Consider the following 57,671-nt stretch of genomic DNA (forward strand, 5'->3'; position numbering starts at 1 on the left):
AGAAGGGTCGCGGGGCAAGGATAAGCGATGATCCGGCCAACCCCGCCGGGGTTGGCACACCGCGAAGCGGGGACCACCACTCATTTTAAACGTGAGCCGAAGGCGAATTACCCCTGGTTAGGCTGAAGGCCTTACGGATTTCAGCCCTGGGTAAACGGTTGTGGAACAACCGTTTACCCAGGGGCCCCGGGAGTTCCCGTCGTGTAGGCCGCCAAAGGCGCCGGCACCAGAACGACCATTTTTAACCCTGGTCATTCCTTGCCCCTCGGTGCATCCGCCCTGTTGGGATGGTCCCCGTGGGGTTGGTAATTCGTGACGTTTCGGGTGTCGGCCCCGTCAGGGCCTTCCCGTTCGTGAACGCCATAGACCCAGGGTGCGACCATTTTCAATGGTCGTACCCTGGGCTAAATTATGGCACCCTGCTAGGGTGCGTTCAGTGTGGCCGGGCTTTGCCCGGCGTTTATTCAAAGCATGGTCCATGGATACGGTGGCGCGGCCCGCTCCGGGGCACGCCGGATCAGGTCCCACCCGAAGCGGGGTCACGCCGGATCAGGTCCCACCCGAGGCCGGCTCACACCCAATCAGGTCCCACCCGAAGCGGGGTCACGCCGGATCAGGTCCCACCCGAAGGGGGTTCACGCCGGATCAGGTCCCGCCGAAGGGGGTTCACGCCGGAGCAGCCCTCAGCCGAGGCCGGCTCACACCCAATCAGGCCCCATCCGAAGGGCGCCGCAAGTCAGAGGCCGTTGTGGGACGTACCTGATCGGGTGGGGCCACCATTGATCCGGCGTTACCGCCTAACGGAACAGGGTCGGTAACAAGGGGACAAAACACCAATCGATGTTCCAGCGCGCGTCCCTTGGCCGGATCGCCTGGGCCAAGGCGACCCAGCTAAATAGTTGCCACGGACCGTTGCCAACCCAAAAACCCAGCGCCGCCGCAACCGAAGTGAATCGCGCGGCGGGAATAAGCCACCGCGGCGGCATGTCCCCGCCCGAGGTAAGCTGATTGGCGCGGTCACGGGCGAAATCACCATGGCTTGCCCAGGCGAAATTGCCAAAACCCATTAGCAGGAACGGTGGCCACATCCAGAGCGTCGAACCGGGGTGATTCAGCAACGCGACCGCGGCGAAACACAAGGCACCGAGCCCTTCTTTTCCCCCGGGAAACAACCGGAACCGTCCGAGTGTCACCGCGCAATACAACAACCCACCCAGAACCAGCCAACCGACCCAGATCACATCATTGACGTGAATCCGCGGTGCAACAGCCAAGCCGCCCGCGCCGATCAGCACCATCATTGCCGCGTTAAGCCGGGCCGGCGCGTGGTGGCGTGGTGCGGTGACCCGTTGGTGGCGGCGTTCGAGGAAACGATCCAAGCCGTAAAGGGCCAGAGTCCCGGTGAAGGCCAACACCGCGGCGGGGTCCAGGCGCTCGTCCCCGATGAGTGCCGCGGTTTCCATTCGCGCCAACACCATCACCGTTGCGGGCCAGAGCCCCCAACATTGTAAGCCGTGGCGAAGGGTGGGGGGTGAGTGAGCCACCGTGTTCGGTCCTTCCGCGCGTAAAAGCGAAAAAACCCGCCTCACGCCGAGGCGCGAGGCGGGTTTGGTGATTGGTTCGGGGCGGCCTTAGAAGGGCAGGGGGCCCAGGCTGCCGGCGTCGCCGTTGCCCAACTGACGAATCAACTCTTCTTTGAAGTAGTTGGGTGAGTTGGGCGTCAACAGGTTGGAAACCCGTTCTTGATAGTGTTTGAAGCTGCGGTCGATATCGTCCTTCAAGCGGCTGTAGAGGTCGCCGGAGCGCTGTGCGGCGCTGACCGCTTCCTCGTTGTAGAGCTTGAGATCGGAAACCAAAACACGCGCCACGCGTTTGGCCTTTTTGATGCTGGGATCCTCGGCCGGTGCGGCGGCTGCCGGTGCCGGTGCGGGTGCCGCGGGTTGTGGCGGGGGCGTGGGCGCGGCGACGGGCTGCGGTGGCGGGGTGGGTGCGGCGGCCGGTGCCGGTTTGGGCGGAGCCGGTGCCGGTTTGGGTGGCGCGGGCGCGGGTGCCGCGGCGCGGGCAGGTGCACCGCCCTCACGGGGTTGCTTAATTTTGCTGGTGATCAGGGTGAGCTCCTGACCGGCCAGGTAGGTTAAAACCTCGGTTACCTGGTGGCCCTGAAGGTTGGCGTCCGAGCCGGAATCGCCGTACAAGACCGCGGCGACCTTTTCTTTGACCCGCAGCGGGAAGAAACACGATTTGAGCGGGGTAAAGCCGTCGAAGGAACTGATCTCCTCGGACAGATCGGACAAATCGCTAAAATTGGCAATGAGGGTTTTGGACTGGTTAATCACGCGGGTCAGCTCGGGGTAGTGGTCGATCTGCCACTTCACCCGCTTCATACGCGATGCCATGAAATCACCGTCAAAACCGCGGCCGGCCCAGCCGTGTACGTTGTTGCCTTTGCGGATCAACAAAATCACGCGTGGCAGAAACTTGCCCGCGGCGTCCACAAGGTTGTTCAGCACATCGACTTGGCTGTACGAATCGGCGAAGGCATGGACGTGGTCCAGCAGGGTTTGGCTGTCGGTGTCGCCACCGCCGCCGCCGGTGGGCACGTTGTGAAATTGCTGGAGCTCATTGGTGAGTTCTTGGCCCACCTGTGCCAATTTTTCCTGAACGCTTCTCTGTACTTGTTGGATCAGTCCCGTGAGTTGATCATCAGCCATGCCTACCTCACTCATTGCTTTCATGTAGTTTGTGGGATGGGAAACTTAAAGTTGTCCTCCATCATATAACCTGATCCTCAAAAAGGAAAGGCGCGGATTTTCAAAAGCTTGCGATTTGATCGAGATCAACTCACGACAAAAACCCGCCTCCGAGACGGCTGAAATCCATCGCCATTCCCAAGCCGGCCGAGCGAACCCTTGCACGGGCCGGCATCCGCCGGGAATCGGTGTTTCGTGCCCGCTTCCGTTGCAACCATCCGCTGCTTTTTATTATGATGGAGGGTCGCGAAGACGAAATGACCGTTTTCCCGGCCCGCTTCGCGCACCAAGATTCATCGCAAGGGACCTTGGCCGCGACACGCGGGCGAGTACCGAGTAAGGAACCTTTGTATGACCTCCCTGACGGAAGCCGAAGCCAAAAAACTCAAAAAGCGTCTGTTGCGCCATGTTGGCAAAGCCATTCAAGACTTCAATATGATTGAGGACGGCGACCACGTGATGGTCTGTGTTTCCGGGGGCAAGGATTCCTACGGCATGCTCGACCTCTTGCTCGAACTGCAGCGCAAGGCGCCGATCCAATTCACCATCACCGCGGTGAACCTGGACCAAGGCCAGCCGGGTTTTCCCAAACACATTTTGCCCGAATACCTGGACGCCCTCGGCGTGGCCCACAAAATCGTCACCGAGGATACCTACAGCATCGTCAAGCGGGTGATCCCCGAGGGCAAAACCACCTGCTCGTTGTGTTCCCGTTTGCGGCGCGGCATTCTCTACCGCGTGGCCGACGAAATCGGCGCCACCAAACTTGCCCTGGGCCACCACCGCGACGACTTGATGGAAACCCTGTTCCTCAACATGTTCTACAACGGTCAACTCAAAGCGATGCCGCCCAAATTACTCAGCGACAACGGCGGTCACATTCTCATCCGGCCGCTGGCTTATGCGCCCGAAAAAGATTTGGCCAAGTGGGCCGAACACCGCGCCTTTCCCATCATCCCCTGCGATTTGTGCGGCAGCCAGGAGAACCTCAAGCGCAAACAGGTGAAACGGATGCTGCAGGCATGGGAGCAGGAATCACCGGGCCGCCTTGACGTCATTTTCGCCAGCCTTCAAAGTGTGAAACCCTCACATCTTGCCGACCCGGAGCGTTTTGATTTCCAAAACCTCAAAACCAAACCCCGCGAGGCCGAACTGCCCTTTTTAGCGCCGATGGAAGTCTGAGCCGTGCGGTTGACCAAACCGCTTCTTTTTCGCGGTTTCGCGCACGATAAATAAATGCCGAGGCTCTTGGGTGCGCTATTTCTGCATTCATGGAATCACGGCTGTTTTGGTTCAGTGCCTGCTGGGCCGGTGACCTTATCCTGTGCCTTGGCTGGGGGGATAAAGATTGAATGGCACCATTCAGGGCGGTGATTCTGTTTTCACGCGATGCGATTGAGGACGGAAGCGGTTGGGATGATGTAAAGTGGTTCCCTTCATTTCGTTAAAAAGCGAAACGGGATGGGACCACTGTTGGGCGACGGTGTCGGCATGCGTTACCCGTGCTTCGCCGTGCCGGGGGGAGGATGACGGTGATCACTGTTGAGACCAAAGCGCCATCCATTAAAGAAACGGCCCTTCGGTGGGAAACGAGTAAGACGGTTCACTTAGCCTAATTGGGTGAGGATGTACTGTAAAAAAACCGTTAAAAGAATGTTTGGAATCGTATGTGGTTGAACGACTCCCTCATTGAAAATTAGCAGAAAAATCACAAAGTGTTGTATTTGGAGCCTCTTAACAAAAGGCTAACAAAGGTCTCATTGAGCTTGCATATTCCATCTCTAGGCTTGCGGTCGCCGGTGCGAATTTTTCCCAAGTGGAATCTGTGTATATCTGAGGATGGAAGATGATGAACTACAAGGCCAAAGTTGCCTTACTTATTTGGCTCCTTGCCGCGGCTGGATTGTCCGCGCAGGATGCCGGTGTCATTTCCGGCACCGTGTTTGATAAAGATCAGGGCGGCGAACTGCCCACAGCCTCGGTTCGTGTTGATGGTACGGACCGCGTGGTATTCGCCGACGTGAATGGTTTCTACAAAATTGCCGGTCTTGCACCCGGTACCTACTCCTTAACCGCCGAGTTCGCGGGTTTTACCCCACAGACCGTCGAACAAATTGAGGTTGCTTCCGGCACCGTAACCGTCAATTTCGAACTGGGTCAGAACGCGCTGCAAGAAGAAATCAAGGTCGTCTACAAAGTTGAAGAAAACAACGCAATTCACGTATTGAACGAGCGTAAAAACTCCGCCAACGTGAGTGACGGCATCAGTGCTGAAGAAATCAGCCGTTCCGGTGGTAGCGACGCCGCCGACGCCCTCAAAAAAGTAACCGGCGCCTCGATTGTCGGCGGCAAACACGTGTTTGTGCGCGGTCTTGGTGATCGTTATGTGAGCACCCAATTGAACGGCGTGGAAATGCCCACCGCCGATCCCGACGTTAAATCGTTCCAGGCGGACTTGTTACCCGCCAACATCTTGGACAACGTCGTTACCCTGAAAACCTTCACCCCCGACAAGCCCGGCAACTTCTCCGGGGGGATCATTGATGTCGGTACCAAAGCCTACCCGCCCAACTTCACTTACTCCTTGAGCTACGGCTCCAGTTACCAAGACGGTTCTACCTTTAGCGACGATTACCTGAATTATGGTACCAGCGGGAGCGATTGGATCGGCATGGACGACGGTTTGCGCGAACTTCCTTCTGAATTGGAAGGCGGTAACGTTTCCATTCCCAACCCGATCGCCGCGCGTAGCGACCAAGCCCTGGCCGAACATTTGGATCGTGTATCCAATGCCTTCGAACCGGTGATGGGTCACACCGCCGGCAAAGCCCCGCTCAACCAAAACTTGGCTTTTTCACTGGGTAACCAATTGGAATTTTCCAACGACCGTCGTTTGGGTTTTCTCGGAAGCTTGACCTACGGCCGTAAGCGCACCTATTACGATGACTGGACCAAAGCACGTTGGAAGTTGACCTCCACCCCGGGCGAAGCTGAGAGCCTGGTCAACCAATCCGAATTCGATTCCGAGCAGGGTAAAGACAAAGTGAACTGGGGCGCCCTGCTGACCGGTAACTATGTGTTCGGCAACCACGAAATCGGGACCACCGTCGTCTACACCCAGGGTGGCGAAAGCACCTCCGAATACTACCTGGGTCAATGGCCCGAGCAGTTCTCTTCTGAAAACGCCTTCCTGGAATCGCGTTTGCTGAAGTACACCGAGCGCAACCTGGCTTCTTTCCAGTTGCGCGGTGAGCACGCCTTCCCCGACGCCGGCGAACTGTTGGTGAAATGGACGGGTGCCGTGTCCAGCACCGAGCTGGACGAACCCGATACCCGGATCTTCACCTCAAACTTCTCGCGTCAAACCATTAACGGGGAAGAGCGCGTGTTGCACAGCATCACCCCTTCGATCTACAACCGTCCCACCCGTTACTTCCGCGGCTTGACCGAAGACGGCACCAACTTCAACGTGGACGTTACCAAACCGGTTGAACTCTGGAACGGCCGTCGCGCCAAAATCTCCGCCGGTTTGGCTTACGACAAAAAAGAGCGTGACTTTAACGAACTGCGCTATGAGTACTTCAGCTCTTCCAGCATTCGTTATGAAGGGGATCCCAACGCGTTTTTCGCACCGGAAAACGTCGGCATCATCGGGTTCGACGAACAACGCGGCCGGTACATCTTCGGTAACGTGATTCAGCTTTCGGATAACCCGCGCGGCGGCGACTACACCGGTGACCAAGAAATCACCGCGTACTACCTGATGGGCGAATTGCCCCTTACCGAAAAGCTGCGCATCATCACCGGGCTTCGCTATGAGTCAACCGACATGGAAGTCTCCAACGGCACCACGGTGGGGGGTTTGGACGAAAACGACGCGTTGCCCTCGTTCCACGTCATCTACAAATTGACCCCCGACCAAAACTTCCGTTTCTCCTACGGTCGCACGCTGGCGCGCCCCAACTTCCGCGAGAAGGCGCCTTATTCCAGCTTTGACTTCATCGCCGACGGCATTTACGCCGGTAACCCTGACTTGGAACGCACCCTGATCGACAACTTCGATTTCCGCTGGGAGAAATTCCTCAGCGGTGGCGAGTTGTTGGCCGCCAGTGCCTTCTACAAAGAGTTTGAAAACCCCATTGAACGTGCCTACAACCTGCGCTTTGCTTCTGAATTCGGCGAGGTAACCTACCTCAACGTCGGCGAGGCCACCGTTTACGGTATTGAGTTGGAAGCACGCAAAGGCATCACGCCCAATGACGCGATCAATCGCTTCAGCGTGGGTGGCAACATCACCTTGATCGAATCCATCGTCGATATCCCGCCCGAGGAACTCGAGTTCCTGCGTTTGCGCGACCCCGACGCCGACGACACCCGTACCCTGCAGGGTCAGTCGCCTTACCTGATTAACCTCAGCCTCAACTACGACAACATCGACACCGAAACCGCCGCCTCGTTGTTTTACAACGTCTTTGGCGAACGCCTCGACCAGGTTGGTATCGGTGGTGCCCCGGATGCCAAGGAACAACCGCGCGGTTTGCTTGATTTCATTTTCTCGCAATCCTTGGGCCGTGGGCTGAAGTTGAAGTTCAGCGCCAAGAACTTGCTCGACGACGAAATCGAAGTGGTTCAAGAGTTCAAAGGCCAAGAATACATTCAGTCCAGTTACCAAACTGGGCAGTCCTACTCCCTCAGCTTGAGCTTCAAGCCTGAGTAAACCGATCACCGGGCCGTGTTCGTACGGCCCGTTTTTCGAGGCTCCCCGGCGCTTTTCGTTGAGCCGGGAGGGTTTTGGAAAATCGCTTGTGGTTCATGGTGCGCATCGCGCACCGGCCCGGAACCGCGGAGCAGTTTAAGGGCGACGTCCAGCGTCGTCCGCGGGTCAGCCTTTCGTGTAACGCTTTTTCCCCTTAAAAAACGGCCGTCGTTTCCCATCAGGGAGACGCATGACAAGACGTGGGTTGCACCGCGACGGGATTCCTATGTCTTGACGCCGACTATTACCCCATATCCTCAAAGGAGAGATTCGTGTCAACTAAACTAACCCTATGGTTCATGTTGTGTGTATTGCCTTTCGCCGTGATGGCGCAAACCGTTATCAACGACGATACGATTGGTCCCGGTCAAGAAGTTACTCTGGCAGCCGGTGAGTACACCCTTTCCGGTTTGGTTTTTGTTGAAGAAGGCGCTGTTTTGACCATCGAAGCAGGCGCGGTGTTTAAAGCCGAGCAAACGCAAGGTGAAAACACCTCTGCATTGATCGTTGCGCGCGGCGGTCGCATTGAAGCCAACGGTACCGCGGCAAACCCCATCATCTTCACCTCTGAATTGGACGATCTCAACGATCCTAACGACCTCGGTCCCGAGGACCGCGGCCTGTGGGGCGGTATCATCCTTTTGGGTCGCGCAACCAACAACCGCGGCGTTGAAGGCCAAATCGAAGGGATTCCTTCTGACGAAGTACGCGGTGCTTACGGTGGCGACAACGATGCCGACAACTCCGGTACCATGCGTTACGTTTCCATCCGTCACGGTGGTTCCACCTTGGGTGCCGGTGATGAAATCAACGGCTTGACCTTCGGTTCCGTCGGTTCCGGTACCACCATCGAGTTCATCGAAGTTTACGCCAACTTCGACGATGGTTTCGAATGGTTCGGCGGCACCGTCGGCACCAAAAACATCGTTGCTGCATACTGCGGCGACGACGCCTTCGACTACGACGAAGGCTGGCGCGGTAAGAACCAATTCTGGTTCGCTCTGTTGGGCAGCGACAACGCCGGCGCCGTTGGTGAGCACGACGGCGGTACCGTTCAAGAAACGGCCGAACCTTACTCGCGTCCCTACATCGTCAACGCCACCTACATCGGTCCCGGCATCTCCGCGACCCCTCAAGGTGACCGCGGCGAAGCCATCTACTTCCGCGACAACGCCGGTGGTATCTACATGAGCAGCATCGTCACCATGTACAACGGTGCCAACGGTGGTTTGGCTGTGAACGTTGAGGACATCGAAGGTCCCGATAGCCGCGAGCGTTTGGAAAACGGCGATCTGGCCCTGCGCAACAACATCTGGTGGCAGTTTGGCGCCGGTAACACCTTGGAAGAAATCGTTCCTCAAGACTTCGTGCGCGAGCACGTCGCCGCCAACAACAACACCATCGAAAACCCCCAACTCGGTTTCATCGACCGCGGTCAAAGCGGCACCTTGGATCCGCGTCCCAGCCAAAACGGTCCCGCGGCTTACGGCGCGACCCAACCTGCCGACGCCTTCTTCTCGCCCGTAGCTTACAAAGGTGCTTTCTCTCCCGTGGGTCCTCTGTGGACCGACGGCTGGACCGCGCTTTCCGCGACCAACCACACCCGTTCCAAAGCCCGTTGGGTTGGCCACGTTACCGCGCTGGGTGCCGGCTTTAACACCAACCTGCACATGTCTAACAGCGGTTCCGCCGACTACACCATGAACGTAACCCCTTACGGCGCCGACGGTTCTGCTTTGACCGCACGTACCGCCGACGTTCCCGCCGGTCAAACTGTTGTTGTTTCCAACAGCGACTTCTTCGGTGGCGAAAACGTATCTCACTTCTTCGTTGATGGTTCTAACAAAGTTGCCGTTACCGCTTCTTACAGCGCCGACGTCGCCAACGCCGCCAACGCTGAATTGAACGAAACCAGCAAAGCCTGGACCTTCTTCTCTTTCTACACCGCCGACAACAACCTCGTTTTCGACGGTGGCGCCTTCATCAACACCGGCGGTGCGCCTGCTGTTGTGACGGCTGTTCAGAAAGCCGCCGACGGTTCCGTTTTGGCTGCAGTAACCCTTTCCGACGGTATCCCTACCCTCAACAAAATGTTGGCCCTCTTCAACACCGACGCCGGTTTCGTAAACCAACCCGGTTCTTTGATTGAAGTAACCAGCTCCCAACCTCTGTCTGTTGTTTTGCTGCGCGGCACCTACCCCGGTGTTGCGCCTGCTTACCTGTACGTCACCAATCCTAACCGCGCGTACTAAGCAAAACCCCATTCATTCAATTTTTTTCATCCTCATCCAGGATTCATCCCCTGGATATACACTTGGCGCCTTCGGGCGCCTTTTTTTGTTGGTGGTGACCGGCGCCGTTTTCGTGACATGATGGCGCAAAAGAAATGGGGAGGTAGGCCGTGAATGAAACAAACCAGGTGAACGCTTCCGAGCCGGCGATAACCATTCGGGCCATGCAGGAAAGCGACCGTGCGGCCGTGCTCCTGATGGCACGTGAACTGGTCGCGGAAGGCGATACTTATGCTTTTGACGCGGCCATTTCCGATGCCGCTTTATGGGCGTTTTGGTGCCCGAGCGCCCACGGCCGCGGTTACGTTTTGGTGCGCGACGGCGAGGTGATAGCCATGTACATGATCCGACGCAACCATGCCGGTCCCGGCGGCCATATCGGAAACGCGGGATACGCGGTGCGGCGCGATTGTCGCGGCCAGGGGTTGGGTGGAATCATGGGACGGCGTTCGCTGGACCATGCCCGCGAATTGGGGTTCAAAGCCATGCAATTTAACATCGTGCTCGCGAGCAATACGGCCGCCGTCCGCGCCTGGCTGAAACTCGGCTTTGACATTAAAGGTACCATCCCCGACGGTTTCCAATTACCGGATGGTTCCTACACCGATTTCCACATCATGTACCGGCGTTTATGAACCGCCTTTAAGCAATTGCTCGATGAGGGGTACGCCTTTGCGCACGTCGGGTGGGCGCACGTAAAAGGGTTCCAGGTTTTGGTCCGCCTCGGCCGACGCCGCGGCGATTCGGGCTGGAAAAAAACTGACGGGATGTCGGTCCAAGACTTTGGTGCGCACCTGCTCCGGCAAACCTGGCAACGCGAAGGGGCATAACCAGTGGATGTCGGCGGATACGTCTTCCAAACGCCTCGCCTCGGCCGCCTGGACGCAACGACCGTCCTCGTAAACGGCGGTAAACCCATAGCCCGCTGAGCCTGGCAGCAAAATGCCGGTAGTATCCGCGTCCAATTCCGGGACCAGCAGGTCGAAGGCCGTGGCCGCGTAGGTTTCCGCCCGACCGCTGAGCCGCAAGCCTTGGGCCGTGGCCAAACCCGCTCGGATACCGGTAAAAGAGCCGGGCCCCCTGATGAACCCAACCTTGGTTATCCGTTGCCCGGTGGATTCTTCCAACTGTTGCAGCATTGGCAACAAAACTTGTGATGCTTTTTGACCGGGGAAGGTTTCCACCTCGGTGCCCGTGTCGGTCAGCCATGCCAGTGTCGGCTCGCGGCCGGTAACGTCCCATGCAGCAATCATCGGTCACGCCCCCACTCTTTGATTTTGTCGATGGCGCGCTCGCACGCCTCGTCGCTGAGGTTGAGGTGGAACACCAACCGCACCCTGTCGGCCGCCAAAGGAAGGCAGCGCAAACCTTGTTCAGCCAGCCATTGCGTCATGGCGACCGCTTCCGGCTTTTCCGTTTTAAAAATGAGAATGTTGGTTTGTGGTTCGACGGCCTTTAGCCAGAAGAGGTTTTTGATCGCCCCATAGACCTCGCGGCAGCGGGTGTGGTCCCGTTCGAGCAGTGGCAGGTGATTGTCGACCGCATAACGTGCGCCGGCGGCCAACATGCCGGCTTGGCGCATGCCGCCACCCAGGAGTTTGCGCTGGATGCGGGCTTGATCGACCGTGGCTTGTGATGCGGCCAGGACACTTCCGACCGGGGCGCCCAGTCCCTTGCTGACACTCATCATGACGCTGTCCACGTGGCGGGTCCAATCGGTGAGCGGTCGGTCCTGGGCGACCGCCGCGTGCCACAGACGGGCACCGTCCATGTGGATCGGTACTTTTTTCTCGCGGGTGAAGCGGCGCAAATCAATCAGTTCTTGCACCGGATAGACCAAACCGCCGCCGATGTTATGGGTATTTTCGACGCACACAATACCCGCTTGGGTCATGTAATAAATGTCGGGCGACCAGCGTTCTTGGAGCTGTTCCAGGTTGAGGAAACCCTGTTGGTCGTCAATGTCGGTAAGGCTGAGGCCGGCAATCCGCGCGTAACCACCCAGCTCGTAGCGTTTGATGTGGCTGAGGAACCCGGTGAACATCATCGAACCGGGTTGGGTATGGCACATCAGCGCGGCCAAGTTGGCCATGGAACCGGTTGGGAAAAAAAGCGCCGCCTCCATGCCGGTCAGGCTCGCGATATGGTCCTGCAGCGCATTGACGCTGGGATCTTCACCGTACACATCGTCGCCCATTTCGGCCTCGGCCATGGCCGCGCGCATCGCTTGGGTGGGCAAGGTGACGGTATCGGATCGAAAATCAAAGGCGGTCTCTTCAAGTGTGGCCATGGAAACCTCGTGCTGGGTGGATGGGTGTGTCGCGCCGGTGACCGTTTTGTTAACGGATGGTTGGGCGGTATGTGGGTCATATTAACCGGAGCTTCCCAGAATCGCCAAACAAAGCGCGTGCGCTTGGCCGGCTTGGTTTGTCGCTTGGCTGCCAAGAGAATTTTTAGTCGAAGTAAAAAAAGGCGAACCAATCCACGAAATTCCTGCGCGTTTAAAGGTGTCCAGAAAACGGATCACATGGTTCAAGGTCACACTCTTGGAACGAATTCATTCAAGTGTATGGGATTAGTGCGTTTTGCCCCCGGATGACGTTCCTCAATTTTCTTAGTTTGGTTTAGGAGAAATAGTATGGTTTGGTTGGTATTACTGAGTATCGCGGTGGCGGTCCCCACTGTTGAAAACGGGATCAAACCCGACGGTAAACCTTGGAAAATTCAATTCGAAGAGACCTTGCGCATCGACCAAGAAGAAGTGGTCGACGAGGCGCTCTGGAGCGGGCCTTCCCAGGTGGTTCAGGTCGACAGCAAAGGCAATATCACCATCATGGACCAGCGCGAGAGCCGTTTGATTATGTTCGATCCCAACGGCAAGTTTGTGCGCCAAATCGGCGCTGCCGGTCAAGGGCCGGGCGAGTTCCAGGCGCTGGTTCATTTTCAGATTTTTGAAGACGACTCTGCCTACGTTTTTGAAAACCAAGGTGCGGTTACGCGGGTCACCGCCTACAGCCCTGGTTTCGAATACCAATGGCGCAAGCAAATCCAAATGCCGGTTTTCCCGCGCCACGGTATTTTTAGCCCGGACAAACGCTGGATGGCCACCACCGTGACCCGTATTGACGGCCAACGCGGTCGGGAAATCACCAAATACCTGTTGGTTTCCTGTGACTTTGAGGAACCCGCTTTTGAGATCGGCAAGGAATTGTTGCATTGGGAATCGATCTCGCTGGATCCCGCCAAGATTAACGACAGCAACCACTGGGCCGAATTTCTGGGCGAACGTTTGCAGGGTTTGAGCAAAGGCTACAATGCCTTTGCCGTATTCGACACCAAAGGCCGCGCCTACACCGCCAAGGCCGACGCCTACAGCATCACGCGCCTCAACAGCGAGATGAAACCCGAGCTTACCTTCGGGCGCAAATACACACCCATTCCCATGGGTCAGGAACAGGTCGACGCCCTGGTGCTGCCGATCCGCGAGTCCATTTTGCAAATCTTGCCACCCAACCTACAGGAAATCATTTCCCTCAACGTGGTGCGGCGTGCCACCGAGCTGGCGGGTTTCCCCAAGGCCGCATTCCCTATTGCCGGCTTGCGTTTGATTAACGACGATACCTTGCTGGTCATCCATTCCGCCGACCCGGCCACCCGTTTAAACAAAGGCGACCTGTTCGACAGCGAGGGCCGCTTTCGCGGTTCCTTTGAAATGAAGGACAACGCCTTGATGAGCATGGTGTTCCGCAACGGCTACGCCTACACCGTGGAAACCGACGCTGACGACAACAACTTCATCGTCCGTTACCGCATGACGATTCGGCCCTAGCCCGCCCTTCTAATCCCCGCAAACCACGAAGCTAACGCGCTGACATTCGGCGGGGTCGGGGATCTCCAGTTTGTTGCGCATTTTGGCCAAAACCGCTGAAGGGACCACGTGTTCACGGTTGCGGTTTTGCTGATCCAGCGTTTTGGGGCTGGGTGCCTCGATGTAGACCAGGTGGACCGCGTAGTTGTAGCGATGAAACAGGTTGTAAAGCTTGTCGCGCATCGACCGCGTGATATTGGTAGCGTTCCAGATGAAATCGCGGCCCTCGCCTAGGTAGGTTTTGGCTTCTTCCTTGGCGGCCTGAATCACGCGGCCCTGATGCTTATCGGGTTTGACACCCATCGCGCGGCGCAGCCGGTCCAGTGAAACCACCGGCCGGTTTTCGCCGTGTTGTTGGATCCAATGGTCCTTGCCCGAGCCTGGCAAGCCCGCGAGCAGGGTCACCCAGCCGCGATGCTGAATCGGTGCCGGATAATCCGTTTGGTGCCATTTGCCGCGCATATAGTAGTAGCGCGTAACGGGATCAATAAAAGGATAGGCTTTTTCCCGGCAACCCAATTCCTCGGCCGTCAGTTGGAACAGTTCGATGTTGTCCAGTGCCCGGGCCACATGGTCGCTAATCCGTCCATTGATGTCGGCCGTTGCCAACTGCTGCAGCCAATCACAGCGGGTTAAACCACTGATGTGGATGACCGTGCGTTCGGCATCCTCCCGTTCGGCGAGGTAGAAGGGGAACTGGTGAAAACGCACCAGGTTGACCAAAGCCTCGCGTTCAAAAAAGGGCATGCCCTGTTCCCACAGTAGGGTGCGCAACATTTTGGCGCCGAGCATCGAGTGTCCCCGCGAGGTAATGCGTCCCTCTTCCTCGCGGGTACAGGCCGGTTTGCCGATGTCGTGGGTCAGCGCCGCGGTAAACATGCGTACTTGGTCAAAACGCGGCGCCGCGCGCCAAGCCGGGTCGGCGAGCATGGCCTCACAAACCATGCGGGTGTGAATCCAGACGTCGCCCTCGGCGTGGTACTCAGGTTCTTGCGGACAACCGGCCAGATTCGCGATGCAGGGAAAGCGATCCGAAATCGCCTGCCAGGCTAGCTTGTACGCGGGTCCCTCGGGACAGATTTCAAAAAAATCAATCATGACACACTCAATAAATAAGAAGGGGGTTGGCGAGACTGCCTTGGTTTGATGTCCTCTCGTGCCGAAGAATGGACTGCCCTCTATTGAAACAGGTCGACACCCTCGGCCAGGCGATTGGGAATTATCGGCCGATCCAACCAATGGCTGCCTGAATCAAGCACGCTGGTCAGGAAATCGTGGCGGACCCATTTGAGCCGGTCCACCACACGACCGTTTTCCTCTACTTTAATATATAGCCCTTCCATGGATTCGGAGGTATCGGTTTCGCGGGCGGCTTGATCGGGATCAACCCCGGCCTTTACCGCATCCTCGCGCAAGTGGTCGCGCCACCGATCACCCCGCGCCGTCGACGGCCCGATCCATTGCACCAAAGCGTCGATGCGCGTGCGGTGGTCCACCGTCAGGGTGGTCAGTACCGGGACCGAAACCACCGGGCTGCCGGCCAAGGCGGCGTGGCGGCTCGGGGTATCGAGGAAACGGCCGTCGCGGCTATCGAGAATGTCGAACTCAAGGAAATAATGGGGTAGCTGATCGTAGTACACCGTGTGTTTGGCGTAACACCATTCGCCGTACAGCACGTGGTGATCACCCAAACATTCCCAAAGTGCCTGCTGATGGGCGGCGGCCCAGGTTTTAAACAGATTAAAGTGGCGCTCGCGGTAACCACCGGTCAAATAATGACCGCGACTCTGCAACAACAAATTGCCGTCGCTGTCGAAGCTGATTCCGGCGTTGGCGCCGTCCATTTTCTCTTCCAATACCAGGGTCTTGCCGACCAGATGCGTCAAAGGCACCTGGCTGAGATCTTCGTCGCCCGGTTGCAGGCGTGAACCGTGCAAATGACGGGTGCGTGGATACTTAATCATGGGTTCCTCAATAAATAAACAATGAGGCGCGTCTTGCGGCGAACTTGGTCAAGCTTAAGGAATCAAATAAGTTGCTTCACCAAAATAACATGCCCAAGCATACGCCTTTTCAAATAGCGCTGTGCCGGGTTGGCCCGCATTTCTCACCAGGATTCGTCGCGAGAAACGGAAAGCCTTGTGAGAAATACGGATTAGGCGATTTTAATAACCGCGATCAGGTGACCCTGAACGTAGCTGCAATCGACCCGTTCCGCCCCCGCCGCCAACCACATTTGTTCGAACTGGTCGGCAGGGAAAAAGTGTAAATGTTCCGGGTTATCGTCTGGTTTCGACGGGACCGAGGCCACCACAAAACGGCGCGTTGCGCGCACCAGGTTGCGGATTGCCGCGCTTGGATTGGGCAGGTGTTCAATCACCTCCAACGCCGTGGTCACATCGTAACTGTTTTCGCCCAGGTCGTCCGCCTGGACATCCGCGTCCCAAACCGCCAAGCGGTGAACCCCACCCTTGCTAACCGCCTGCAAATCGCGCAAGCGAATCGGGTCGACTTCCACGCTGGTGACCGGAACCCCGTCAAAAGTCTCAAGAAAAGGCCACAAGAAGGTGCCGCGCCCGCTGCCGATATCCAACAAATCACGCGGCTGGAGTCCTTTGAGCGTTCCCAATACCTGGCTTACGCGGGGTAAGGTCTTGCGTTTAAAGCGGTAAAGCCGTAGCTCCTGTTGGTGGGCGGCGCGCAACAAGCGCTCGCGGTCCTGTGCTTCATCCAAGTCCAAACGGCCGCGAATGAAGGCCTCGACAAAGGCCGCATAATGGCTGTCGTCGTCAATCATCGTTTGATTCATAGCGTACTCACTGGTTTTACAATCATAAAATAGGGCGTATGGCGCTGTAAGGACGTCAACCATTCTATAACGGATTCTCAAAGCGCAGAAGCGGGCCGTCACCGATTCTCTATAAAAGGCCGTTTTGCCTTCCCAAACCCCGGCGGTGATTGTGTTAAGCTGAGCAGGATTTTCCCCGTCGAGCGAGGTTATGGACAAAACCGTCCTGCTCCCCATCTTTATCAGCGCGGCTCTCATCTTAAGTCGCGGTTACTCCTGGGCCTTCTGCACCTTCTACATCCCGCTGATGGTGATGGTTCCGACCTATCTACACTATGACGGACCCGGTGTCCCGCCGATCACCTTTTACCTCGCCGCCTTCATTCCGTTTCTGTTCCAAAAACAAATCATGCAAGCGGCGCTGGACGACTTCCACTGGCTCGACCTCTTTGTCTATTTCTACAGCTTTTGCGTGGCCATGAGCGAATTGGTCAACGAAAGTCTCAGTTCCGCGCGGCAAATGGTGTTTCTCGACGCCTTCTATCAAATCGGCCCTTACCTCGCCATGAAATGGATTGTCCTGCGCGGGAAGCGGGGCGACAAAGTGGTGACCCAGTATGTCGGCGTGCTGGTGTTGGTTGCCGTGATCAGCCTTTACGAATTCCGCATGGGCCAAAATCCCTTCATGCGTATCCGTGATATTTGGCCCGTTTACGACACGGGGATGGGCGGCGTGTTCGTTTATCCTCGCTGGGGTTTTTTCCGAATCCAGGGCCCCTTCGTTCACTCCATCATCTGCGCCTTGGCCTACACCATGATGTGGCCGATGGCGATGTGGGCCGCCCAATCCGGTGTCTACAAAAGCAAGTTTAAGGGCATGGCCTACGTATTTTGGTGCTGGTGGGGCCTGATGATGACGATGAGCCGTGGTCCCATGATCGGCGGTTACCTGGCCGCGGGCCTGTACGTCATGGGTCAATCCAAATTCCGCATCCAATTGTTTGCGGCGGCTGCCTTTTTTGCCGCACTCATGTCGATCCCGGCCAGCTTCAAAATCAGCGAGTACATGAGCCTGACCCGCGAAACCGCCAAATCCGAGAGCCAAGAAACGGTCATCTACCGCAAAGACCTGATTTTCAACTACGTGGAAAAAATCCAAGAACGACCCTGGCTAGGTTACGGCTTCCTCAACCTGCCCCAGGTCGGTGACCAAAAATCCATCGACAACGCCTACTTGCTCATAGGTTTGAACTGGGGTGTCGGCCCTGTTCTTGCCATGCTCGTCCTTGGTTTGGGGTCGATTCTCGCGATGGCCAAGGTTGGTTTCTCCTCGCGAACTCACGAGAAACCGAGGAAACTCTGTTGGGCCCTAATCGGCGGTATCGCGGGAACGCACTTCACCATTGCCACCGTGTACCATGCCTATCCCACCAATACCATGTACTTTATGTGGATTGGTTGGGCGGCGGCCCTACTCACCGCCAACAAACGCGGCTTGCTCAAAAAAGAAGTCTACGAGGCCGAATTGGTTCCCAATGAGCCGTCGGAAGAGGCCGAGGGTGATTCACCCAAACAAGAGGGCGCGCCGGCCAAACCCACCAAGGAACCAAGCATGGTCATCCTTTAAATGGTTTGCGTGGAAGCAAAAAGGCGGCGACCCCGCGGCCGCCGCGCCCAACAACGGTTAGTCGAGTCCGATGTCCTGGTTGATGCTGTTGCCGCCGTTTAACCAGACGGCGTTGCTGGTGAGTTCATTGATCCAGCGCTGGCGGATCGTTGTATTGGCTTGCACGCGGGTGTCGCCCCAGTATCCCTCGGGGTAGGGGGGACCCCATGAACCTTGCGCATCCCAGTCGGCATTGATGTAGCTGACCGCTTTGATCACATCTTGGTTGCTGTAGATATACGCGAAGAAGGGGACAAACCACTGATTCCACAAAGCATCCGCGCTGAGGTTTTGTTGACCGCCGCCTGCTGGGCCGTCCCAAACGGAACTGATGTGGCGGTTGGTCAGGTTGCTCAGGTCGTGACCCTGCGCGGTGGATTCCGCGATCATCACGGCTTTGCCTCTGGCGCGGGCGAAGGCCAGCACGTCGTCCGCGAGTTGCCGTTGCGTGGCCGCCGATCCCCCGACCGGGGGTTGTTCTTCCGGTAGCAGGAACCACGAGAGCCCGACCCAGTCCACGTAGTTATCGCCGGGATACCAATCGCCGATGTTTTCGAAGAACCCTTCGATTTTGTCGTCGATGGGGGAGGCGCTGGATTGCCACACATAAGCCACGTTGTCGACGCCGCGGGCGCGCAAGACGTCGACGATGCGGCGGTAGGCCGCGATATAGGTGCCGCGGTTTTCATAGCCGTTGTTCCACAAGCCGTCGAATTCGTAGCCGATACGCAGGTAAACCGCCGTGTCGGGAATGGCCAGGAAAAAGTTGGCCAAGTGGTTGATTTCCGCGTCACGGCCGCCGTTGGCCAGCTGGTTGAGGCAGCCGCCGCACCAGATGTTGCCGTTGTTGCCCTCGGCGATGTTGAGGCCGATTTGTAACGTGGAACCTGGGAAACCCACCGCCGCGCTGAACGCGTTGAGCGGGCCGCCGCCCCAGTCGATATCGATCCCGTTGGGTTGGTTGTTGCTGTTGAAGCCAAGCGCACCGTTGACCACGCCGTTGGCGCCGGAATCGTTCAGCACCTCGTAAAGGGCCACGTAGGTCGTAATGCCCGCGGGTGTTGGGATGCCGGGCGCGTTAATGTATTGCGAGACGCTGAGTAAGTCCTGCCCGATGATCATCATGGTGCGGCCGTCGACTGGGGCCAAGAAGGTGCCGGTGCCGGGGCTGGGTTGGTCGCTGATGCGCACCTCGGCGCGATCTTGGTCCGTGGCGCCCTCGTTGTCGGTGACGGTCAGGGTCACCCTGTAGGTTCCCGCCGCGGCGTAGCGGTGGTTGGTGTTGGCGCCGCTGCCGGTTTGGCCGTCGCCAAAGTCCCAGCGGTAGGCCGTGATGGTACCGTCCGCATCGGTGGAACCGTTGGCGGAAAAAGAAATGTTTTGGTTGACTTGGCCATTGTAGGGACCGCCCGCCTCGGCGACCGGTGGTTGGTTTTCACCCTGGGCCGTGGTGTAGGTGGCCGTCACGGTTAACCCGGAAAAGGCGCGGTAGGCGTGGATGCCCACCATCCAGCGGCCCGCGGTGGGGTTGGCTTCACGACAGGTTTCGTTGTTGCCCGCGCTGTAGGGGCGGCAAGCGTATTCTGATTGGTTAGGCGACTGGTTGAAGCGTGTGTAGAGATCGGCGTCGCCGTTTCCGCCGCTCATCGTGACAGTCAAGTTTTCCGCGTTTTGTGGGACATCGATAAAGAACTCGAGCCATTCGCCACCCTTTGCAGCCAAACCGCTCACCGGAACACCGTTTCGCAGTTCGCCGTTTTGGGGTGGGGGCGGAGGCGGTTCGGTGCTGTCGCCATGCAGGTAACGGGTGCCGTTGCCAAAGGTTTGCAGCCAGTGTTGCAGCACACCGTTGCGTGCCTCAACGCGTGAGTCACCCCACTCGGGGCCCCAGCCATGTACCGGCCAGTTTGAGTTGATGTAGGCCAAGAAGCGAACATCGTAGGTTTTTACGAATTGGTCCAGACGGTTGAGGTAGTCGATAAAACCGCTTTCCGATTGAGCGGCGGGCGCTTGGACGGCCGCCTCGGCCACCATAATCGGTTTGCCGCGTTGCCGTGCGAATTGAACCGATTGATCCAGGTTCGGATCCACGCTTTGGCCTTGGCAGTTAAAGGTTCCGTTGACCTCGATGCAAACATCGTTGTTAAACACGGAGAAGGCGACCCAATCGACAAATTGGTCGCCGGGATACAACCAACGGGTATCGTTGAAACCGCGCACCGGATGGTACACAAAATCGAGGTTGCTCACGCCGTTGACGTTGCGCAAACGGTTGGCCACGTAATTGTAAGCGTTGATATAGGCCTGGCGGTCCAGGTCGGCGATGGTATCGGGATTTTCAAATACGTTCACGCCGCTGTTGGCCATGCGGTTGAGCCAATCGACGACGTATTCGTTGCCCTGGTAGGCGAAGAGCAACAGGCTGACTTCATAACCCACGCGCAAGTAGAACTTGGTGTCGGGTCGCGCTTTCATCAGGTCGGCAAAGGCGTCGATTTGGTTGTCCCAACGGCCGGCATTAATGTCCTGCATCGCTTCCCAAATCGCGTCCGGGTTAAATTGGTCACCGGTATTGTTGGTCATTTGGCCGTAGCCGCCGGCAAAGGTGTTGTCTTTAAAGCTGAGCGCGACAAGGGCGTGTTCGCCGAGCTGATTGGTACGTACCCAATCCAGGAAGGCACTGTTGGGATCATCGTCGCCTTGTTCAATGCGACCCAGGTAGAAGGTGGCGTAATGCGAGGAGCCTTGCGGCACCAGCCCGGTTCCTTCCACGTAATCCGCGTATTCATTTTGGAAGGTCTGGCCCACGATGAGGCGTGTTTTGCCGGGACCGGGATCGAAAGATGCTCCTAAACAAACCGACCAGAGGGCGGTGAAGCAGAGCAGGAACGTCGTCAATTTCATGTCGTTCTCCAATAATTAAAAAGTGATGCGGGCTAAACCCGCAATTCTCACAAGGAATTCTGCTGCGAAGCCGAAAGCCATGTGATTACGAGGGGGCGGCCTTCCGCGTTACTCGGTCGAGCCGCCTTCGCCGTAGCGCTGCTACGCCGAATGGTCGGACCCCTGTGCCGTCTCTCGGTCGTAATCTTCGTACTCACCGGGCTTTCTGCTTCTCGCGACGAATCCTTGTGAGAATTGCGGGTTAAACCCGCGAAACGGAAAGACCAAAAAAGCTCCGACCGGACGCAGCGCGGCCAAACACCTTGCCGGAATGTTTGGGCGAGGCGTGCCGGGCGGATCAATGCAAACCCGGGAGACGGGTTTTCGGGATGGCGGTCGTCAGGCAACAAGTGGCGACCGTCGCAAACAGGGCCGAAATCGGGAACGGCCCCGCGGTTGAAGCGCATGCCGGTTGCGCCTCAAGGAAAAATGAATGAATGGATGAAAGGATGATTCCGCGGAACCGCGGAATCCTGTAGGGAGAGAAAGAAGATCGCCGCGCTCCTTGCGTTTCGCGCCTTCCTCGCGGGAACCACGAGAAACGCGCTGAAAACGAGCTTTGGTCCAAAGAAATGCAAGCTCGAGAAGCGCGGTCGGCAGGACGCTCTTAGATATATCAGAAAAAGCTTGTTAGCGTTAACAAGACGATGGATTGGTGACCTTGTTCATAAGGCGCACGAGGATCAACCGATTAAAAAGCGAGCCGGCCACATTTTGTTATCCGATCTAATCGTCAGGAAATAAACTGGATAAGCGGTGGGTTTGGTCTCGTTTCGAGGCGGTTATTTCCCACGGTTGAGTCGGCAAATCGATGCGTTAGAACACAAAAATGCATGCAATAGCCGACCGCGTGAAACAGGACATTGCGGCGAAAGATCACGATTGGTATGTGAGGACCCCAAGGACGTCGGCGGTAGGGAGCGGTGCGACCCAAAAACACGCATGCGGCCGAAATGAGATGGAACCAGGACATCGTAACCGGCGTCCGGTGCCGGTTAAAGGAAATGGCGCGCCCTGAATAACCCTGGAAGACAAAGGCCGTCGGCATGGTTAGCCCGCGGATCGGAAAGCGAAAAAAGGCTGTGGGACGGAAGGAACTTCCACCCACAAACCGAAATGAATTTCAGAAAATCGAAGAAAATGTTAGCGTTAACTTGAATTGAACCACGCAAGTATTTCTTTGTCAAATCCATTTCTTGAAAATGTTTGTGCCCCTTGAACACAACAAAACGCCCAGCACTGACAGTTCTGTTATACCGGCAGTGGGGCTGGGCTCATTGGGTGGTTCACCGGCTTCTTTCGCATGCGTGTGCTTGAATTGCGGCGAGCCAGGCGAAGTTTCGGCCGAACTGAGGGACTCGCCTAGGTTTCGGCCTTGTCGCAGCAATCCTTGCGTGAATTGCGGCCTAGACGAAACCCGGGTGAAACAGCCCAGCGTTCATAAGTAGTGTTTGATTTCAAGCGATCCCTAGCGGTGAATCGCAATTCCTAATTGTTCCGGCAATTAGAACGGAACTTTTTCCTCGAAGATTTTGGCGAGGCGTTGGCCGTTTTTGGTGATGTTGAACTCTTCGATGATGAATTCACGGCCGGCTTTGGCGATTTCGTTGAGCTCGGGTAGGTTGTCCATCGCGTGGCGGATGATCTCTTTTAGCCCCTCGGGATCGCCCGAGTGAATCAAATAACTGTTTTTGCCGTGGTCCATCAACTCGGCGATGCCCGCGATGCGGGTCGAGACCGTGGGGATCTCCATCGACATCGCCTCCATCAAGACCACCGGCACGCCTTCCGCGAAGGACGGCAGGCAGAACATGTGCGCTTTTTTCAGCTCGTTTAAGACGCCGTCCTGGGGCAGGGGACCGGTCAAGGTAACCTCGTCGTTCAACCCGTGCTCGTTGATCATCTGTTGCAGCGCATCTGCTTCATCACCGCCGCCGATGAGACGGCAGCGGAATTTACGGCCTTCCTTCTTCAAATCGGCGCAGGCCAAAATCAACAATGCCTGCCCTTTGGTCGGCGTCAAGCGACCGGTACACACGATGGTGAACACATCGTCTTTTTCGTCGGGAAAGGGTTTGTAGCGCTCGGGATCCACACCGCAGTGCACAATCGGGAAACGGTCAATTTGCTGGACACCGACCAAACGCATGGCTTGGCCGCGGGCGAAGTTGCTGATGCACACCACAAAGGCCGCGTTGCGGATTTTCTCCGGCAGGTTGATGGCGTCGACGCGGTAAAACACATCCGGTCCGTGAAGGGTGAAGCTAAAGGAAAAACCAAAGGCGCGACAGGCGTACATCGCGATGGAGGCTTCACTGCCGCCGAAGTGAACGTGGACGTGTTTCAAACCGCGTTTGCGCATTTGCCGCGCCAACATCGCCCCTTCCACAAAATGGAAGATCGCCCACAAACTGTCTTTCGGTCGCAACTGTTGTAATTTAAGCGCGTAAAACAAGCCGCCCAGGAACCCAAACGGTTTGCGCATGAACTGGCTGAAACAGGCGATTAACGCGGCTGAAATCCCTTCTTCCTTCAAGCAATAGGTTATTTTGAGTTGATCCTGCTCGAATTGCGTCCCACCGTCCAACACCTTGCCGGGATTCATGGTAAAGGGATGGACCTTGATGCCCTGCGCCTCGATTTGCTCGATTTCGCGGTTGATGAAGGTATGGGAGATTGCTGGATATTGGCTACAGAAGTAAGCCATCGCTTTTTGCGCCATCGCGTGCCGTCCTTTGCTGGGTCGCTATTTCGCTTCGCCGGATTCGTATTTGCCAAGGTTGGGGATCCAAGGGTGGTCCGGTACCTGTTTGCCGTAGTGGGTGACCTTGAGCGATACCTTGATCTGGCGCAGGTGCATCGCCATGGCGTCGCTTTTGCGTTGGCCCTCTTCCGACTGGTCGCGGCGGTTTTTGAGCCAGCGCAGGTAAAACCACAGGCGCTCAATACCGAGCATGGTAAAGGGTCCGAGTTTGCCCCACCATTTGTAGTAATACAGGCATTCGCCGAACAAACGCAGTAGGGTCAACTGCTTGCCGACCCGTTCGCCCTCGTCCGCGTCCGAGCTACTGCCGCCCGCGGTGTGTTGTACCTGAACTTGGGGCAAGATGTGGACTTCCTTGCCCGCTTCTTTGACCACGCGTTTGCACAGGTCCCATTCCTCGAAGTACAGGAAAAAAATCGGGTCAAAGCCGCCCAGCTTTTTGTTGATATCGGCTTTGATCAGCATGAAGGCGCCGACCACCCAGTCGGTTTTTTTGGGATGGGAGTGATCCCACCAGGTGTGGTCCATGCGTCCGAAAATGCGGCTCTTTTGGTATTTAAATTGAAGGCCGCTCAACATAAAAAACTTGTCGAACAGGGTGGGGAACATCCGTGCCGAGGGCTGCAGCTCGCCGTCGTCGTTAATGAACCGCGGACCGACCAGGCCGACATGGTCGTTGGCCTCGAGGTAGGCGACACATTCGGCAATGGCCGTGGGCGGCGGGTAGGCGTCGGGATTGAGAATAAGGTGGTAATCCCCCGTGGCCGCCTCGAATCCGACGTTGTTGGCGGGTCCGAATCCCAGGTTTTTGCCCGGACTGAGGAGCGTGACCTCGGGAAACTTTTCGGCCAACAGTGCTTCGCAGCCGTCGCCGGGACTGTTGTTGACCACGAAGGTTTCCAGGCCGCCCGCGTATTCGGTTTTGCGTAATTCAGTCAGACACTTTTCCAAGAACCGGGAACTGTTGTAATTGACGATAATGACGGACACTTTACCAGGCATGGCCCCCTCTTTCGCGTGGGATGGATGGATTAGGAAGATTCCTCGACTTCGTTGTTTTCGTCGTGGCGTTTGGTGCGCACCCAACCGAGGGTGCGTTGCTTCACCAGCGAGGAAACCACGATCCAGGTTTTCCAAACGATGTACCAAGGTAGATAAAAGGCGATGCGGATTAAGCCACTGATACTGCCGTACTTAAGGCTACCTAGTCCGTAGTGGATCACCAGCAGGGACAGGCAACCCAGGGCGGCGAAACGGACCGACATCGGACCGATCACAAAGGCGATGATCAGCAACATGGCGATGGCGCTCACCGGCGGCATCACCACGTCGATAAAAGCTTCGAACGCGGTTAGGTTGCCGCGAAAGGCTTTGCCCAACAGGCGGCCGGCGTGGGCTTTAATCATTTGCATGCGCCCGCGTTCCCAGCGCACCCGTTGCGATTCCGCCTGTTTGGCGGTGATCGGCATTTGCGCTTTAACCCAGGCGTCGTCGATGAAACGGACACGGAAACCCGCGTCGAGCAGGCGCAGGTGGTATTCCAAATCTTCGACGATTGAATGGGCCAGGTAAGGAACCTCGGTCAACACTTGGCGGGAGAGGCAGAAGCCGTTGCCGAAGATGCCGGAGGAAATGCGGAACGGTGCTTTACCCCGCGGCCGCAAACCGTTGAACGAGGACAGCGCGAATTCCATCGCGACGGTGCGCATCGTGTCCTTGGGGTTGAGTACGCCGTAAAAGAGTTGGGTGGCCGCCGCGCCGTCGTGGAGCGCGTCGCTGATGCGGGCCAGCGCTTGCGGATGCATTTCGGTATCGGCGTCGATGACCAGGAAGGCGTCCCAGTCTTCCTGCAGCAAGTTGGTAAAGGCCGCGTTGAGGCCTTGCCCTTTGCCGGGATTGTCCGAGCGGACCAGTACGCGGGCGCCCGCGCGCTCGGCTTTCTCGGCCGTATCGTCGCTGCAATTATCGGCAATCACGTAAATGCAATAGGCTTCCTTGGGGTATTCCTGCTGCAGTGCTTTGGTGACCGTGCCCTCAATCAGGATGGTTTCGTTATGGGCCGGGATCACAACCGCGATTTTTTTGGCGGGTTCGCCTTTTTTGCCGCGTCGGTAGGGGAGCAGCGCGCCGAGTGCCAACAAGCCCAAATAGGCCGACGGCAACGCGGCGGCGGTTAACACCAGCCAACCGACGATTTCTCTGATCAGGTAAAACCATTCATTCATAGAACACCGTTTCCTCGGCGACGAATCGTTTGTTTGTGTGGGTTGGCAATGGGTCGCGCGGGTGAAAATCCAGGGTTTTGTGCAATAGCGCCAAGGTAGCACGATCAGGGTGAATCAGCAACCCAATCGGTATAGGACGAAAGGTCCGGTTTTGGGCCCGCGCCGCCTGCCCTGACAGCCGTTTCTTGGCCTGTCCGCGGTTTTGAGGCAAACTAGCTGAGGTTCGCATGTCCCCTGGCTAGCAGGGTCAAACCTAAGAAGCGCGATAACTCGCGGCGATTTTGACTAAACCTCTGGGCTGCAACGGCCTGTAAAAATGCTCAGGGCCAACGGGTGCGCGTCGTGCGCGACCCCGGTCCGCTTTTTCCAAGCCATTTCGCTCCAGGTTTTTAGCCAAAATCCCTCACGCTTATCGCGCTTCTTAGGTCAAAGTGAGGAAGTATGACCATGTCCGATCCTGAGTTCAACGAACGCCACATGGCGCTCAAAGCGCTGCAATCGCGCAGGCTCCACGAAACCTATCGCGACTTCTCAGAGCAGCGCATGTACCGCACCACCTGCGATTACTTCTTCGGCGAGGTTTACAATACCGACGACACCGAGGCGCGCGACGAGGCCTTCCGGCGTTTTACCGACCACATCAGCAAGGTGTTGGGCGGGGACATCGTGCGTTGTTTGAAGCGCATGATTCGCTTGCAAACCTTGACGCTTCAGCTCGATAAGGCCTGCACCCACGCGTTGCTGGAACTGGATGCACCGGTTGATTTCGACATGGCGCTTTACGAACGGGCCTACCGTGAGATGGGCCGGTTCAGCGAACGTGAGGAACAGATCGCCTTAACCCTGGAATGTCTGACCTTGGCCCACAAAATCTTTCGTCGTTTCGGCATCGGCGCCGGGTTATTCGCACTCCACGAGTTTCAACGGGTGCGCGGCGATGATTTGATTACCGGCTTTTTGTGGCGGGGTTACCAGGCGATTCACAAACTGCGGCGAATCGATCCTTTGGCCCTAGCCGTTCGCGAACGCGAGGAAGCTCGGCTGGCGCGGATTTTTGCCGACGGTTGACGGCGCCGCGTTGCGCCATTCCGCCTGTTTGCCCCTATCTCTTGCCGGCATTGATCGTTAGGTTTTTAAATAGCTGTGGGTAAAAAGGTTGTGACCAAGCGCGAACCGAAGCCGACCTTTCGGCGTTGCGGTGTGGCGTCGAGAACCGGTACGCACCCTTGCGGTGCAATGATGGGAATCATTGCGGGCTAGGTTTCCTCTTCTTCCTGCGGGAGTTTGGGCAGGGGGAAGGGTTCGTCCAAGCCGAATGCCAGCGGGACCTCAAACTGCGTCAGCGGTGCGATTTCGCCGTTTTCCGAGTACCACCACAACTCTTGGCGGATCCAGCGGTTTTGTTTGATTTCCGGCCAAAGGAACCGCAGCAATCCAAAATTATTGTTGCCCACGATGTCGCGGCCCGTCGTTTGAATCAGTTCCGGGTAGGGTTTGTTCAGCCGCTCCGGGGAGGGGTGGTGCCCGCCCAGAAAATCGATGCGGTAGCGCCAGTCCGGCAAGGGATCGACGCGCACCTCACGGGGCAAATTCTCCAAATTGAGCAGCGGTGGTTCCGCCTTGGGGTTGCGCGTGCGCCAACTTTGGAAAAAAGCTTTGAAACGACCGCGCCACGAGGTGTGGCGGAATTTTGGGCGTTTGTGCCAGCCGGCCCAGGCGTAAACCCAGGGCAAAGGCGGCCAGTAGCCGCGCGTGTGGAACAATTCCGTAAAGCTGTTTTTGTTGCGAAACGAACTGCTGGTTAAGTGGGCCATCACCGTTTCGTAACGCGCGCCGGCGGGGGCCGGCTCGGCGGCGAAAGGGTGTCGGCCGGCGTAGTGGATGCGGGCGCAAAAGCCGTAATGAACGTCGCCGCTTAAAATCGCCAGAGCCTGCTGCCCGCCTTCCTGGTAAACATTGGCGGCAAGGTTCCCCAGCAGCCGTTCGAATGCCTCGGTTTGCGCTTCCCAGGAATCGCCGTAATCGCTGTCGTAGACCGATGTCAGCTTTGCCACGATTCTGCTGGCCCAGGCCGTGTGGGGCAGGTCGATAACATTGGTAGGCGCAACCACCAGCACGATTTCGCTCTCGGCTCGGGCCCGTTCCCCCAATTGGGACCAGCCGTGTCCGCCGAGTAAATCGGGAATGTCCGTACCCCGTTTGCCCGGAAAGCCGCGCCAGGTGCGCGTGTCCAGCATCCAGATTTCGTGGGCCGGGCCGTAAACCCGGTAGTCCCAGCGACAGCTTTTGGCGGGATCCCGGTCCAAGTTGTGCAGTCGCTCATTTGCCGGCGGTATGCCGACCAAGTCCTGCAAGGGTTTCTGCTGTTCGCTCGGGTAGTCGGCCGCGACCCATTTGCTGCTCCCTTCAAGCAATGCCCATTGCGGACCCTGCTCAAAATCCTCGGGTTGGTTGCCCCAGCCCTGGCAAAATGCGTAGGCGATCAACCCATTGGTGAGTACTTGGCGTGCCATGGGGTCGGCCGCGGTGCGTTGCGTCCATTCGCGGTTTAGGTACCAGTCGTCCGTGATCTCGTGGTCGTCGAACATCATGTAACTCGCGATGTTGGCCAATGCGCGCCGGACTTGGGCTAGGCCCGCTTGCAACAAGGCGACTTGGGTGCGCTGCTTTTCAAATTTTTCGCGTTTTTTGCCGCCGGCGATGCGGTGGCATTCCGCCAAGGTCGGCAGTGTTTCCGGCCACAAGACCGGGCTCCAAACCATCAGGTACATGACCATGTACTCACGCAGGAAAAAGAGATGGTTGCGGGCGTAGGAACTGGTGAAGCCGTGTTTTTTGGCCAATCGCCCGCGGTTCCCCACGCGCAAGTCATCCTCGCGGTATTTGACCGGGAGTTGCTCCACCGTGCCGCACAAATCTCGCGAAACCTGATCGATGACCACCGCCAAGGCGTCGCTGACGTCATCCGCGTAGATTTGGTCGCCCAGGAGCAATAACTGTTGCGGGCGGGCGCGGGGGTCCGCGGTACCTTGGGCGAGCATGTCGTCCAAACCGGCCAAGGCGTCGCGACCCTCCCCATGGGACTTGCGACAAGAACCGTAAACAATTCCCAGGTCCTCCACCTTGTCCGCGGGCAAAACAAAGCTGGGCAGGTTAAACGGCGGGTAACAAAGCCCGGCAAGGTCGTCCACCGCCGCGGCGAAATCCAGGGTGGCGCCCGTGGATAGGTCGTGAAACTTGAGCGAATAGGTGTAGGTCGTCGCCGATTGGAGCGGCGCCTCAGTGGGTACCGCGGTGACCACCGCCACATGCATGAAGGCACCCAGCTGGATGGTGTCTCTGCTGCCCGTGGCCACGACGGGGCCGTCGTGTTGGTTGATCTCCAAATCGATACGCGCGGGGGCGCGGGTTACCAACCAAACCGAAACCGCGCGCGGACGACAGGCGCGAACCATGGGACCGCAAAGGACAAACGGCAAATTTTCAGGATTTTGGCTGGGAAAAGGCCTCATAGAGCGACAACCCTTGTGATCGTAGTGGGCTAGACAAAGCAATCTCGTCATTATAGCCAAATCGACCCCATTCGTGGGTGAGGGATCAAGGAAAAGAAAAGCGTTCTGACTTAAAAAAAAATTTGCGCTATGAAATGAGTATCCCTTGAAAGTTGGAGAGGGTTGTGTCTGACCTTGTGATGCGGCATAGGGGGGTGGGTTGTGGCGTCATGTTGACCCTGTATTGTCGTCGCAGCTTTCTTTTTGCTTGATAATAAATTCTCCCAAATGGAGCGAGTTTGGTTTTTTCTTTGAATGTAAGCAGTTGGTAAAAATAAACCTGTGTTGGTGTTTTGGGTGGTGATGGGCTCATTTTATGGTGGCTTGTCCTTTTTTCGTGGAGTGTGTTAAGCTGCGACCGCTTTCAACGATTTTCCAAACCCCATAATGCGCTGTCGAGGACTCGCGCGGCAGCCAAAACCAAAAAAAGTAAAAAAAATCTAAACTTTTTAGGTGAATTTGGAGTTTGGATCTTTACAAGGAAAAAGCTCTTTCAGGATATCCGTGCATTGATGTCATTCAATTTCCTAAACCCCGCTCATCGTGAAATTTGGTCGTGTCCTTTCATCGCGGCTGATGTGGCGGATCGTGGAATGTTTTTCGTGCCGTCCTGGAAAAGTTTTCCAGACCTTCGCCATGCGGTATACACAAGGGCATGTGGGAGGGTCTGATTGGATCGGAATTGAAACCGTACCCGCCGTCAGGGTGATTCGAGGATGGGTGCCTCGAGAGACGGTAGATGGTTTTTGCTGATTTTCGCTACTGGGTCAATTTTTTATTAAATGAGGGTATGACGCACGCGCCGTTTAGGGCGCGCACGGGAACCCTGTGTCTTGACCCACGCGGAACCACCGATTCCTGGACACTTGGGCGCTGATTCACGCCGTGTCCAAGACGTTTTTGAACGCAAGCCTTGGAAAATACAAAGAGGAGGACTTTTTCATGAGTCTGACCACAAAAAGTAACTGGAGAAGTTGGGTCTTCGTACTGTTTGCCTGCGCAAGCCTTACCGCTTTTGCAAGTGACAACACCCACGGGTTCCTGCAGGGAACCGTGACCAGCCCCGACGGCGGCGAATTGCCCGGCGTTGTGGTGAACGTAGAAAACCAAAAAACGGGCCTGAATCGCAGCATGCCCACCAATGATCGCGGTTCTTACCGTTTCCCGGCCTTGCCCGTCGGTACGTACACGGTGACCGCGACCATGACTGGTTTCCAAACCGCCAAAAGAACCGACATTTACATCGGGATCGGCGACAAAACCACCCTTAACCTGGTCCTCAAGCCCGGTGACGTTTCTGAAGTCATCACCGTTACCGCGGAAGAGTCCGTGGTTGACACCAGCTCCACCACCTTCGGCCTGAACGTTCGCACCGCCGAACTCGTCGAGCGCGTACCTGTTGTTCGCGACCAAACCGCGGTTGCCCTGTTGGCGCCCGGCGCGACCGAGGGCGACGAATCTTTTGAAACCGAAGACCTGCACGGTGGCCAAAAATTGGCTTCCATCGGTGGTTCTTCCGTTGCTGAAAACGCCTACTTGGTTAACGGTTTGAACACCACCAACTTCCGTAACGGTTTGGGCGGCAGCACCGTTCCTTTCGAATTTTTGGAAGAACTGCAGGTTAAAACCGGTGGTTATCAGGCTGAATTCGGTCGTTCCACCGGTGGTGTCATCAACACCGTAACCAAGTCCGGCACCAACGACCTCCACTACGGTTTGACCTTTTTCTGGGAGCCCGAGGCCCTCGGTAGCCAGAGCCCCGACACCTACCAGCGCACCAACTCCGCTGAAGACCGCGACGTAACCGACCTGAACCTCTACGTCAGCGGCCCCATTGTTAAAGACAAAGCCTTTTTCTACTTGCTCTACAACCCCCGTCGTACCGAAAGCCAAGATACCCGCGTTGACCAAGACCGTACCTACGAGTCTGACGACGCGTTTTGGGGTGCCAAGTTCGACTGGCACGTAACCCCCGAACACGCCATTGAAGTCACCGTTTTCTCCGATGAGCAGGATCGCGAGCAAACCAACTTCGACTTTGCTCGCGGCGTCGGCCGCGGCGATTTCGCCGGTAACGCCACCCACTCACGCGGCGGTGACAACATCATCGCCAAGTACACCGGTACCATTTCGCCGACATTCTTCGTGTCCGCCCAATACGGTATCAACAAATTCGACCGCACCAGCTCTTCTCCGCTGGATCTCAACCCCCGCATTACCGACCGTCGTACCGGCACCAACCTTAACCTGGGTAGCTGGGTGAACCGCACCGTGGTTGAAGCTGACGACGAGCGCGAAGCCATGCGTCTCGACTTCGATTGGTATGTTGGTAACCACAGCATCCGTGCCGGTTTCGATTACGAAACCAACACCTCTTTTAACAACGAAAACTACTCCGGCGACATCTGGTGGCGTTACGAGTTGGCCGGTGAAGGCAACGACTTCGGCGTTCCCGCCGGTACCGAAATTGTGCGTGAGCGCGTTTTCCGCAACGGCGGTTCGTTTGAAGTTGAAACCACCGCGCTTTACGTCCAAGACTCTTGGCAGATCAATCCCAACATGACCTTGAACCTCGGTCTTCGTAACGAAACCTTCAACAACATGAACGCGGAAGGTTCAACCTTCATCAAAGTCAGTAACCAGTTGGCCCCGCGCCTTGGTTTCATTTACGACCCCAAGGGTGATAGCTCCTCTAAGATCTACGTCAACTACGGTCGCTACTACCTGCCCATTGCCTCTAACACCAACATCCGTATGTCCGGCGCCGAGTTTTTCACCGAGGACTATTACGTGCTAAACGGCATCAACGGTGACGACTCGCCCATCAAAGGCGATCTGGTTCAGTCTTCCGTTTTCGGTGACGGCACCGTTCCCGACACTTCTGAAATCCTCGACACTTCCGTTGAGCCTATGTACCAAGACGAATTTGTGTTGGGCTACGAAACCAAGGTTTCTGAAAACTGGGCTGTTGGTATCCGCGGTGTTCACCGTACTCTTGGTGAAGCCATCGAAGATATCGCTGTAGACGCCGCCCTCAACCGCTACGTTGAAGAAAACTTTGGTATCAGCGATTTTGCCGGTGGTTTCGACTACTACATTCTGACCAACCCCGGCACCGACCTGACCTTCTCCACTGATGTGGACGGCGACGGTGTGTTCGAAGAAATCACCCTCAGCGGTTCTGAGCTGGGTTACCCCAAGGCCGAGCGTGACTACTACGCGGTTGAATTTACCTTCCAACGTGCCTGGACCGACAACTGGATGGTTCAAGGTTCTTACACTTGGTCGCACTCCTACGGTAACTACGAGGGTTGGGTTCGTTCCGACAACGGTCAGGACGACGCCGGTATCACCACCAACTTCGACCAACCCGGCCTGTTGGACGGCGGTGGCGGTAACCTGCCCAACGACCGTCGCCACAACTTCAAGGTGTTCGGTGCCTATGGCTTCGACAACGGCTTGTCCTTGGGTGCCAACCTGAGCGTTCGCTCCGGTCGTCCCAGAAACGCCTTCGGCGTTCACCCCACCGACGAGTTCGCGGCCCTCTACGGCCAAGAAAGCTTCTACGTTGACGGTGTATTGCAACCGCGCGGTAGCTTGGGTACCACCTCTACCGTGACCCGCTTCGACACCAGCGCCCAATACCCCTTCTCCATCGGCAACGGCCAAATCAACCTGCGCGTTGATATCTTCAACGTCTTTGATTTCGACACCGTGACCCAGGTTAACGAAACGGCTGAGGAAGACAACGGTTCTCCCGATCCCAACTTCGGTCTTCCTGAGTACTACCAAACGCCGCGCAGTGTTCGCTTCAGCGCGCAGCTGCGTTTCTAATTCACAGACAGTTTTCACCCGCGGGCGGACCCTCCGCCCGCGGGCTGATAAAGATTTAATGGAAAGCCGGTCCTTCGGGGCCGGCTTTTTGGGTTAAGAGGGCGCACTTTGTCAAGAGATAAAAGTGAACGACCCGTCAGAAATTGAGACATCAAAACATCCGGGGCGAAAAGGTCCGAAACCCGCGCCCGTCCCAGAAGCTTTTGATGTTCGTGGAATGCTGTTCTATGCTTCAAGTGAATCACTTTCTTTTGGGGGGAACGACGGATGGAACAGCAAATCCTCGAGGGTGTGCGCCGCTTTATGGAAGGCATCCCGTTTAACCGGTTTTTAGGTGTTGAGTTGATGGAACTTGAAATCGACAAGGTGGTGCTCAAGGTCCCGATGCGCGACGAACTGGTCGGCAACTACATTCACGGCATTTTGCACGGCGGCGTGATTACCTCGGTACTGGATGTCGCCGGTGGCTGCGTGGCCCTCACCGGCGCCTTTAGCCGACTCAACGGGGAGCCCACCAACGAGGAAATGCAGGCCATTTCCAAGCTGGGCACCATCGATTTACGCGTCGACTTTCTGCGCCCCGGCCGCGGTGAATGGTTTTTGGCGAGCGCCTGCCCCTTGCGAACCGGCAACAAAGTGGCCGTCACCCGCATGGAGTTTCACAACGACCGCGGCGATCTATTGGCCGTCGGCACCGGCACCTATCTCTGTGGTTAATAGGCATTATCGCTAAAAAACCAACACCTCTTTGAGAGCATGGGCCGAGGCGGTGGTTCCGGGCTTGGCCAATTCATAGTGCCACGGATCCGTTTTGGTTTTTTATGGTGGTTTTTCTGCTGTTTTTGGTCGTTCGTCGCGCGTTGAGGGTAGGGCCTTGCTCCATGTCGTGCGGGCCACCGACTGACCTGGCGAGGAACCACATGGACCAAAATGAGCTTGTAGACCGCTTCCCCGAAATGAAATCGATCAGTAGCGTCCCCCCATTGTTTACCTTTAACGGAATCGGCCTCGATGTGGTCGGCCGCCGTGACCTTGATATGGAAACCGGAACTTATGTCAAAACCCATTGTTTGGTTTTCCTGTTGCTTCCCCTTTTTTCCTTTGGGGCGTATCGGGTAGCCGACGACCCCAATAGCAACGGTTGGTTTTTTATCGGAAAGGTTCCCCTCTCGCCTTTGGCCAAGGGCTGGAACCTGTTGATCGCCGCCTTGTTGGTCGGTTCCTTTGGGACCTTTTTGTGGCGCGATTACCACGATGACCCGCGTCGCCAAGCCGACCGTGCCATTGCCGCGCTAGAAACCCGTGTCGCCGAAGAACAATGGCTCGATGCGGTGCGGGCCTGTCGTGATATTCACGGTAGCTTCGGTTTTGTCGAAGGGGTAAATGAACAGCTTAAAGAGATCCTCGGTCCCGTTTTGAGCGAAACCTTTCCGGGGTTGCCGCCTGCCGAGCAATTGGTATTGTTCAAAAATTTGGTCGACACACGGTTGCTTCTCGACAAAGAAATTTTTGCCCGTGAAGGTTTGGCGCTGGCGCATCGTCTGCGTGAAGCCCAACCGGACCAAGCGTTCCTGGTCATTCGCGCCTTGCGCACCGCCGACGCGGAAAACCAAATCCTTGCCGAAATGGAGCAAGCCGTCCTTCTCGAATGGAATCGACGTGACCCCGCCAACCCGGAAGCCGCCGAAATGCTGGCCTTTCAAGCCCGCGATGCCGGGGACCCGGGGCGCGTACGCGCCTACCTAGAGCCGGCCAAGGACCAGTTGGGTACCCGTGAAGGCGCTTGGGTGTTGGCGCAAATTCTTCTGGAAAACGGCGAATCCCAGGCGGCTTTTCCTTTATTAAATGATTATGTGACCCCGCGCTTGCCGGAAATTTCCGCCGCCGCCACCGCCTTTGAGCGTCAATGGCAAAACTTCACCGAGCGCCAACTCCAGCTTTTGCAAAACGGCCACGGGCCCGAGGATTTTTACCGAAAATTGGAACCCTTGGATGAAGCCGGGCAACAGCTTTTGGTCCAAAACTACATCAACAAGGGGGCTGAACGCGAGCCTACCCTGAAGGCTGCCCGCCAACGGCTGGAGAAGGCCAATGAATTGGTGCCGGCCGCGCTTGAGCTGGGCCTGCTGCATATGGATCAAGCACGGGCGCGGGTTGGTGACGCCCGCACCGAATCACTGCAAGCCGCCGAAAAAACCTTTCTCGCCATCGGCGGCATCATGGGTGATAACCAACAATACCGCTTATTCCTTGGTCAGGTAAAATACTGGCTGGGTCGGGAGAAAGAAGGGCGCGCGCTTTTTGAAGCGGTGGTGGCCGGTAAAGCGCGCGATGATCTCACCTTGTTGAACGTTGCCGCGGCCGCGCGGGAAGTGGGCGATGTTACTTGGGCACGGTCCCTCTGCGAGGAAGCTTATGAAAGCGCTACCCTCAAAGCAAACGGTTATAGCGCCGCCTACCTGCGTTCCGTGCTTGCCACGGATCTTGAGGACAAAATTCACTGGTTGGACCTCGCCGACCCCGAAAACCAACAGGTGCGCATTTCTCGTGACGAAACCCGCGCTTCCTTGGCCATGCGTGCCGGCGACAAGGTGAGGGCGCGTAAATTCCTTCAAAAAGCGCTCAAAGGTTATGGCGAGCCGGGTGCGGATGTGACCGTGCTCAACAACGCCGCGCTTATTTGGCGTCAGCTTTTCGGGATTAGCGGCGATATCGAAGAACTCAGAAAAGCCGCGGCACTGATGGAACAGGCCATTGTTCTGAATCCCTCGGACGCCATCTTGCTCACCAATACCGCCGAGGCGATGCGCGAACTTGGGGTTGCCCAGTTGCTGGAGGCAGAACTGGATTTGCGCGTCTTCAGTGAATCCTTGGAACTCGATCAGTTAGATTACTTAATTACCGAGACCTATGGACCGGCCGAGCTTCGCAAAGATCTCGCCGCCAATGATTATCTCACCAAGGCCGTGACCTACTGGGAGCGTTCCGTGCTTTTGGCACCCAAAAACCAGAAGCCATACGATGAACTCGATTCCTACTACTTCTATATGAATGATGTGGCCGGTCTTACCCGCCTCCGACAGGCGCTGGGCACCGTGAAGCTGGATGAAACCGGGCGCGAACAGTTCCTGGCGATGTCGATGAGTGGGACCTATCCTGAGCATATTTTGAAGGGTAGGGCCGCCGCCGCTCAAGAAATGAACGAGGCGATGGCCGATTCCAAAACACGGGGATCACTGACGTCGGTCATGGCCGCCTGTTCCCTGAGTTCGATTCAGCGGGCGCGGGCCTTGATGGGCGAAGACGTGGATGACGCCCAGGTTTTAACGCTTTCCGCGGATGCCTATCGCAAACATCCCTCGCTGGCAACCCTACGTGCGCGAATCAACAGCCATTACTTTGTCGCCCATCGTCGTTTGATCAAAACGGTCCCCGAATATGCCGCCCTTTTCGCGGAAACCAAAAATACCCTGTCCGAGGGGCGCTTGTTGAACACCTTGTTGGCGGCGGACCACCCTCTGGCCGCGCGGATTCATGCCGATCCCGATGTGCGCAAAGCGGCTGAGCTTGAATGGGATTACTTGTCGCGCTGGCCGGAACGTGCCGGTCTGATGGGTTGGGCCGTACATCACAAGCAGGATCCCGTCAAAGCGGCTCGCTTTAAGGAGGTTCTCCAAGCGAACGCCATGCGAGACGTGCATGAGGACGTGGTTTCTCATATGTGGGGCGGCTTCCCCGATACCGTTTTGCGCCGGGTCGCCTGGTGTCACTTCAAAGGGGAATCCGCCCAAGCGAAAATCCTTGTGGCTGATGCACGCAAGGCCGCGTTGCCCATCCCCGAGTTATAGACCGCGATGAGGAACCCCCCGCCGCGGCGGGGGGCCTGGTCGTGTTAGGATGGCTTTATCCCAACCTGGACCGTCTCACATGACCGCGGAACCCCACCAACCCTGGCTTGACTTGGAACACGACCTCGAGGTGTTGCTGGAACTGCTATGGGCGATTTTGGAAAAGCATCCGGCCGGCTTTAAGGAATATGATCTACTCAAACGCTTGGAGTTGGAAGGGTTGGTCTATTTCGAAGGTTCGCTGGACGATGAACTGGTATTGTTTCGGCAACATTTTCTTTTGTTCCATCTGTTGTACCTACTGCGGGATCGCTTGCGTCAAGACGGTGTGTCCGACCTGCATATTCATTGTTTGTCAATTCGCCTGATACCCCTTGTCACTATGTCGCGCGGGTCCCGCGCCGTCGCGCCGGAAGACCCCCTGCGTACCTATTACCTGGACTGGGACCATTGCCGCGGCACCAACCGCCAAGATGTGATTGATATGATTCGCGGTTTTCATCAGCAGGTAGCCACGCGTTCAAGTCGTGACGAGGCGCTGCGTGTTTTTGGGCTAACCCCCCATGCCGGACCAGGTGCCGTCAAACAACGCTTTCGCGAATTGGTCCGTACCCACCATCCCGATTTTGGCGGAGATCGCGCCCGCTTTCATCAAGTCATGGTCGCCGCACGGGTGTTGTTACCTATCAAGCGCTGAGTATAAGTGTATTGAATGGTGATGTTTGAAGAAAAAGAGGAACCTTTTTGTAAGGATCCTGGACAGTCCGCTACTAGCAAGCTGTGCTCGTAGGCGAAAAAAAAATCACTTTTTTTGGCCCGCTTTAGAAAACGAACCACGCCTGGGTAATTGTGTCGGTCACACAACACCATTTTTTCGGAACTTCTGGGGGTATCTTTGAACCGCATCATTTTATGTCTGGTATGTCTACTGACCACCGTTTCTTTGTTTGGCATGGAGCCCGTGAAACGGATTGAAAACGGTACCAAGCCGAAAGGCAAGGTCAAAACGCTGAAATTCACCGAGGAATTGCGCTTAACCGCCGACCAAGGCGACGAATATCTGTGGGTGGGTCCCACCGCCCGTGTCGAGCCGGATCACAACGGCATGATGTACGTGCTCGACACCCGCGAAAGACGTGTGCTTGAGTTTGACCAAAACGGCAAATTTACCAGGGTTGTCGGCAAACAAGGCCCCGGCCCCGGCGAATTCCAAATGCCGCAGGCCCTGCAAATTTTCCCAGACGGCACTGCCATGGTTCACGAACTTGTCGGACCCATGGTGACCGTCAACTATTATGACAAAGGCATGGTTTTCAAAGACCGCACCCAAACGCAAACACTGACGGGCCTGTTGGAAGGCGTGGTATACGCACCGGATAAATCAAAAAAGTTCGCCAACAAGGTGAACGTGGATATGCAGAAACAGACCATGGTTGTTTTCAATGGGCTGATGGACGAGAAGTCCGAGCCTCTGATTCAAGTGGCGCAATACGAAATGATGGGTATTAACCCCGCTCGCATCGGCGAGGCCAACTACTGGGTTGAGTTCATGGCTGACCGCATCCGCATCGGTTTGCATGGGATTGCCGGTATTATGGCGTTCGACAGCGAAGGTCATTTCTACAGCGCGCTAAACGGGCAGTACCAAATTACCCAATACGATGCCAAACAGAACAAAACCCTGGAAATCTCCCGCAAATACAAGCCGTTGCCGTTCACCGAGGAAGAAATCACCGCGGTGGCCGATCCCATTTACGAGATTTTGATGACCCAGTTGCCCCCGCAGCTTCAGGAAATCATTACCCCGGCGGTGATGCGACGTGCCGTTCAAAAAGCAGAGCCACCGCCCGTCAAGCCGCCGGTTAACGGCATTGTCGTGATGGAAGACGGCCACATTTTGGTGATCTTTGATTCCAACTTGGTTACCGGCAAAGGGGTGGTTGATATCTTCAGCCCGCGCGGTGAGTATCTTGGCCAGGCCGAGCGTGATAATCGACCGTTCGCGCGTATGGTGTTCCGCAACGGCAAAGCGTACACCATGGAAACCGTTGATGGTGAAAACGAGTTGGTTCGCTACGACGTTAAGTTGGTTGACGCCAAGTAAGTCGACCCATCCATTTGATATAAAGGTGAAGCGGCGCTTCAGCGCCGCTTTTTTTATTTCTTTTTGCGAACTTTCAGCGTGTAACCCCAGCCACTGCCTTGAATGCCTTTGGCGTCCAGCGAGGCCGCGTACTTGCACAGCGTTTTAAAAGCGGAGGCGACGGGTTTCATGACCTCGGGGGTAACCGCCTGGGAGGGTTCGATCAATTCGATCTCGACCAATTTGTCGGCGGGGATTTTTTCCGGTTCTGGAAAGACCGGCGTCTCCTGGCCGGCTGCCGCCGGGGCCGCCGCTGCTTCGGCTTGTTCTTCGGGTTTTTTGGGCGTTTCGCTCATGGATGTCTCCCTTGTTGTGTTTGGGTCGGTGACGCGACCGTCTTGGTATTAGTCGACGGCGGCGTGCCTGGGTTGCGGTTTTTCCCGCATGGCCTTGTTCATAGACCCCGGCCCGCCTTTCTCACCAGATGGTCGGTTGCGAACGAATCGCCGCGAATTCTGGTGAGATAGGCGGGCCGACCCATGGATTTTACCCGAGCGCGAGGGGAAAGTAACCCCTCTACCACGGCTGTTTGGGGCGGTCTTTGCCGAATCGGGTCAGAATCGATTCAAAGGCTAGGTTTACCTGCGCCTTTTGAATGTAAATAATGAACTCGGTGGCCGTGCTTGAGACCTCCAACACATTAATGCCCTGCATCGCCACCATTTGTAACATGGCGTGCAACACGCCCGGCACTTCCAGGAACTTTTCGTTGAACTTCACCCCGACCGAAGCCAGTTGGTGGTGGACGTGTTTGAGCGAATCGCGCATGGTTTCTTGGGCGATGGGGAAGTGGTCTTTTTCCAAAATGCTGGTGATCTCGCTGATGCCTTCCGTGATCGTCATAAACCCACCGCGCTGCCGCACCGTGTTGTAGACCTCGTTAAGGTCGCGGTGTGCCTGATTGGATTTGGCCACCGTAAAAGAAACCAAATCCGTATGGATGTTAATTTTGTCGATATAGAAATCGGCGAGGGGCGAGGCGACCACCGTTTGTTTGCGGCGTTTAATGCGCGACAGGTTCATTTGGATGGCGGAAACCTGAACCTCTTTGAGGGTGCGTGCCTCAATGAGCGGCTGGAGGTAACGGGCCAGTTGGCTGAGGTTCAAAAGATCCTTGTGCAGCCCGAAAGCCAAGAAATCGTTGGTTTGTAGGAGCTCTTCGATGGCGTCGGCGATGCGAATCATGGGGTCCCCGCTTGTAATTAAATCGAGAAAATTTATATTTTAAACATTTGTGTTTGAATTTTGACTTTTTTCTATAAAAAATTCCCTTCGCCAATCCGCGTTGTTATCTTCCCGCTTATGCCGAACGGGGCTGACCCTTTCGGCCACAATGGATTGAGAGGTGATCCCATGACGACGACCGTGACCGTGGTTGAGTGTGTGGTTTGTGGTGCAGATGTTGAACTCGACGGTACCACCCTGCAAGGTGAGTTGATTGATTGTGACGATTGCGGCTGTGAATTGGAAGTTGCATCGGTTGCGCCTTTTACCCTGCGCGAAGCGCCGCAGGAAGCCGAGGACTGGGGCCAGTAAATCGGCGCCCAAAGATTGTGAAGCGTGGAGTGAACGATGCGTGTTGGTTTGTTACATTCAGTGATTCGAAAAGAAGAAAAGGCCCTGGTACAGGCGTTTGAGGCCCTGTCCGACGTGTCTTTGAGCTTGATTGATGATCGCCGTTTGGTGTACCAGCCGCAACGAAAACCGATGGAGGTCGACGTTGTGTTGGCCCGGAGCCTGAGTCACTCACGCAACCTCAACGCCGTGCGTTTGTTTGAATCGGCCGGCGTGCCCTGTGTCAATACCGCCGAGGTCATCGACCTATGCGGCGACAAGTTGCGAACCTCGTTGGCTTTGGCCGCTTCAGGTGTGCCCCAACCCGAATTACGGGTGGCTTTTACCGAGGAAACCGCACTCCAGGCGATTGAAGCATTGGGTTATCCCGCCGTGCTAAAGCCCATTTCCGGTTCCTGGGGCCGGCTGATTGCCAAGGTGAACGACCGCGAGGCGGCCGAGGCGATTTTAGAGCACAAGGCGACCCTTGGCTCCTACCAGCACAGCATTTTTTACGTGCAGGAATACATTGAAAAACAAGGCCGTGACATTCGCGCCTTTGTGGTCGGCGATCGCTGTATCGCCGCCATTTACCGCACCAGTTCCCACTGGAAAACCAACACCGCGCTGGGGGCCGTCGCCTCCAATTGTCCCGTCACCCCCGAGCTGGAAACCCTTTGTTTACAAGCCGCGCGGGCCGTGGGCGGCGAAATCATCGCCGTTGACTTATTTGAAAGTGACCGCGGTTTGTTGGTCAACGAGATTAACGACACCATGGAATTCAAAAACAGCATTGCCACCACCGGCGTGAACATCCCCGAAATCATCGCCGCCTATACCCTCGAACGCGCCCGCCAGGGTGCCGCGGAGGTGGCCCATGTCTGACGTTCGCGTCGCCATTGTCGGCGGCTCCGGTTATACCGGCGGCGAATTGGTCCGCCTGCTCCTGTTCCACCCCCATGTGCAGATCACCCAAATTACCAGCGAACGTTTTGCCGGTAAATTGGTTGCCAAAGCACACCCCAACCTTCGCGGGGTTACCAAGTTGAAGTTCACCTCGGTGGCGCAACTGGACGCCTGCGATGTGCTGTTTCTCTGTCTCCCCCACGGGGAAGCGGCAAAAAATTGGGATCGTTACGCCGGGCTCGCCCCACGTGTGATCGATCTTAGCGCTGATTTCCGGCTTCGCGACGAAGCCGCCTATCGCTTCTACTACCACAACAACCATCCGCGGCCTGATTTGCTAGCCGACTTCGTCTACGGCATCCCCGAGCTGCACCGCGAAGCCCTTCGCGATGCACGCCGTGTCGCTTGTGCCGGCTGCAATGCCACCGCCACCATTCTCGGTTTATTCCCCCTTTACCGAGCCGGTGTGGTTCTCCCCCAAAACACGGTTGTTGAAGTGAAAGTCGGTTCGAGCGAAGCCGGTAATCGCGCCAATGAGGGCTCGCATCACCCGGAACGTGCCGGGTGCTTGCGTTCCTTTAGCCCCACCGGCCACCGCCACGTCGCCGAAATTAATCGCGAGCTGAGTGTCGCCGACAAGGCGTCCGTCCACTTCTCCGCGACCGCGATTGACATGGTGCGCGGCGCCATGGCCACCTCCCATGTGTTTCTCAATCAATCCCTTACCGAAAAAGATATTTGGAAAATTTACCGCGACGCCTACGGCAATGAACCTTTCGTGCGCATTGTCAAGGAACGCGACGGTTTGTACCGCTTCCCCGAACCCAAGCTCCTTGCCGGGACCAATTACTGCGATGTCGGTTTTGAAAAAGACCCGTCGTCGGATCGGGTGGTGGTGATCAGCGCCATTGATAACCTCATGAAAGGTTCGGCCGGCCAAGCCGTGCAGGCGCTCAATATTATGATGGGTTTCGAGGAAACGACCGCGCTGGCGTTCCCCGGCCTGCATCCCGTGTAGGAGCGCGTCATGTGTCGCATTTTTGCTCGTCGAAGCAGCACCCCTTTTTCCATTGAAGAACAGCTCGCGCCTTTTGCCGCCATGGCCAAGGCCAGCAAGGAATTTCAGGGCCACGGCTGGGGCATGGCCTGGCTGGAAAACGGCCAATGGCGCTTCTACCGCCACATCGAGCCCATTTGGGAACACGATGTGACCGGTTTCGGCAAAACCACCTGTCTGATGATTCACGCGCGCAGCGCCTTTCGCAACGAGGGCATTTTTCTTGAGAACAATATGCCCTTCAGCGACGGCGAAAAGGTGTTCATTTTTAACGGTGAACTCCACGGTGTACGAATCAAATCAGAGGGACGCATCGGCGCCGAAAAGATTTTTAATTTCATCCGGCGTTTTGACCGCGGCGATACCGACGCCGCCCTGCGCAAGGCAACCGACATCATTCGACGCCGCAGCGACTACGTGCGCGGCATGAACATCATTGTTTGTGACGGCCGCCGTTTCTACGTAACCAACGATTTTGGTGAAGATCCGCGTTACTTCACCTTGTACCGCCGCGAAGACGCCGACGGCGTTACCTTCTGCTCCCAACCCTTGGATGGGAAGTGGTTCCCCCTCGGCAACGGCGTCCAGTGGGCGGCATAAATGACGCATCGTGAAGAGGTTCCTGTGACGAACACCGGATTAACCATCATCAAAGTGGGCGGCGGCGCCGCGATTAACCTGCAGGGCGTGGCCGAGGATTTGGCCCAAATCGACGGCCCCAAAATCGTGGTACTCGGCGCCAATGCCGTGCGCAACCAACTGGCGCGTGAACTCGGCCGCGAGGTGCGCACCGTGACCTCGCTTTCCGGCCACACCTCCGTGTTCAGCGACGAACACATGATCGACCTGATTTTCATGAGTTACGCCGGCCTACAAAACAAGAAAATGGTCTCCTGGTGCCGCCAAGCCGGCGTCAATGCCGTGGGTTTGACCGGTCTCGACGGTGGTTTAATCCAGGGCCGCCGTAACCGCGGCATTAAAACCCGCGTCGACGGCAAAAAAATGGTGTTGCGCGACCACTCCGGCAAACCCGTATCCGTCAATGACCAACTTCTGCGGACGCTATTGAAGGACGGTTACACACCCGTTCTGAGCATTCCCATCGCCGACGAAGACGGTCGCCCGCTCAACAGTGAAAACGACGACATCGTCGCCCTACTCCACCAAAGCCTCCAAGCCCAAAACGTTGTGCAACTCATTGAAGCGCCCGGCTTAATGGGCGACATGGATGATCCGGGGTCTCTGGTTTCCCGTTTAAGCGCCGAAGAATTGCGCCAATGGGAAACCCGTGTGGAAGGACGCATGCGCCGCAAGTTGACCGCCTTAAACCGTTTGTTCGAAAATGGCGCCACGCGGCTCGTGATTGCCGACGGGCGAGGGCCGCAACCAATCAGCCATGCACTAGCAGGCGAAGGGACGGTGATTGAATGTCAACCCCAACCATGTTAACCCCTATGGAATCAGCCGAAATCCAGCAGGCCTACACGGACCACGAACTGGATGTCTTCGGCAAGCGCGGTCTCGAAATCGTACGCGGCGAAGGCGCCTGGCTGTTCGATTCAGCGGGTAAACGCTTCTTGGACTGCATCGCCGGCATCGGCGTTTGTAACCTCGGCCACGCACATCCCGACGTGTTGGACGCGCTCCATGGACAAGCCGCCAAACTGATTAACTGCCCCGGCTTCTTTCACAACGATGCCAAGGCCGCCTTTCTCAAGGCCCTGGTTTCCGTGGCACCGGCCGGTTTGAACCGCGCATTTTTGTGTAATTCCGGCACCGAATCGGTAGAAGGTGCGATTAAATTCGCGCGCATTAGCACCGGTCGACAAACCATCATTACCGCCAAGCGCGGCTTCCACGGCCGTACCTACGGTGCCATGAGCGCCACGCCCAACAAAAAATTGAGCGAGGGCTGCGGCGAGCTGGTTGCCGGCTTTCAACACGTGCGCTTTAACGACATTGAAGCCCTACGGGCGGCGGTGAATGGCGAGACGGCCGCGCTGCTCCTGGAAGTGATTCAAGGCGAAGGCGGCGTTTATCCCGCCGATCCCGAATACATCGCCGCCGCGCGTGCCTTGTGCGACGAACACGGTGCCTTGTTGATCGTCGACGAGGTCCAAACCGGCTTTTGCCGCACCGGGCGTTTCTTCGCCTGTGAACACTACGACCTAAAACCCGACATTCTCACCCTCGCCAAAGCCATTGCTTCAGGTTTGCCCATGGGCGCGATTTTGGTGGCCGACCATGTGGAAGTGCCCATCGGGCGCCACGGTTCTACCTTCGGCGGGAACCCCTTGGTTTGTGCCGTCGCCACGCGCGTGATTGAGGTGATGCAACGGGACAACCTCGCCCAAAGGGCGGAGGAACGCGGCCGCTATTTCCTCGAGGGTTTGCAGAAGCAAAGCCATCCCCAAATTCGCGCCTTCCGCCAACGCGGATTGATGATTGGGGTCGAACTCAAAATTAAATCCAAGCCGATTCTTAAACGGCTGATGGCGCTGGGCGTGCTGGTGATGACCTCGGGGGCGACCACCTTGCGCTTCTTGCCGCCGCTCACCATTGAACGCGACGAAATCGACATCGCCGTCGCGGCCTTCCATCAAGTCCTCAACGAGGAGGCTGATGCCTGATTGTCCAAAGAAGTGGTTGCATCCACGCATCAACCGTATTGCAGAACGGTTGTTGTGTAACCACTTTTTCCTCTCCACGCGCCGGGGGCCCTTTGCCCCGGCTCCTTTTTTTCGAGGTTTGATGGGGGGAGGGGTTTGTTCCCATTGCGGCCGGTGCCCTATTCCGGTTGTGCGCAAAACCCGACAACGATTCTTCCAAAGACGGTGGGTACCTCACTGTCGAACCCGTAAGGGTTTCTTCTTTTGGCTGCAAGCTTTGCTTGCAGCCTTTTTTTTCACGGCCCAATGGGGTGATTGTTTCTAACATGCTTGCTTTACGTTGTTTGTTTTTGTTGGGAGGGCTGTTGAGGCGTGTCGTGCGTCAACGTCTATAGCCGGCAATGATCGAATGTTATTTAGTGATACTGTCGTAGGATTTTGGGCCGAGGCGGCTGAGGCCTTTGGCGACAAGGGTCCCGGCGGAGCGACTCTTACGCAATATCCGGTAAGCGAGGTCACTTTTTTCAGAAAAAGCATTATCTTATTGCGCGAGTTGTCCGAAAAGAGAATTAGATAAGCTTCCCAAAATCCTCTCCTCACGCCAAATACGAATGCTCAACCTGATAAACCAACCGCAAAACGTCCCTAACTGATTCCTGGTTTCCCTTGTTTTTGATGCGGTGTTTTTACGACACGGCCCCATCTTTCGCGACACGGGTGGTGGGAACCAACCGGGGAACCGTCTGCTTACCAGCGTTGCCTTGGGCAACGGAGGACCTTCATGCGACAGGGCCGTTTCTGCATCGCCACCTGTCTGCTCGCTTTTTTTGTGAGTTGGTTGGGCCACGACCTCAACCTGTGGGCGCAAACCGCGCCTGTACAAGACGAACAACCCTTGTTGCGGGAATACTATGTTAACCACTACAAAACCTACCGCAACAAACCGGTTCCCGGTTTCAAGTTACTGGTACGCGAATCGCCGGTCGATAGCTGGCGTGTGCTTGAAGAGCCCGTTGCCGGTTTCGAATTTCGTTGGGGTTTTCAGTACAAGGTGCGCGTCGCTATTGACCGGCCCGAACCCCAACAACCCTTCCGTTTGCGGTTGGTCGAGGTGCTTTCAAGCAACCGCGTTCCCAAGGGGACCCCGTTTGAATTGTCCAGTTGGGCGGGCGCCCATGCGCCGCTCGGCGATCAACTGGTCATGCGCGGCAAAAACCAATTTCGTCTGTTAGAAGAGCTGGATTTCACCGCGGATCCGGCCTTGTCGGGTCAGCTCGCCAACCTTCACGACGCGCGGGCCGACGTCACCCTTCATTTCCGCCACGGTGAGGGCACCATGCCGCGCGTGGTGGGGCTCACCCTCAACGGCGCCTTTGTCCCGACGCTGTCCGCCTGGGCCATGGCCTTGTTTGCCGTGGGCTTGGTTGCGGCCGCCGTCATTTTTCAAACCCGCGCCCGGCGCATGTTTCACTGCCCACCCTGACGCCTGGCGTTCCTCATTGTTGAATGCCCCAAAACCCTGCTCAGATGGGGGGGGGCGCGAGCGGGCATGGGTTTGTAGAGCGCTTATTTCTCAGGATAGAAGGATGAATACAGGATGGCCGGTGAAAGGTTTGGTGCGACCGGGCCACGAGGCGCCGCGGATGATTGGGTTCACCTGACACACTGTCTTTTTGGCCTGGCGCGTGCTGACAGGCATTGATGTTCAGGAGAACGTGGTGACAACTCAGAAGAGACGGTGTCGCCGGGCACGCGAAAAAGCTTCGGGTCGAATCGTGTTTCACGGTTTAGATTATTCAGAAGTGATCTGACCTAAACGAAGCAACGGGTTTATCCTGCGCGATCCCTCCAGCCCAACATTGTTGGGCGGGCAAGGGAATATCACCACGGCGCCATCCTCAATAAATCCCCTTATCCTAAGAAATAAAAACCAAAGCTACCGCCAAAAAACCTCCTATCCAAGCCATCCCTCAAAAAAAGGGCCCCGAGGGGCCCGGTCTCACCTGCTGCATTTGAACACACAGCAAAAAGGACAGGAACAATTTGGTTTCTTGTTGGACGGTTACGGCGCTAAGCCGAAGCTTCCTTTGTTGGTGGTTAAGGTGAAGGCGCCCGCTTGACCGGAATGGTAGGTGGCGGCGACCAAACGGTAGCGACCCGCCTGCAGCGTCATCGCCAAACGCGAGTTGTAGCCGGAACCGCCGTCGTCGTCATCCGCGATGATCGCGCCGTATTCGTCGACCAAAAACAGGTAGGTATCCACACTCGCCGTTAAATCGAATTGTAGGTGTTCCGTTCCGGTGAGCGTGAAGCTTACCGACACGTTGTTTTCCGAATGCACGTCGCGACCGCCGGAGGTGGTCCACTTGCCGCGGTAATTGCGGTTACCCAGCGCGTTGGGAATCCATTCGCCCTCCACCGCGCCGTCGCTGTAGTTCAACCAAACGCGGTCCGAGCCGTCGATGATTTTGGCTTCCTTGAGTTTTTCGTTTTCGTAGCCGGATACCGGGACCGCGAACACATAACGCCCGCCCGTTTCCATGTTGCAGAAGTCGTTGCCTTCGCTCCAGGTGCCCGTGCCGCTGGTGATGTACCATTCGCCCGTGTCGGGATCTTTACAAGCAAAGCTGACCATGCGGTCGCAGGGGATGTCGTTAAAGCGGCCGTTGGCGATGTGTTCGCCGCAATCCTCGCCCGAACCGTAATCGTTGGGTTCGTTGTTGTTCCAACTCCACACCGCGTTTTGCAAACGGCCGTCGAAGGGGCGCAGTTCATCCATGCCCGGCAGGTTCACCCCGCAGCGCATCATTTCGCGCATTCGTTCCGGGGTTAAGGGCGCACCGGGATTCCCGAAAATGTCTGTCAGCGTGGTGCGGTCCTCAAAGAAACGCACCATTTCGCGGTTGTATTGATCGCGGCCGAAGGGATCGCAGTTGGGATAGTTTTGGAAGCGGTTGGGGTTGCTGGAAGGAAACCCGTTGGCGTCGCCCACACCCGTGAACACCCATTCGTTGAAGGTACTGTTGCGGCAACCGTCCGTCATGAACATGATCTGTTTGCCCGCGGCCAGGATGTCGGCCTTGCTGATGTCCATAGGGATCCCCTGGCAGCCGCCGACGGGTTTAAAGATTTTGTCGCCGAAATAGGCGCGCAACTTGTCGACCGCTTCGCCAAAGGCGTCGTCGATGTGTTCTTCCAGGTAGATCAGGATCACTTCATTGGCGTTTTCGGGGCGGTTGAGGAAGTCGCGTACCTCGGCCAAGCCTTCGGTGAACTGACGGTCGAAAGTGGAACAACCGACGTGGTCACTCGTTCCGTGGCAGAGCAGCAACTCGGTACCCCATTCCCAGGGCCAACCGTCGGTGCTGAAGAATTCGTGGACGTCAAACTCCATACAACGCACACCCATGCGCAATTGCTTGCTGATGCTGTAGACGTGGTTGGGGTCCCAATAGGAACCGAGATTGGAATAATCGGCGGCGTTGTAGGAGTTGTGGGTGGTGATGAAGGTCGCGTGGGCCAGGGGCGCGTACAGGTCGAGCGTGCGTTGATGGGCCAGGGCTTTGGCCGTCCAGGAACGTTCAAAATCTTCGATTTCGCCCGCGGAAACGGGGGCGATCATGGACAAAACGAGAAACAGGCAAAGACGTCCGGCGAGGGACGTGGATGGTGTGAGCATTTAATTCTCCTCAAAGGAAACAAGTGATGGCGCCACGGGTCGAATAGCCGGCGTGGTCAAACAAGGAGGTGCGTTAACCCTGATCGGCGCGATCTGTGTCGATAAAAACCGTTCAGGTCAAAGCATGGATGGATTGAAGCGCCGTCGCTCGGAAGTAAATCCGGGAAACAAGCCACCAAAGTAAAGGGCGGGTGATAAAGGTGAGGCAAATCTGCTTGTAGATGAGGTACAAAGTCAGACAGGCGCTCGCTTGGTAGGATGGCGATGTTTCGCGACGTTGGTAATTTCTGGAGCGAGTTTAGTTAAAAAAGGGCGCAAATTAAAGATGGGTTTTGCTGATTTTCGAACCAAATTCTATGTTGACGGTGGTGTCAAACGTGACAGAGTTCAAAGGGGTTGATGGGATTTTGGTTCAAAGGTCTGACCAGCAAGGATTTTCGAAAGGTGACAGTTTGTTACGTTTTGCGTGCCGCGTTGCTCCCTGAATATGGACTTTGTGATTTGTGTCACGTGGTGCGCGTCTTGGCGCGGCATGGTTTACAATAGAGGCGCGATGGGGGACACCCCATGAGGAGAAGTCGCTACCATGAGCAATGAAGAAAAGCAGATTGAATTTGAAAAAGTGGTTGAAGATCCAAAATACTTTTACTTGAAAGATTTCCAGTCGAAGCGTTTGCGCTCCACTTATGATGACTTTGCCTCTCAGCCTGAGTATGCCTCGGCCTGTTTCTTCTTTTTCTATCGGATTTATAGTGTCGAAGATACCGAGGATCGGGACCGCCAGTTTCGGAAAATTCATGGAACCGTAAAAAACTTTCTTGGCGGCGAAGTAGTAAACAGCATGAGCCGGCTCATCGAGCTTCAAGACCTTACCATCCAACTTGATATGAAGCTTTTGGCGGTGCTGGCCGAGATGGAGGCACCGGTTTCTTTTGACGTGGACACCTATGAGCGTGCGTACAAGATGAGCGACAATTATGTCGCCCGCGAAAAGCAAATCGAGCTTTTGGATTTTACCATTCGGCTGATTCACAGCATTTCCCATCGTTTCGGGATCGGTATGATTTTGAAAGGGTTGCGCGCCGCATGTCTGGTGTTGGGCCACACCGCGATGGTTGATTTTCTGATGGACGGATACCGCGCTTTTGCGGATTTACGCGCCATCGATCCCTTGGCCGAGGCCATGGTTGCGCGGGAACAGCGGCGGTTGGATCGCATTTGGGCGATTCCTTTGACGTCTTAATCACTTCCAACGGCATAACACGGTTGCTTCAAACGGTTTTTTTGCCCAAAATAGCAAAAGCTTTCAAAAAAGTGTCTGCACGATTCGTGAATTTGACGTGGCTTTGTTATAATCGGAAATTGATTATCCAATGGTTTCCACAAAATGATCCCGATCCTTTTTGGTTTTGGGTGCCGGGCCTTCATCCTTGGTTTGGGATTGTTCCCAAACATACATGGGTTTCACCACATGAAAGATGCTGCCAACGAAAATCTCAAGCGGGTTTACCGCGCCGAACTAGCCACCGAACAGGCCGCCAAGGCGCTTGAAGCCAAGGAGGATCGCTCGTTTGAGGAGGTTCGCGACGGTTACAGCTCGCTGCTGAAGGCCTACTCCAAATTATTGCGCGAAACCATGATCATGACGCGCCTCAGTGATCGCTCCCAGCATAAACTCATCAAACTTCAGGAAGAGTTACGCCACCAGAACGAGGTGATTAAAGCCAAAGAAGGCAAGCTGTTGGAACTGAATCGCCAGCTCATGGAAGCCTCGGTGACCGATTCCTTGACCGGCCTCAAGAACCGCCGCTTTTTAACCAGCTTCTTGACCAGTGAATTGGAGCGACTCAAGCGGCTTTATGATCGGCCCTACGAAAAGAAAGACCGTGTCGAGGGCACGCTGTTGTTCGTCTTGGTGGACATCGACCATTTCAAACGCATCAACGACGCATACGGCCACCCCGCCGGTGACGAGGTGCTGCGCCAGTTTGCCGACATCATCGAGGCCTGCTGTCGTACCTCCGATTTTGCCGTACGTTGGGGCGGTGAGGAGTTTTTGTTGGTTTGCCGCGACAGCCACCGCGGCCTGGGTCGTTTGATGGCGGAACGTTTGCGGGAAAACGTCTTAAACCACGTCTTCAAATTAAACGATCATTTGGAAATCCACTGCACCTGTTCCATTGGTTTTTCCTATTTTCCGGTGACCTATCGCGAAAACCGCTTCTTGGGATTGGAGGAAGTGGTTAACCTCGCCGATCAAGCTTTGTACGTCGCCAAAAAGTCGGGGCGCAATGCCTGGGTTGGTGTGATTCCCAATCCCTCCTACGCCGCCTTGGGTGATGAGGTCCCATTGGAACTGGAAATGTTGCGTCAACTGGGTTACCTTGACTTAATCACCTCGCTGGAGAGCCCGGCACAATTGGTGTTGTAACCCCGCTTTTTCGGAGTCCTTAGATGGATCAGCTCGACCTACGCGGCAAGTTCCGTGAGGCGCAAGACATCTTCGAATCCCAAGACCTTGAAGCCGGCGATTTGCGTTTGTTCGCCTGGCCCGACGAGCGCAACGCTGAAGCAGGGGCGCCTTGGGTGCAAATGGTGGCCTTCGTATGCCGAAAAACCGGTGGTGCCGTGGTGTTTAAGGGCGATGTGCCGCGTTGGGTGGTGCGATTCTCCGATATCGATTGGGGCAACCCCTTTTAAACGTTGTTTTTTGCCAACCATCGCGCACTGAAGGTTTTAGGTTGTAAAATGGGCCGGTGCCGAACGCTTCCAAAAAAGTGCGGCGCGGTTTCTTATGGACCGGGATGGAATTGTGCAAAAAGATTGGTTGATTGTCGGTGATGTACACGGCTGCCGCGCCGAACTCGACGCCTTGCTGGCCAAGGCCGAATTTCGGCCTGAGCAAACCGAGTTGATTTTTGTCGGCGATTTAATTAACAAAGGTCCCGATTCGGAAGGTGTTCTGGAACGGGCCGTCGCCTACAACGCCCGGATGGTACTCGGCAACCATGAAACCAACTTTTTGGAACAGGCACGCGCCGGCACCTTTCGACCGGGGAGCATGAGCAGGGTCGCCGAGCAGATGGGACCGCGCCTGGGAAAATGGGTCGATTACCTGGAGCGCCAACCTTTTTGGCTCATCCGGCCGCAACTCTTGGTGGTTCACGCGGGTTTGCATCCGAGCTTGGCCTTGGAAGATACGCCACCCCGCATTTTGACGCGCATCCGTACCTGGGGTGAAAACGGTTTGTTTATGGACCGGGAACAAGATCCACCTTGGTACCACTTCTATCAAGGCGATGCCACCGTGGTCTACGGCCATTGGGCGCGGGCCGGGCTGGTGATGCGCGAGCGCACCATCGGCCTCGACAGTGGTTGCGTCTACGGCTTCCAGTTGTCCGCCCTGCGCTGGCCGCAACGGGAGTTAATCCAAGTTAATGCCTTCGAAACCTACGTCCAAGTGCCCTTGGACTAGTGGCGAAACAGCGCCAAAAAATTCTTACAGTTTCTCGACCCTCTTTTTTTTCTGCCAACGCCCGAATAGGTGAGTTTGAACCCGGCAAGGCGCGGTTGGACCGATCCGTGTCGGTGTGTTTTTACCATGGGCTTGGTGGTTTTTTTGCGCCCGCAAGCTGATACAATAGAAACGTCTCAAACCATTCATCGCGCGGTGGTTCGCCACCGTTTTCAGTTGCCTCGGTTTTTCTCGGTTTTCTTGACCGACGTGTCGGTTCCCACCAACCGCGCGCGGGTCCTCTCCTGGTTGGCCGACGTGACTTGCTAAACGGCGAAAACTGGTCCATACTTCGGTTCAACGTGTTCATATTCAGTTATTTAATAGATCGACACTGGCCGAGGACCCGAGCGGAAAGGGAATCATATGTTAGAGCTATTTAAGGCCGCGGTCGCTTGGGCCAACTTGCCCCTGACCGCACTTTTGGGCATGGTCCTGCTTTACTGGGCCTTTGTCATTGTTGGTTTTATCGGCATCGATACCTTTGATGTCGATCTCGATGCCGATGCCGATCTGGATGTTGACGTTGACGTTGACGTTGACGCCGGGGTCGAACTCGATGCGGACGTCGATGCCGATGTGGACGCCGGTGACGCCGATGTGGCCGCATCCCACGGTGGTGCGCTCAGTGGGTTGTACGGTTTCATGGCCTTCCTCAATATGGACTCGGTTCCCCTGATGGTGGTGGTCTCCATATTGACCCTAGCCATGTGGACCTTTCAAATGGCGGCCCAACAAATCCTGGGTCTGGGCAACCATCCCTTGGGACTGGCTTTGTACCTGCCCGTGTTTCTGCTCGGGGTCGGGGTAACCAAGGTGGTTACCACGCCCATGGCCAAACTCTTTCGTTCGATGCGCGCCGGCGAACGGGAGCGCTTTAGAGTCGTCGGTCGTTTGGGTGAAGTCGTCTCCGACGCCGATTCGGAGCGTCTGGGCCAATTAAAAGTTATCACGGACGGCGCGCCCATCTTGCTAAATATCAGGACACGCAAGGGTTTAGCCTCGCGTGGCCAACAAGCGTTCATACTCGAAAAATCCGCCGAAGGGGATTACTACTATGTTGAAGCGCAGGACTAGGAATCTCGGCTCCGACGTCTGCCAAACCGATGACGGCGTCTTGCCGTCTCGGCCTTGTTTATTTTTCTTTATTTCTGTTTCTTTGCTTCGTTCTGGAGGGGAAGCTGCCGCGTTTCCATCAAACCGGCGCACTTCCATCAATGGTTTTCATTAGCACTGGAGGAATAACATCATGGACTTGATGTCGTTTATACCGCTTATCACGGCCGTTTTGGTGATCCTGGGGATCATCTTTGCCGGCACGCTGATCATAGCGCTGAAGTTCTACAAAAAAGTGCCCCAGGGCCGCGCGATGATTTGCACCGGTCAGGGCCAAACCCGCGTTTCGTTTTCGGGCATGTGGGTCGTCCCCGTGTTCCACCAACTGGAGGTCATGGATATCTCCATCAAACGTCTTGAAATTGAGCGGACCGCGCTAAATGGTCTGATCTGTAAAGACAACATCCGCGCCGACATCAAGGTCGCCTTTTTCGTTGGTGTCAACCAACGCCAGGAAGACGTGTTGGACGTCGCCAAAAACATCGGTACCAGCCGCGCCTCCAACAATGAAACCCTGTACGAATTGTTTGACGCCTTATTCTCCGAGGCGCTGAAGTCCGTGGGTAAACGCTTTGAATTTGTTGATTTGTACAACGAACGCAAAGAGTTCAAAGAAGCCATTTTGCAGACCATCGGTCAGGATTTGAACGGATACCATCTGAAAGATGTCGCCATTGACTTTTTGGAACAGACTGATATCAAACAGCTTGATCCCAGCAATATCCTCGATGCCGAGGGTATTAAAAAGATCACCGATCTGACCTCGCGTCAGGCGATTTTGGCCAACCAAATCGACCGTGAGCGCGAAAAAACCATTAAGCAGCAGGACGTTGAAGCCGAAGAAGCCATTCTCGAAATGGACCGCCAGTTGACCGAAAGCAAGGAACGCCAGACGCGTGAGATTTCGGAAATTAAGGCGCGCGAGGCCGCCCAAGTTGTCTCTGTCCAGCAGGAAGAACGCCGCAAGGCCGAGAAAGCGCGCATCGAGGCCGAGGAAGAGATTCGCGTCGCCGGCGAGAACATGGAACGCCAGGTGATCGTGGCCCAGAAGAACAAGGCGCGTACCGAGAAGGTTGAGGACGAGCGGGTTGAGAAGGACCGTCAGCTTGAAGTCATCGAACGCGAGCGCATTGTCACCTTGACCAATATTGAAAAAGAGAAAGCGGTTGAGGAAGAAAAGAAAAACATCCAAGACGTGATCCGCGAGCGGGTTTCCGTGCAGAAAGCGGTGGTCATCGAAGAGGAACGGATTAAGGATACGCAGGCCTTCGCCGCGGCCGAGCGTGACAAAAAAGTCGCCTTGACCCAAGCCGAACGCGAGGCCGAGGAGCTGCGGGTTCGCGAGGTGGTGACCGCGCAAGCCGCCAAGGAAGCCGCCGCCCACGAGGCCGAGCAAAGGGTGATTGAGGCCGACGCGCAAATGAAAACCGCCGACAAAAACGCCGAGGCGCGCAAGGTTCTGGCTGAGGCCAAGGCCAAGGAAGAAGCGACCATGGGTCTGGCCGAGGCGCAGGTCATCGAAGCCAAAGCCGAGGCCGTGCGTCATGAAGGCGAGGCCCACGCCCATGTGGCCCTCAAAAAAGCCGAGGCCGAGGCCAAGGCGATTGAAGCCAAAGCGGAAGCCATGCGCAAAGAAGGCGACGCCAAGGCCGAGGTTCACGCCGCACAAGGTACCGCCGAGGCCAAGGTCATTGAAGACAAAGCCGTTGCCGAGGCCCGTGGTCTTGAAGCCCAAGCCGACGCAAGGGCCAAGATGGGTGAAGCCGATGCTTCCGTCGTCGAGAAGAAACTGGCCGCGGAGGCTTCCGGGATTGCCGCCAAGGGCGACGCCGAGGCCGGTGTGTTGAAGAAGAAGTACCAAGCCGACGCCGAGGGTGAAGAAGCCAAGGGCAGCGCGGACGCCGCGGTTCTGGCCAAACGGGCTCGCGCCGAGGCCGAGGGCATGGCCGCCAAAGCCGAGGCTCGCGCCAAGGAAGGCGAGGCCGAGGCCGATGTGCTGCTGCGCCGCTTTAACGCGGAAGCCGCCGGCATCAAAGAAAAAGCCGAGGCCATGAAGTTGTTCGACGATGTGGGTCGCGAGCACGAAGAGTTCAAGCTGCGTTTGGAGCAGGAACGCCTGCTGCAAATGGCACAAATCGAAGCCGACCGCGCCATCGCCCGCGAGCAAGCGGCCGTCGTTCGCGAGGGCTTGAAATCCGCCAACATCGACATTGTCGGCGGCGAGTCCATGTTCTTCGACCGCATCATGAACTCCGTCACCAAAGGCAAAGGTGTTGACCGCATGGTGGGTTCCAGCGAGGTGCTGACCGACGTGAAAAACACCTTCTTTAACGGTGACTCGGCGCGCTTCCAAGAGAGCTTGCGCAAGTTCGTCGGCCAGTTCGGCATGAGCAGCGAGGACGTCAAGAACCTGACCATCTCCGCCTTGCTCTACAAGATGATGAACCAAACCGACGATACCAAGATGAAGGGCACCTTGTCGCAAATCCTGGGCATGGCTGAGAAGCTGGGTCTGGGTGACAAAAACGCCGGTATGTTTGATCTCTAACCTGTTTTCTATCCAGTGCCTTACCGCGGCCCCGTCCGGGCCGCGGTTTTTTAACCCGGCACCCACTGCTCAGGTTAAAGCCTTGTTTTCTGAAGCCTGTACCCCCATAAGGATCGATTGATGAGCGATGAAAACCAAAAACCCACCGCCAGTGTCAAATTGGAGGAAGGGACCTACGAAATTATTCGCGGCCGTTTGCAGCAGCAGGGCACCGAACTGCGTGCTCGCCTGGACAAACTGAACCAAGCCCGCAAGGATGTGTTCGGCACCATCGAAAACACCTTGATTGGCAACGAACGGATTTCCACCGACAACAACTGCGTGCCGCGTGACATGATCGCGCTCGGCCCCTCGTTGTTGCTCGGTTACAACGTGCAGCTTGGGCTGCGCTCCGAAACCCATCTCAAGGATGTGTTCGCGGTTTATACCCGCGACGAGAACGGCTTTCACGCCCAAAGTTTAAATTTGCTTGAAGACCCGCAATTTGATACTGACTTCCGCAATCTCTACAAATATTACAAAAAGACCTATTTTTCCAAATTTATGGTGATTGGCCCGCACCTGTTTATGAAGTTCCGCGTTGGCCAAAGCCCCAAGGATTTCAAGACGTTTAAGTGGTTTATCAACGACGACGGTACTTTGAAATACGTCGATAACCGCAGCGATCACGAGTTTGGGTTTCCCGTTCAGCATGAATTCGAATGGCTGAAAACCACCCGCGACATGCACCGCGAGGGCCGCCACCCGCACGTCTCCATCGAGGACCGTGTCTTCGTGGAAACCGTCGGCGGCGACCTCACCATCAAAGTTGAGGACAACACCGCCGACGGCAACGGTATCTACGCGGAACCCGTCGAGCACAAGGACCAAACCCTCGATGACGCCGAAATCCACTACGCCCTGGTCGGCCATGTCATCTTGCTGCGCATTCGCCCCTACCAAGAAAAAGAATACCGCTACCTGGTGTTCAACGAAAAGTTGGCCGAGGTCCATCGCATTGACGCCATTGAAGATACCTGCGTGTTGCTGCCGGACGACCACGGCCTGATTTTTCCGCGCGGTTACTACCTGCTCAACGGCGAACTCAAAACCTTCGACTCCGAGCTCAACGACATGGTGTTCGAACGCCGCGTCGCCTCGCCCAACGGCGAAGATTTTCTGTTTGTGTTCTATAACCGCGCCACCGGGTTTTACATCCTGCTCAGCTACAACCTGATCGAGCAAAAGGTGGCCACGCCGATTACCTGCCACGGCTACACCT

At 56.3% G+C, this 57,671-nt stretch carries 41 protein-coding genes (1 of these 41 running past the window's edge); 26 read left to right on the plus strand and 15 right to left on the minus strand.

Annotated features, from left to right (window positions below; all coding sequences use genetic code 11):
• Nucleotides 1-797: 797 nt before the first annotated feature.
• Both J3U88_RS24255 and J3U88_RS24260 read right to left on the minus strand, forming a co-directional pair.
• Nucleotides 798-1,463 carry a hypothetical protein gene (locus J3U88_RS24255; RefSeq protein ID WP_207861584.1) on the minus strand — a complete coding sequence of 222 codons (666 nt, stop codon included), beginning with the start codon at nt 1,461-1,463 and terminating at the stop codon, nt 798-800.
• A 168-nt stretch (nt 1,464-1,631) separates the two neighbouring features.
• On the minus strand, nt 1,632-2,711 hold the full coding sequence (locus tag J3U88_RS24260) for a hypothetical protein (RefSeq protein WP_207861585.1): 1,080 nt from the start codon (nt 2,709-2,711) through the stop codon (nt 1,632-1,634).
• A 390-nt stretch (nt 2,712-3,101) separates the two neighbouring features.
• Here J3U88_RS24260 and ttcA point away from each other — a divergent pair, with 390 nt between their 5' ends.
• From ttcA to J3U88_RS24280, 4 genes are all read left to right on the plus strand, one after another.
• On the plus strand, nt 3,102-3,932 hold the full coding sequence (ttcA, locus tag J3U88_RS24265) for a tRNA 2-thiocytidine(32) synthetase TtcA (protein WP_207861586.1): 831 nt from the start codon (nt 3,102-3,104) through the stop codon (nt 3,930-3,932).
• 664 nt (nt 3,933-4,596) lie between these two features.
• Complete coding sequence (locus J3U88_RS24270; RefSeq protein ID WP_207861587.1) at nt 4,597-7,467, plus strand: TonB-dependent receptor; 2,871 nt, start codon at nt 4,597-4,599, stop codon at nt 7,465-7,467.
• Between the two features lie 311 nt (nt 7,468-7,778).
• Nucleotides 7,779-9,758, plus strand: a complete 1,980-nt coding sequence (locus J3U88_RS24275) for a hypothetical protein (RefSeq protein ID WP_207861588.1) — start codon at nt 7,779-7,781, stop codon at nt 9,756-9,758.
• 149 nt (nt 9,759-9,907) lie between these two features.
• Nucleotides 9,908-10,432 (plus strand): GNAT family N-acetyltransferase, encoded by a 525-nt coding sequence (locus J3U88_RS24280; RefSeq protein WP_207861589.1) that lies wholly within the window; start codon nt 9,908-9,910, stop codon nt 10,430-10,432.
• Here J3U88_RS24280 and J3U88_RS24285 read toward each other — a convergent pair.
• Nucleotides 10,427-11,050 carry a hypothetical protein gene (locus J3U88_RS24285; protein ID WP_207861590.1) on the minus strand — a complete coding sequence of 208 codons (624 nt, stop codon included), beginning with the start codon at nt 11,048-11,050 and terminating at the stop codon, nt 10,427-10,429. The two genes, J3U88_RS24280 and J3U88_RS24285, sit on opposite strands and share 6 nt — an antisense overlap.
• The gene (locus tag J3U88_RS24290) at nt 11,047-12,087 is read right to left on the minus strand and encodes a threonine aldolase family protein (protein ID WP_207861591.1); all 1,041 of its coding nucleotides are present in this window, start codon (nt 12,085-12,087) and stop codon (nt 11,047-11,049) included. Before J3U88_RS24290 ends, J3U88_RS24285 begins: the two co-directional genes overlap by 4 nt.
• Before the next feature lie 348 nt (nt 12,088-12,435).
• Between J3U88_RS24290 and J3U88_RS24295 the strand changes: the two genes are divergently transcribed.
• The gene (locus J3U88_RS24295) at nt 12,436-13,626 is read left to right on the plus strand and encodes a 6-bladed beta-propeller (protein WP_207861592.1); all 1,191 of its coding nucleotides are present in this window, start codon (nt 12,436-12,438) and stop codon (nt 13,624-13,626) included.
• Nucleotides 13,627-13,635: 9 nt separating this feature from the next.
• On the opposite strand, the gene J3U88_RS24300 is transcribed toward J3U88_RS24295, so the two are convergent.
• The 3 genes from J3U88_RS24300 to J3U88_RS24310 form a co-directional block, all read right to left on the minus strand.
• Nucleotides 13,636-14,763 carry an ATP-binding protein gene (locus J3U88_RS24300; RefSeq protein WP_207861593.1) on the minus strand — a complete coding sequence of 376 codons (1,128 nt, stop codon included), beginning with the start codon at nt 14,761-14,763 and terminating at the stop codon, nt 13,636-13,638.
• Nucleotides 14,764-14,843: 80 nt separating this feature from the next.
• Nucleotides 14,844-15,629, minus strand: coding sequence for an RNA ligase family protein (locus J3U88_RS24305; RefSeq protein ID WP_207861594.1), 786 nt, complete (start codon nt 15,627-15,629; stop codon nt 14,844-14,846).
• Between the two features lie 191 nt (nt 15,630-15,820).
• The gene (locus J3U88_RS24310; protein ID WP_207861595.1) at nt 15,821-16,474 is read right to left on the minus strand and encodes a class I SAM-dependent methyltransferase; all 654 of its coding nucleotides are present in this window, start codon (nt 16,472-16,474) and stop codon (nt 15,821-15,823) included.
• Nucleotides 16,475-16,664: 190 nt separating this feature from the next.
• On the opposite strand from J3U88_RS24310, the gene J3U88_RS24315 reads away from it, so the two are divergent.
• Nucleotides 16,665-18,080, plus strand: a complete 1,416-nt coding sequence (locus J3U88_RS24315) for an O-antigen ligase family protein (RefSeq protein WP_207861596.1) — start codon at nt 16,665-16,667, stop codon at nt 18,078-18,080.
• Between the two features lie 57 nt (nt 18,081-18,137).
• Here the strand turns inward: J3U88_RS24315 and J3U88_RS24320 are convergent, their stop codons facing one another.
• The 4 genes from J3U88_RS24320 to J3U88_RS24335 all read right to left on the minus strand — a co-directional run bounded on the left by J3U88_RS24320 (nt 18,138) and on the right by J3U88_RS24335 (nt 26,051).
• On the minus strand, nt 18,138-21,023 hold the full coding sequence (locus J3U88_RS24320; RefSeq protein WP_207861597.1) for a PKD domain-containing protein: 2,886 nt from the start codon (nt 21,021-21,023) through the stop codon (nt 18,138-18,140).
• Between the two features lie 1,543 nt (nt 21,024-22,566).
• Nucleotides 22,567-23,784, minus strand: a complete 1,218-nt coding sequence (locus J3U88_RS24325; RefSeq protein WP_207861598.1) for a glycosyltransferase family 4 protein — start codon at nt 23,782-23,784, stop codon at nt 22,567-22,569.
• Between the two features lie 24 nt (nt 23,785-23,808).
• Nucleotides 23,809-24,828, minus strand: coding sequence for a glycosyltransferase family 2 protein (locus tag J3U88_RS24330; RefSeq protein ID WP_207861599.1), 1,020 nt, complete (start codon nt 24,826-24,828; stop codon nt 23,809-23,811).
• A gap of 29 nt (nt 24,829-24,857) precedes the next feature.
• On the minus strand, nt 24,858-26,051 hold the full coding sequence (locus tag J3U88_RS24335; protein ID WP_207861600.1) for a glycosyltransferase family 2 protein: 1,194 nt from the start codon (nt 26,049-26,051) through the stop codon (nt 24,858-24,860).
• Between the two features lie 447 nt (nt 26,052-26,498).
• On the opposite strand from J3U88_RS24335, the gene J3U88_RS24340 reads away from it, so the two are divergent.
• Nucleotides 26,499-27,119 carry an FFLEELY motif protein gene (locus tag J3U88_RS24340; protein WP_207861601.1) on the plus strand — a complete coding sequence of 207 codons (621 nt, stop codon included), beginning with the start codon at nt 26,499-26,501 and terminating at the stop codon, nt 27,117-27,119.
• Nucleotides 27,120-27,307: 188 nt separating this feature from the next.
• Here the strand turns inward: J3U88_RS24340 and J3U88_RS24345 are convergent, their stop codons facing one another.
• Entirely contained in the window at nt 27,308-29,506 is a 2,199-nt protein-coding gene (locus J3U88_RS24345; RefSeq protein ID WP_207861602.1) for an alkaline phosphatase D family protein, read from the minus strand.
• A 1,038-nt stretch (nt 29,507-30,544) separates the two neighbouring features.
• On the opposite strand from J3U88_RS24345, the gene J3U88_RS24350 reads away from it, so the two are divergent.
• From J3U88_RS24350 to J3U88_RS24370, 5 genes are all read left to right on the plus strand, one after another.
• Complete coding sequence (locus J3U88_RS24350) at nt 30,545-33,436, plus strand: TonB-dependent receptor (protein WP_207861603.1); 2,892 nt, start codon at nt 30,545-30,547, stop codon at nt 33,434-33,436.
• Between the two features lie 267 nt (nt 33,437-33,703).
• A complete protein-coding gene (locus J3U88_RS24355; RefSeq protein ID WP_207861604.1) occupies nt 33,704-34,153 on the plus strand; it encodes a thioesterase family protein in 450 nt (149 codons plus the stop codon).
• 203 nt (nt 34,154-34,356) lie between these two features.
• Entirely contained in the window at nt 34,357-37,284 is a 2,928-nt protein-coding gene (locus J3U88_RS24360; protein WP_207861605.1) for a tetratricopeptide repeat protein, read from the plus strand.
• A gap of 79 nt (nt 37,285-37,363) precedes the next feature.
• On the plus strand, nt 37,364-37,981 hold the full coding sequence (locus tag J3U88_RS24365) for a DNA-J related domain-containing protein (protein ID WP_207861606.1): 618 nt from the start codon (nt 37,364-37,366) through the stop codon (nt 37,979-37,981).
• Nucleotides 37,982-38,179: 198 nt separating this feature from the next.
• Nucleotides 38,180-39,388: a 6-bladed beta-propeller gene (locus J3U88_RS24370; RefSeq protein ID WP_207861607.1), complete on the plus strand. Its 1,209-nt coding sequence runs from the start codon at nt 38,180-38,182 to the stop codon at nt 39,386-39,388.
• A gap of 53 nt (nt 39,389-39,441) precedes the next feature.
• Here the strand turns inward: J3U88_RS24370 and J3U88_RS24375 are convergent, their stop codons facing one another.
• Nucleotides 39,442-39,723, minus strand: coding sequence for a hypothetical protein (locus tag J3U88_RS24375; protein ID WP_207861608.1), 282 nt, complete (start codon nt 39,721-39,723; stop codon nt 39,442-39,444).
• Nucleotides 39,724-39,943: 220 nt separating this feature from the next.
• Nucleotides 39,944-40,612 carry a hypothetical protein gene (locus tag J3U88_RS24380; protein ID WP_207861609.1) on the minus strand — a complete coding sequence of 223 codons (669 nt, stop codon included), beginning with the start codon at nt 40,610-40,612 and terminating at the stop codon, nt 39,944-39,946.
• Nucleotides 40,613-40,780: 168 nt separating this feature from the next.
• On the opposite strand from J3U88_RS24380, the gene lysW reads away from it, so the two are divergent.
• The 7 genes from lysW (at nt 40,781) to J3U88_RS24415 (ending at nt 47,036) form a co-directional block, all read left to right on the plus strand.
• Nucleotides 40,781-40,963: a lysine biosynthesis protein LysW gene (gene lysW / locus J3U88_RS24385; protein ID WP_207861610.1), complete on the plus strand. Its 183-nt coding sequence runs from the start codon at nt 40,781-40,783 to the stop codon at nt 40,961-40,963.
• Between the two features lie 36 nt (nt 40,964-40,999).
• Complete coding sequence (gene lysX / locus J3U88_RS24390) at nt 41,000-41,866, plus strand: lysine biosynthesis protein LysX (RefSeq protein ID WP_207861611.1); 867 nt, start codon at nt 41,000-41,002, stop codon at nt 41,864-41,866.
• Nucleotides 41,859-42,905, plus strand: coding sequence for an N-acetyl-gamma-glutamyl-phosphate reductase (argC, locus tag J3U88_RS24395; protein WP_207861612.1), 1,047 nt, complete (start codon nt 41,859-41,861; stop codon nt 42,903-42,905). Before lysX ends, argC begins: the two co-directional genes overlap by 8 nt.
• Before the next feature lie 9 nt (nt 42,906-42,914).
• Complete coding sequence (locus J3U88_RS24400) at nt 42,915-43,544, plus strand: class II glutamine amidotransferase (protein WP_207861613.1); 630 nt, start codon at nt 42,915-42,917, stop codon at nt 43,542-43,544.
• Nucleotides 43,545-43,568: 24 nt separating this feature from the next.
• The gene (locus J3U88_RS24405; protein ID WP_207861614.1) at nt 43,569-44,393 is read left to right on the plus strand and encodes a [LysW]-aminoadipate kinase; all 825 of its coding nucleotides are present in this window, start codon (nt 43,569-43,571) and stop codon (nt 44,391-44,393) included.
• A complete protein-coding gene (locus J3U88_RS24410; RefSeq protein WP_207861615.1) occupies nt 44,372-45,574 on the plus strand; it encodes an aspartate aminotransferase family protein in 1,203 nt (400 codons plus the stop codon). The genes J3U88_RS24405 and J3U88_RS24410 overlap by 22 nt, the downstream gene beginning before the upstream one ends.
• 760 nt (nt 45,575-46,334) lie before the next feature.
• Entirely contained in the window at nt 46,335-47,036 is a 702-nt protein-coding gene (locus tag J3U88_RS24415; protein ID WP_207861616.1) for an IPTL-CTERM sorting domain-containing protein, read from the plus strand.
• Nucleotides 47,037-47,615: 579 nt separating this feature from the next.
• Here the strand turns inward: J3U88_RS24415 and J3U88_RS24420 are convergent.
• Entirely contained in the window at nt 47,616-49,232 is a 1,617-nt protein-coding gene (locus J3U88_RS24420; protein WP_207861617.1) for a phosphatidylinositol-specific phospholipase C domain-containing protein, read from the minus strand.
• Between the two features lie 586 nt (nt 49,233-49,818).
• Between J3U88_RS24420 and J3U88_RS24425 the strand changes: the two genes are divergently transcribed.
• The 7 genes from J3U88_RS24425 to J3U88_RS24455 form a co-directional block, all read left to right on the plus strand.
• A complete protein-coding gene (locus tag J3U88_RS24425) occupies nt 49,819-50,475 on the plus strand; it encodes an FFLEELY motif protein (RefSeq protein ID WP_207861618.1) in 657 nt (218 codons plus the stop codon).
• Nucleotides 50,476-50,703: 228 nt separating this feature from the next.
• Entirely contained in the window at nt 50,704-51,663 is a 960-nt protein-coding gene (locus tag J3U88_RS24430) for a GGDEF domain-containing protein (protein ID WP_207861619.1), read from the plus strand.
• Between the two features lie 23 nt (nt 51,664-51,686).
• The gene (locus tag J3U88_RS24435; protein WP_207861620.1) at nt 51,687-51,932 is read left to right on the plus strand and encodes a hypothetical protein; all 246 of its coding nucleotides are present in this window, start codon (nt 51,687-51,689) and stop codon (nt 51,930-51,932) included.
• A 112-nt stretch (nt 51,933-52,044) separates the two neighbouring features.
• Nucleotides 52,045-52,707, plus strand: a complete 663-nt coding sequence (locus J3U88_RS24440; protein WP_207861621.1) for a metallophosphoesterase — start codon at nt 52,045-52,047, stop codon at nt 52,705-52,707.
• Between the two features lie 405 nt (nt 52,708-53,112).
• On the plus strand, nt 53,113-53,823 hold the full coding sequence (locus tag J3U88_RS24445; RefSeq protein ID WP_207861622.1) for a hypothetical protein: 711 nt from the start codon (nt 53,113-53,115) through the stop codon (nt 53,821-53,823).
• A 172-nt stretch (nt 53,824-53,995) separates the two neighbouring features.
• Complete coding sequence (locus J3U88_RS24450) at nt 53,996-56,410, plus strand: flotillin family protein (RefSeq protein ID WP_207861623.1); 2,415 nt, start codon at nt 53,996-53,998, stop codon at nt 56,408-56,410.
• A 120-nt stretch (nt 56,411-56,530) separates the two neighbouring features.
• Nucleotides 56,531-57,671: the start of a DNA repair ATPase gene (locus J3U88_RS24455; protein WP_207861624.1), read on the plus strand. It continues 4,415 nt past the right edge of the window; the window shows 1,141 of its 5,556 coding nt (coding positions 1-1,141); it begins with the start codon at nt 56,531-56,533; the stop codon falls past the right edge of the window.

The sequence above is a fragment of the Acanthopleuribacter pedis genome (genome assembly GCF_017377855.1).
GTDB lineage: Bacteria > Acidobacteriota > Holophagae > Acanthopleuribacterales > Acanthopleuribacteraceae > Acanthopleuribacter > Acanthopleuribacter pedis.

Excerpts from the sequence above, each read along its gene's own strand:
- J3U88_RS24255 (WP_207861584.1), bottom strand. The coding sequence starts at position 1,463 with ATGGAAACCGCGGCACTCATCGGGGACGAGCGCCTGGACCCCGCCGCG.
- J3U88_RS24260 (WP_207861585.1), bottom strand. The coding sequence starts at position 2,711 with ATGGCTGATGATCAACTCACGGGACTGATCCAACAAGTACAGAGAAGC.
- ttcA (WP_207861586.1), top strand. The coding sequence starts at position 3,102 with ATGACCTCCCTGACGGAAGCCGAAGCCAAAAAACTCAAAAAGCGTCTG.
- J3U88_RS24270 (WP_207861587.1), top strand. The coding sequence starts at position 4,597 with ATGATGAACTACAAGGCCAAAGTTGCCTTACTTATTTGGCTCCTTGCC.
- J3U88_RS24285 (WP_207861590.1), bottom strand. The coding sequence starts at position 11,050 with ATGATTGCTGCATGGGACGTTACCGGCCGCGAGCCGACACTGGCATGG.
- J3U88_RS24290 (WP_207861591.1), bottom strand. The coding sequence starts at position 12,087 with ATGGCCACACTTGAAGAGACCGCCTTTGATTTTCGATCCGATACCGTC.
- J3U88_RS24295 (WP_207861592.1), top strand. The coding sequence starts at position 12,436 with ATGGTTTGGTTGGTATTACTGAGTATCGCGGTGGCGGTCCCCACTGTT.
- J3U88_RS24300 (WP_207861593.1), bottom strand. The coding sequence starts at position 14,763 with ATGATTGATTTTTTTGAAATCTGTCCCGAGGGACCCGCGTACAAGCTA.
- J3U88_RS24305 (WP_207861594.1), bottom strand. The coding sequence starts at position 15,629 with ATGATTAAGTATCCACGCACCCGTCATTTGCACGGTTCACGCCTGCAA.
- J3U88_RS24310 (WP_207861595.1), bottom strand. The coding sequence starts at position 16,474 with ATGAATCAAACGATGATTGACGACGACAGCCATTATGCGGCCTTTGTC.
- J3U88_RS24315 (WP_207861596.1), top strand. The coding sequence starts at position 16,665 with ATGGACAAAACCGTCCTGCTCCCCATCTTTATCAGCGCGGCTCTCATC.
- J3U88_RS24320 (WP_207861597.1), bottom strand. The coding sequence starts at position 21,023 with ATGAAATTGACGACGTTCCTGCTCTGCTTCACCGCCCTCTGGTCGGTT.
- J3U88_RS24325 (WP_207861598.1), bottom strand. The coding sequence starts at position 23,784 with ATGGCGCAAAAAGCGATGGCTTACTTCTGTAGCCAATATCCAGCAATC.
- J3U88_RS24330 (WP_207861599.1), bottom strand. The coding sequence starts at position 24,828 with ATGCCTGGTAAAGTGTCCGTCATTATCGTCAATTACAACAGTTCCCGG.
- J3U88_RS24335 (WP_207861600.1), bottom strand. The coding sequence starts at position 26,051 with ATGAATGAATGGTTTTACCTGATCAGAGAAATCGTCGGTTGGCTGGTG.
- J3U88_RS24340 (WP_207861601.1), top strand. The coding sequence starts at position 26,499 with ATGTCCGATCCTGAGTTCAACGAACGCCACATGGCGCTCAAAGCGCTG.
- J3U88_RS24345 (WP_207861602.1), bottom strand. The coding sequence starts at position 29,506 with ATGGTTCGCGCCTGTCGTCCGCGCGCGGTTTCGGTTTGGTTGGTAACC.
- J3U88_RS24350 (WP_207861603.1), top strand. The coding sequence starts at position 30,545 with ATGAGTCTGACCACAAAAAGTAACTGGAGAAGTTGGGTCTTCGTACTG.
- J3U88_RS24355 (WP_207861604.1), top strand. The coding sequence starts at position 33,704 with ATGGAACAGCAAATCCTCGAGGGTGTGCGCCGCTTTATGGAAGGCATC.
- J3U88_RS24360 (WP_207861605.1), top strand. The coding sequence starts at position 34,357 with ATGGACCAAAATGAGCTTGTAGACCGCTTCCCCGAAATGAAATCGATC.
- J3U88_RS24365 (WP_207861606.1), top strand. The coding sequence starts at position 37,364 with ATGACCGCGGAACCCCACCAACCCTGGCTTGACTTGGAACACGACCTC.
- J3U88_RS24375 (WP_207861608.1), bottom strand. The coding sequence starts at position 39,723 with ATGAGCGAAACGCCCAAAAAACCCGAAGAACAAGCCGAAGCAGCGGCG.
- J3U88_RS24380 (WP_207861609.1), bottom strand. The coding sequence starts at position 40,612 with ATGATTCGCATCGCCGACGCCATCGAAGAGCTCCTACAAACCAACGAT.
- lysW (WP_207861610.1), top strand. The coding sequence starts at position 40,781 with ATGACGACGACCGTGACCGTGGTTGAGTGTGTGGTTTGTGGTGCAGAT.
- lysX (WP_207861611.1), top strand. The coding sequence starts at position 41,000 with ATGCGTGTTGGTTTGTTACATTCAGTGATTCGAAAAGAAGAAAAGGCC.
- argC (WP_207861612.1), top strand. The coding sequence starts at position 41,859 with ATGTCTGACGTTCGCGTCGCCATTGTCGGCGGCTCCGGTTATACCGGC.
- J3U88_RS24400 (WP_207861613.1), top strand. The coding sequence starts at position 42,915 with ATGTGTCGCATTTTTGCTCGTCGAAGCAGCACCCCTTTTTCCATTGAA.
- J3U88_RS24410 (WP_207861615.1), top strand. The coding sequence starts at position 44,372 with ATGTCAACCCCAACCATGTTAACCCCTATGGAATCAGCCGAAATCCAG.
- J3U88_RS24415 (WP_207861616.1), top strand. The coding sequence starts at position 46,335 with ATGCGACAGGGCCGTTTCTGCATCGCCACCTGTCTGCTCGCTTTTTTT.
- J3U88_RS24420 (WP_207861617.1), bottom strand. The coding sequence starts at position 49,232 with ATGCTCACACCATCCACGTCCCTCGCCGGACGTCTTTGCCTGTTTCTC.
- J3U88_RS24425 (WP_207861618.1), top strand. The coding sequence starts at position 49,819 with ATGAGCAATGAAGAAAAGCAGATTGAATTTGAAAAAGTGGTTGAAGAT.
- J3U88_RS24430 (WP_207861619.1), top strand. The coding sequence starts at position 50,704 with ATGAAAGATGCTGCCAACGAAAATCTCAAGCGGGTTTACCGCGCCGAA.
- J3U88_RS24435 (WP_207861620.1), top strand. The coding sequence starts at position 51,687 with ATGGATCAGCTCGACCTACGCGGCAAGTTCCGTGAGGCGCAAGACATC.
- J3U88_RS24445 (WP_207861622.1), top strand. The coding sequence starts at position 53,113 with ATGTTAGAGCTATTTAAGGCCGCGGTCGCTTGGGCCAACTTGCCCCTG.
- J3U88_RS24450 (WP_207861623.1), top strand. The coding sequence starts at position 53,996 with ATGGACTTGATGTCGTTTATACCGCTTATCACGGCCGTTTTGGTGATC.